Here is a 55,221-nt window from a genome sequence, read left to right as displayed (position 1 = left end):
CCTCGCAGAGCATCCTGCCCGGGCTCGTCGACCGGGACGACCTGGTGCGGGCGAACTCGGTGCTCATGACCGGCGCCACCGCGGCCCAGGTGGCGGGCCCTGGAGTCGGCGGGCTCCTCCTGCGCGTCGTGTCGGCCCCCGTGGCGCTGCTCGCCGACGTGGCGAGCTTCCTGCTGTCGGCGCTGCTCCTGCTGCGGGTGCCGGCCCCGCCGCGCCCGGTCCCGTCCCGACGGCGGGCGCTCCTCGCCGAGATCGCGGAGGGGCTGCGGTACGTCGTCGGGCACCCGGTGATCCGCCGGATCACGGTGTGCACCGCCGGCATCAACCTCGCCTCCGGGCTGCGGGACGCGGTCGTCGTGCTGTTCGCCCTGCGCACCCTGGGGCTGTCACCGTCGACGCTCGGCCTCACCCTGTCCGTCGGTGCGGTCGGCGGCGTGCTCGGGGCGGTGTCGGCCGGCCGGCTCGCGGATCTCGTCGGGCAGGGCCGCGTCGTGCCCCTCATGGCGTTGGTCGAGGTCCCCTTCGCCGCGCTCACGCCGCTCGCGGACGGGGCGGTGCTGCTCGCGGTGTCCTCGGCCGGCGTGGCGTTCGTCGCGGTGGCCTACAACGTCGCGCAGGTCAGCATGCGGCAGCGCACCTGCCCGCCCGCACTGCTCGGGCGGATGAACGCCTCCATCCGCACCGTGGTGTGGGGGACGCCGCCGGTCGGGGCCCTGATCGGCGGCGGGCTGGCCGGCGCGCTGGGCCTCGCCACCGTGCTGTGGATCGCCGCGGGCGTGACGCTCCTCGCGGCGGCACCGGTCGTGTTCTCCCCGCTCCTGCGGAACGAGCTCCCGCTGAAGTGAGGCACGATGATCGGTGTGGACCCGATCGAGGAGTGGAGCAAGGCCCAGGAGCGCGTGATCGCGCTGCTGGAGGGCGCGTCCGAGGAGCAGGTGGAGCGTCGCGTGCCCTCCTGCCCGGACTGGACGGTGCGCGACCTGTTCAGCCACATGGTCGGGCTCGGCACCGACGTCGTCGCGGGTGACGAGCCCGACGACCACAACGAGACGTGGACCGCCAAGCAGGTCGAGGCGCGCCGCGACCACTCGGTCGCGCAGCTGATCGAGGAGTGGCGGCGGACGGCCGAGCCGCTGCGCGCGTGGATGCGCGAGAACGGCCCGCGCCCCCTCGGCGACGTGATCATCCACGAGCAGGACCTCCGCGGCGCCCTCGGCGTGCCCGGCGGCAAGGACTCGGGCGGGGTGGCCCTCATCCGCGACCGCTTCGCCCCGCGCGTGGGCGGCCGGCTGCCCGAGGGCACGACCCTGGGCCTCGTCGGGCGGAACTGGTCCTGGGCGTCGGACGACGGCGACCCCGAGCAGGCCGACGTCGTGCTCCACGCCGACGAGTTCGAGCTGCACCGCGCCTCGCTCGCCCGCCGGTCGGCGGACCAGCTGCGGTCGTGGACCACGAAGGGCGACGTGGAGCCGATCCTCGACGCCTTCGCCACGCTCGGGGACCTCCCGGAGGAGGACCGGACCGAGTGAGCCGCATGGTGCTCGTCCACGCCCACCCCGACGACGAGACGATCACGTCCGGCGGCCTCATGGCCCGCGCGGTCGACGCCGGGTGGGACGTCACGCTCGTGACCTGCACCCTCGGCGAGCTCGGCGAGGTCATCCCGCCGGAGCTGAGGTACCTGGAAGGTTCGGCCGACCTCGCGCCCTACCGGGCCAAGGAGCTCGCGGCCGCGTGCGCCGCCCTCGGCGTCACCGACCACCGCCTGCTCGGCGAGGAGGGCCGCTGGCACGACTCCGGCATGGTCTCCACCGGCGAGGGCATCCGCGCGGCGGCGCCCGCCCACCTGTCGGCGGGCGCGTTCGCCGCGCGCCCGGACGTCGACCTCCAGGTCCACCAGCTCGTGGCGATCCTCGCCGAGACCACGCCCGACGTCGTGATCAGCTACGACGCCTCGGGCGGCTACGGCCACCCCGACCACGTCCGCGCCCACGAGATCACCGGCGGCGCGGTGGAGCGGATCGACCCGCTCGCCGAGCGCGTCGCGCTGTACGCGGCCGTCGCCCCGCACGACGAGGTGGCGCGCGGCCTGGCGGCGCTGCGCCGCCGTCCGTGGCTGGGGCTGCCGGTGCCGGACGTCAGCGGGCTGCCGACGGTCCCCGACGACGACATCACGGTGCGGATCGAGCTCGGCCGCGCCCGCGTGCGCAAGCTCGCCGCGCTGCGGGCGCACGCCACGCAGATCACCGTGCACGACGACGGGTCCGAGCCGCCGGCCTTCGCCCTCTCCAACGAGCTGGCGCAGCCGGTGATCGGCAGCGAGGGCTTCATCCTCCTGCGGGGTCCCGACGGCGGGTTGGCGGCGCTCTCGGCGTGAGGGTGGCCGTCCTGGCGGTGGTGCTGCTCGACGTCGCGCTGCTCGCGTTCGCCGAGGTCGCGTGGCTGACCCTGGCCGTCGGGTCGGTCCCGCTGCCGGTGTCGATCCTCGTGGCGGCGCTGACGACCCCGCTCGCGGTGCGCGTGGTCGACCGGTGCTTCCCCGGGTCGCGGGCGGTGTTCGCGCCGCTGGTGACGTGGTTCCTCGTCGTGGTCGTCTTCGGCTTCTGGGGTCCGGCCGGCAGCGGCACGTTCCCCGCGGACTGGCGCCCGCTCGTGCTCATCGCGGCCGGCCTGTTCCCGGGCGTGTGGGTGGCGAGCCGTCCGGTGCGGCCCGTCGAGGCGGACGCCGCGGCCTGATCCCCCAAGGCGTCGCGCGGCATGCTCGACGGCGCGACCTCCGGGAGACCGTCCTCACCCGCCGACGCGCCCGGGCGGGTGTGCCCCCGTGCCCTGCACGGGAACGCACGCGCATGCCGAACGAACACCTCCGCGTCCTGCTTACCGGCGGCACCAGCGGGCTCGGGCTCGCCATGGCCCGCGCGCTGGTCGACGACGGGCACCACGTCGTGCTCACCGGACGGGACACCGACCGGGCGGCCGCCGTCTCCGCCCGGCTCGACGGCCCGGGGACCGCGCACGGCCTCGGCGTCGACGTGCGGGACGCCGACGCGGTCGCCGCGGGAACCGGGCGCGCGGTGGCGCTGCTGGGCGGCCTCGACGTCGTCGTGCTCAACGCGGGCATCGGCATGCGCACCGTCAACCCGGACTTCCTCACCGACCCCCAGCCGTTCTGGGAGGTCGACCCGGACGCGTTCCGGGCGGTCGTCGACACCAACCTGACCGGCTACTTCCTCACCGCCCGCGCGGCGCTGCCCGCCCTGCGCGACGGCGGCGGGCGCCTCGTCGTGGTCTCGATGAACCACTCGACGATGGTGCGGCGCGGCTTCGTCCCCTACGGCCCGTCGCGCGCCGGCGCCGAGGCGCTGGCCCGCATCATGGCCGCCGACCTCGAGGGCGGTCCGGTGACGGTCAACATCCTGTTGCCCGGTGGCGCGACGCGCACGGGCATGGTGCCCGACGAGGCGCGTATCGAGGGCCTGCTCGATCCCGAGGTCATGGTGCGGCCGCTGCGCTGGCTGTGCTCCGAGGCGGCAGCGGGCGTCCACGACGAGCGCCTGGTGGCCACCGAGTTCGACGCCTGGCTCGCAGCACACGGGTTTCGGGATCGGTGACCGTGCGCCGGGGAGGAGCCGGCGGCAGCGGCCCGGGATCAGCGCCGCCGATGCTCCGCCCCGGACAGCCCGATGAGGGTCCACACCGCCGAGACGCCGAGCAGCGGGACGGCGAAGGCCGCGATGTTCGGCGCCAGGTCGATGTCGATCCGGCACGCCGCGAGCAGGGCGACCGCGACGAGCATCCCCAGCATCCCGTCGGCGACCCGCACCGTCCGCGGCGGGGGAGGCGGGCGGTGCGCGGCCGCGGCGGCGGCGGCCGCGCGGGGTCCGGGAGCCGGACCGTCCGCGACGACCGGCCCCGACCCGGCGTCGGGAAGGAGGCGTCCGCGGCGGCGGGGGAGCCCACGGCCGACGAGCTCGTCGACCGCGGCGGTCAGGTCGGCGCGGGGGACGCGCACCGTGCGGGTCCCGTGGGAGAGCACGCGACGGCCGTCGGCGGAGTGCTCCGCGTACTCGACCTCCCACTCGTCGAGGCCGCGGACGGGCCGGAAGAGCAGGCGTCGCTCGCGGCGGCCCGACGGCGGGAACCACCACGAGACCGCGCCCGCGCGGCAGGCTCCGGGGTGGGCGCCGAGCGCGGTCAGGTGCGCGCCGACCTCGGCGCGCACCGCGTTGCCCCGGACGTCCACCCGCCTACTGTGACCCACGCCATGCGGTGTGGCCACCCCCCGGATCGGGCATGAGGCGGACATGGCCGCCGTGTCCGACGAGTACATCATCAGCGTGCTGCGACCCTTCGTCGCGGCGACCGGGCCGGTGCTGTCCGGGCTGCGCGACGCCGACCCGTTCCGGCTGGGCAGGCTCGCCCAGCGGCGGTCGCTGGAGCTGGAGGGCCCGACCACCGAGGAGCCGCCCGCGCGGAGCCGGCGGCAGAAGATCGGGCGGACGGTGCGGCGGCTGCGGGGCCGTGTCCTGGACCGCCTCGCCACCTCGCGCCTGCCCGGCACCCCGCGCTGGGCCGTGATGTCGCCCGAGGAGCGGGACCAGTGGTGGGTCGGGCGGGTCGGCCGCTTCACCTCGGCGATCGCGGCGTTCCCCGGGATCGGTGGGGCGCTGGCCCGCCGTCTGCCCGTGTCGGACATCCTCGGGCTCTCCGCGCAGGGTCTGGTGATCTGCGCGATCGCGGGCGAGCACGGGCTGACCGGCCGCGACGAGCAGGTCCGGCTCCTCGCGTCCGTGCTGTTCGAGCGCGATCTCGACCCCGCCGGCGACGCCCACGGCGAGCAGATCGAGCGCGACGCCGCCGACCTCACCGGGGACCTGCACCGCGACCACTCCGGCGACAGCCGGCTGCGATCGCTCGCGCGGGCGGTGTGGCGGATGGGACGGTCGCTCTTCGCGCTGCACGACGAGCTGGGACGCCGACCCCAGGGCCGACGGTTCTGGCGGGCGCTCGCGAACCTGCCTGTCGTGGGCGCGTTCGGGGCCTACAAGGCCGAGCGTTCGGGCCTCAAGCGGGCCGCCAAGCGGGCCGCCGCATGGGTGGCCCGGGAGCACGGGTAGCCGTCGGGGTCCCCCGTGACGGGTGTGGCGCCCGACACGTCGTGGGACGGGCGACCCGCCCGGGCACGACGCGCCGCCGGACGGAATACTGCGGGGGCGTTTCATCACCCGTGCGGGCCGACCACCACCGGCCCGGTGGTGAGGACACCTCGAGTTGAGTAGGGAGCAGGAGCCGACGTGACGTACGTGATCGCCGAACCGTGTGTGGACGTGCTCGACAAGGCGTGCATCGAGGAGTGCCCGGTCGACTGCATCTACGAGGGCGGCCGGATGATGTACATCCACCCCGACGAGTGCGTCGACTGCGGTGCCTGCGAGCCGGTGTGCCCGGTCGAGGCCATCTATTACGAGGACGACGTGCCGGACCAGTGGTCCGTCTACACCCAGGCCAACGTCGACTTCTTCGACGAGCTGGGGTCGCCGGGCGGCGCCTCCAAGGTCGGCAAGGTCGACAAGGACGCGGGCCCCGTGCCGAGCCTGCCCCCGCAGGGCGAGTGACACCGGGGCCGGATCGGGCGAGCGGAGCGACGGGAGGTCTCCCGGTCCTCCCGGACTTCCCCTGGGACAGTCTCGCCGCGGAGACGGCGACGGCGCGGTCGCATCCCGACGGCGTCGTCGACCTCTCCGTGGGCACCCCGGTCGACCCGGTGCCCGCCGTCGTCGCGACCGCCCTGCAGGAGGCCTGGAACTCGCCGGGCTACCCGCAGACCCACGGCACGCCGGCGCTGCGGCACGCCGTCGTCGAGGCGCTCTCGCGGCGTTTCGGCGTCGCCGGGCTGGAGCCCGACGCGGTGCTGCCCACGATCGGCTCCAAGGAGCTGGTCGCGTGGCTGCCCACGCTGCTGGGACTGCGCGGTGCGACCGTCGCCATCCCGTCGCTGGCGTACCCGACCTACGAGGTCGGCGCGCTGCTGGCGGGCGCCGAGGCGGTCCGCGTTCCCGACGACGGGCCGCTGCCGCGCGACGCGCGGCTGGTCTGGCTGAACTCGCCGTCCAACCCGACCGGTCGGGTGCTGTCGGCCGAGGCGTTGGCCGCACGGGTCGCCGAGGCGCGGGAGATCGGCGCGGTCGTGGCCTCCGACGAGTGCTACCTGGGCCTGCCCGGACCCGGGTCCGACCCGGTGTCGGTGCTGGACCCGAGGGTCCACGGCGGGTCGCTCGAGGGCCTGCTGGCGGTCCACTCGCTGTCCAAGACCTCGCAGCTCGCGGGGTACCGGGCGGCGTTCGTCGCGGGTGACCCGGCGCTGGTGGCCTCGCTGCTCGCCGTCCGGAAGCACGCCGGGATGATCGTGCCGCGCCCGGTGCAGGAGGCGATGACGGCGGCGCTGTCGGACGACTTCCACGTGGCCGTGACCCGCCAGCGCTACGACGCCCGCCGTGACGTGCTGCGTCCGGCGCTGGAGAAGGCCGGGTTCACGATCGACCACTCCGAGGCCGGGCTCTACCTGTGGGCGACCCGCGGGGAACCGTGCCGGACGACCGTCGGGTGGTTCGCCGAACGCGGCGTCCTCGTCGCGCCCGGGGAGTTCTACGGGCCCGACGGCGGCGAGCACGTGCGGATCGCGCTCACGGCGTCGGACGAGCGGATCGAGCGGGGCGCCTCGCGCCTCTGAGTGCCGGTGAGCGCCACGCCCGTGAGCGCCCTGAGGCCCCGTGGTCCCGCGGCGCTCACGAGCGCGGCGCGCACCGGCGGTAGAGCCCCGGCGCCGCGCCCTGCACCACGGACGCGGCGCGGAGCCAGCGCGGGACGAACACCTCCGCCCGACGCCGGGCCACCCCGCGTAGCAGGGCGTCGGCCACGGCGTCCGCCGACACCGGCCGGGGGACGCGGCGGTCGTAGCCGCGCCGGGCCAGGAACGGGGTGTCGACCGCCCCGGGCAGCACGGTGGTCACGCCGACGTCGCGGGACTCCAGGCGCAGCGCGTCCGCGAACGTCCGCAGCCCCGCCTTCGCCGCCGAGTACGTCGTCTCGCCCGCGACCCCGAGCGCCGCGATCGACGCCACGAACACCACGTGCCCCCGGGCGGCGACCAGTCCCGGCCACAGCGCGCGCGTCAGCTCGATCGGCGCCTCCAGGTCGGCGGCGAGCAGGGGTCCGGCAGGACCCGTCGTCGGGAAGGGGCCGTGGGCGCCGATCCCGGCGGCGTGCACCGCGAGCTCGACGGGGCCGGCGCAGGCGGCGGAGACGGCGGCGCGGCCCGAAGCGTTCGTGAGGTCGGCGCGGACCGGGGTGCCGCCGGTCGCGGTCGCCGTGGCGTCCAGGCGGGCGGCGTCGCGGCCGACGAGTACCAGCGGTCGGCCCGCGAGCCGACGGGCGACGGCCGCGCCGATGCCCGACGAGGCGCCGGTCACGAGGATCGTCACGGGTCGCGGGCCTCCCAGGCGGCGGCGTCCTCGGGGGCGGTGCCGCGTCGGAGCAGGATCGTGCTGCGCAGGGTCACCGACGCGATCCCGGCCAGCACGACCACGCCGGACACGATCTGGCCGACGAGCAGCGGCCAGGACGTGTCGATCGACTCGCCGAGCCACGCGATGCCGGCGAAGACCGCGACGATCGGGTCGGCGGTGGTGATCACCGCGACCGACGGCGACACCAGCCGGCCCTGCTGGAAGGTGTTCTGGCTGAGCAGGAAGCCCATGGGTCCGATCACACAGGCGGCGTAGAGCGCGGGCGTGGTGAACAGCTCCCCGGCGCCGCCGCGCACGGCTGTGGTCACCGCCTTCATGAGTGCGGCGGTGACGCCGAAGAGGATCCCGGTGCCGAGGGCGAGGGCGAGGACACGGCTCGGATGGGTCGAGACCCCCGCCCACACCAGGCACCCGGCGAGCACCACGACCAGCGTGACGAGGAAGGTCGGGTTGTCGGTGACGTCGAGGTGCTCGGCGTTCGGGCCGGCCGCGACCGGCCGGGCCAGCAGGAGGAAACCGGCGAGGCCCGCGGCGGTGAGCAGGCCGCCGCCGACCACCCACCGGTCGGGGGCGCGGTGGTGCAGCAGCGCGGCGAAGACGCCCGCGAACACGCAGCCGGTGACGAGCAGCGGCTGCACGATCGTCAGCGGGCCGAACGCCAACGCCACGAGCTGCATGGCCAGCGCGAGCACCGTCGTGCCGAGTCCGAGCAGCCACCACGGGTGCCGGGCCAGCTCGACGAGCAGGCGGGGCGACAGGGTCGGTGCGACCGGCACCTCGTGGGTGGCGCGCTGCTGGGCGGCGCTGGACATCCCGAATCCGGCCGCCCCGAGGATCGCCGCGGGGACGGCCACGAGCAGGGACACCGTGTCGGTCATCGCGCGCTCCTTCCCGTCGGCGCGAGCCCACGATCCTCCGTCCCGCGCCGGGCCGCCGGGCCGCAGAGGCGTGCCAGCGCCGCGCCCACCCGGGCGGGGACGTCGAGGGCCGGGTCGACCACGGCGTCGTCGAGGGTGATGCCCACCCCGAGCGTGTCGGCCCACGCGATCGCCCCGAACGCCAGCCCCACCCCCGGGGCGAGCGGCAGGATCGGCACCACCTGCCGGATCCGGCCGCCCGCGACGTGCAGCGGGCGCCGGACGCCCGGCATCACCGACGTCAGCAGGTGGAAGAACGCCGACCGGTAGGTCAGGCGGGCGAAGGCGTGCTGCACGCCGGCCGGCAGGCGGCCGAGCACGGCCAGCACCGCGACCGCCCCGTCGGCCTGGCCGGAGCGCCGGGCGGCCTCGAGCGTCGACGCGACCCGGGCGAGGCGGTCTGCGGGGGACAAGGGTGCGGTCGGCAGGTCGATCGCGACGGCGGCCGTCCGGTTACCCGCGGCGGCGGACCACGCGGCGCCCCGGAGCCGGGTCGTCAGCGGCACCATCGCCCGGATCGTCGGGGCCCCGGTGCCGGACAACGCCTCCGCGAGGACCGTCAGGACGACCACGGTCGTCGACGTCCCGTGCGCCCGGGCGGTCCGCCGGATCGTCGCGGCGTCCCACACCCGGCCGACGTGGTGCACGCCCCGGGCGTTCCCCGCGGGGAACGGGCGGCTCCCGGCGAACCCCCGCGACGCCAGCGCGACGACGCCCCGGAGGCTCCCGACGGCGGGTGGGTGCGGGTCACCGGCGCCGGTCCGGGCGCTGGTGGGGAGGGCTGCCGACTCGTCGGTGAGCAGCCGGACGAGCGCGTCGGTGACGGCCAGACCGTCGCCGAGCGCGTGGTGCACGGCGGCGACGATCGTGGTCTCCCCGCCGGTGGTCGCCGCGGCGAGCCGCCAGCCGACACCGCGCGGGTCGACCGGGGCGGTGAGCACCTCGGTGGCGAGGTCGTCGGGATCGGTCGCCCGGGTCGGCACGACGTGGTCGGCCGGGTCCGGCACGACCGGCACCCACGTCCGGCCGACGAGGCGCCGGGCCAGCAGGTCCAGGCCGGCGGCCCGGTCCCGCACCCGGCCGGCGAGCAGCGCGGGCCAGTCCACCTCGGGGCCCGCCGCCACCACGATCCGCGCCCCGAGCACCTGGGGCACCGTCCCGGTCGCGGCGTCGAGGAACAGGGCGTCCTCCGCCCGCAGCGGCGCCCGGGCGGTCCCGACGACGGGGGCGATCGCCGCCGCGAGGTCGGGCGCCGTCCCGACGTGGGCGGCGGGGAGATCCCCGCGCAGCGCCGTGGTGAGCTCGGCGGTGGTCCGGCAGTACCGGGCCAGGCCGGCCCGGGCGAGGACGAGGGCGTTGGCGCGGCCGTGCCCGGGGACCGGGTCGACCACGAGCAGCGGGACGCCCGCGGCCAGCGCCTCGAAGCAGCTCGCGCCGCCGCCGGTGGTGACGACGGCGTCCACGGCCCCGAGGACGGCCGCGGGGTCGTCGATCCAGGCGTGGACCTCGACGCCCGGCCCGGCGAGGCGGCCACGGACGGTCGGGTCGGCGTGGGCGGTGACGACCTCGGCGCCGGCCGCCCGCACCGCCGCGACGATCGCCGGCAGGTCGCCGAAGCCGAGCGAGCCCGTCGTCACGAACACCCGTCGTCCCGCGTGTCCGCCGACGGCGGGGACGCCCCGCCGGGCCGCGGCGACCGGGACCTCCGCGAGCCCGACCCGCGCCCCCGGGGCGTGCCGCGCGACGCGGCGGGCGGCCTCCGGGGTCGTCACCAGGTGCAGGTCCAGGTCGGCGTCGCACCACAGCGGGTGCGGGGCGGGGTCGGCGAGGACCACGACGACGGGGGCGGCCACCCGCCCGCGTCGTCGCAGGTGGGCCAGGGCCTGGACGCCCTCGGGAACGGTCGTGACGACGAGGTCGGGGGCGTGGTCGCGGAGCGCGGCGGCGACGGCCCGGGCGTGCAGCCGACCCAGCACGGCCCGGGTGCCGGCGCGGAACACCGGGACGTGCCCCAGCAGCCAGTGGTGCAGCGCGTACAGCCACGGCAGGGTGCGGACGCACGCCGCGTAGATGCGTTCCGACGTGGCGGAGCCGCCGAGCACGTCCACCACGGGCGCGGACGCGTCCGGCCACCGTGCGGCGACCCGCTCCGCGACGGCCGCGGCCGCCGCGTCGTGGCCCGCGCCGACCGACCCGGTGAGGACCAGGACGCGCGTCGGGTCGTTAGCGTGCGGTCGTGCGGTCACCACGGCGGGTCCTGGTGCTGTCGGCGCCGGTCGGCGAGGGTCACGTCGCGGCCGCCCGGGCGCTCGCGACGCGGATGCGGGCGCTGTGGCCGGCCGCCGTCGTCACCGAGGTGGAGACGGTCGCGGGCGGCCCGCGCCGCACGGCGCTGCTGACGGCGGCCTACCGCGTGGTGATGCGGTCGGCGCCCGGGCTGTACGGCCTCGCCTACGACGTGCTCGGCCGGCTGCCCCCCGTCGCCGCGTTCTTCCAGCGGCTCGGGGCCCCGGCGACCGCGCGAGCCCTCCGCCCGGTGCTGCGCGCCCACGACCCGGACCTCGTCGTGTGCACCTACCCCGTCACCACCGGCGGGCTCGCGCTGCTGCGCCGCCGCGGCGAGCTGGCCGCCCGCACCGTCGCCGTCGTCACCGACCCCGCCGTGCACCCCTTCTGGATCTGGCCCGACGTCGACGAGACCTGGACGATGCTCGACGCCGCCGCGGCCGACGCCCGTCGGCTCGGGGCCCGGGAGGTCCGGGTCGTCCCGCCGGCGGTCGATCCGCGGTTCACGCCGTCGCTTCGTGACAGCGGAGTGTCGTTGCTGCCACCGGGTGACAGCAACGACGCTTTGCTGCCACGAGGGGGGATCACGGTCCTCGTCACCGGCGGATCGCTGGGCTTCGGGTCGCTCGAGGCGGTCACCGACGCGGTCCTGACGGCGGGTGCGCACGCCGTCGTGCTCGCCGGGCGCAACGACGCGCTCCGCCGCCGGCTCGACGCCCGGGGCGACCCCCGGCTCCGGGTCCTCGGCTGGACGGACACAGTGCCCGTCGAGATGGCCGCGGCCGACGTCGTGCTGACCACCGGCGGCGGGATGATCGCGAGCGAGGCACTGGCGGTCGGTCGGCCGGTCCTGTTCGCCACACCGGTGCCCGGGCACGGGCGGGCGGCCGCCCGCGCGCTGGCCGACGCCGGGCTCGCCGTCGCCTGCCCGACCGTCGCGGACGTGGCCCGTGAGGTCGCGGCCCTGGCCGCCGACCCCCGTCGTCGGGACGAGCTCTTCCGGGCGGCGCGGACGTTCTCCGCTCGTGACCTCGACGCCGAGCTGACCGCCCTGGCCGCGCGCGGCTAGGCGGCGGCGGGGCCCAGCCGCAGGCGCACGCCTTCGCCCGCGAGGGAGGACCGGAACCACCACAGCGAGATCGCGATCCCGGCCGCGACCACCGACCAGGACCCCGCCGTGGACACCACGAGGTACTCCTCGACGGTGGACAGCGCGAGCGTGGTCACCGTGGTGATGCCGTTGATGACGAACACCGCCGCCCACAGCAGCGACACCCGGCGGAAGAACTGCTGGACCTTCGGGCGCGACGTCAGCGCCTCCGGGAACGCGACGAAGTCCTCCGCGAGCCGCGCCAGCAACGGGCGTCCGCCGCCGACCAGCGTCACCAGCAGCGCGGCCGCGAACAGGAAGTTCTGCGCCGAGGGCTGCAGGAAGTAGAGCAGGGCACTGCCCGTCCAGAGACCCACGACGGTGCGCACGACCAGGATCGCGGTGGACAGCAGCAGGATGGCGGGCAGCGCACGACGGCGGACGAGCCGCGCCGTGATCGCGAGGCCCGACCAGGAGAGCGCCGCCCACAGGCCGGCGTCGAACCCCGCGGTGCGCAGCAGCACCGCGAAGAGCAGCAGCGGGATCACCGTCGATTCCAGCAGCGGGACGAGCGCGTGCCGGGCCATCTCCCGCCAGTGCGGCAGGTGGATCGTCACGTGGGGGTGCGCCATGGGGGTGCACGACCTCTCGACCGGGGACCGGACCCGCCTCACGGTAGACGGCGCGATGACGCCCCGTGAGGGGACCCACCCGTTTCACCCGGGCCTCACGGGAGATCAACTACCCACCGTGTCCATCGCGGCGCGGATCGACTCCCGCAGCGAACCCATCGTGGCGAACACCGCGGAGGGTTCGTACCCGCAATGGGCCATGCAGTTCTCACATTTCTCGTTGCGCCCGCGCCCGTAGGCCGACCAGTCGGTCTCCTCGACCAGCTCCCGGTAGGTCGCCACGTACCCGTCGTCGAGCAGGTAGCAGGGCTTCTGCCACCCGAGCAGGGAGTACGACGGGATGGCCCACGCCGTGCAGGCGAAGTCCGTGCGCCCCTCGAGGAAGTCGAGGAACAGCGGCGAGTGGTTGAGGCGCCACTTCTTCCGGCGGCCGTCGGCGAAGGCCTTGCGGAACAGCTCGCGGGTCTGGTCGACGCCGAGCCAGTGCTCCTGGTCGGGGGCCCGCTCGTAGGCGTACGCGGGGGAGATCTGCATGTTGTCGACGCCGAGGTCGTCGTTGAGGTAGTCGAGGACGTCGATGACGTCCTGCGGGGTGTCGGTGTCGAAGAACGTCGTGTTCGTGTAGACCTTGAAGCCCGCCGCCTGGGCCTGCCGGATCGCGTCGACCGCCGCGTCGAAGCCACCCGCCTTGCGCACGGACGCGTCGTGGCGCTCGCGCAGCCCGTCGATGTGGACCATCCACGCGAAGTCGCGGTGCGGTGTGAAGCGGTGCAGGTGCTTCGGCAGCAGCAGCGCGTTGGTGCACAGGAAGACGATCTTCTTCCGATCGAGCAGCTGCGTCACGATCTCGTCGATCTGCGGGTGCATCAGCGGCTCGCCGCCCGCGATCGAGACCATCGGCGCGCCGGCCTCGACGATCGCGCCGACGGCCTGCTCGACCGGCATCCGCTGCTTGAGCAGGGAGGCCGGCTGGGCGATCTTCCCGCAGCCCGCGCACTTGAGGTTGCAGGCGAACAGCGGCTCGAGCTCGACGAGGATCGGGAACTTCTCGCGGCGGCGCAGCTTCTGCGCCGTGAGGTATGTGCCGAGCCGGAGGCTCTGCCGGAGGGGGAATCCCACGGTCAGCTCACTTCCTGGGGGAGGGTGAAGCGGACGTCCTCGGTCGTGGTCGACCGGGGGGTGACGGTGACGGGGCCGAGCCCGCCCAGGACGGCGACGACGTCGTCGACCAGGTGCTCCGGGGCGGAGGCCCCGGCGGTGACGGCGACGCGGCGGGCGCCGGCGAGCCAGGAGAGGTCCAGCTCCGCGGCGTGGTCGATGCGGACGGCGGGGACGCCGGCGCGGGCGCCGACCTCGGCCAGCCGCACCGAGTTCGACGAGTGGGGCGAGCCCACGACGACGAGCCGGTCCGCCTCGGCGGCCACCGCCCGCACCGCGTCCTGGCGGTTCGTCGTCGCGTAGCAGATGTCGGCGGTGCGGGGCTCGGCGAGCGCGGGGAAGCGGCGGCGCAGCACGGCGGTGATCGCCTCGGCCTCGTCGACGGCGAGCGTGGTCTGCACCGCGGTCGCGACCGCGGCCGGGTCACGGACCGCCACGGTCTCGGCCTCGGCGACGCTGCCGACCACGACGACGTCGTCGGGGGCCTCGCCGACGGTGCCCTCCACCTCCTCGTGTCCGGCGTGGCCGATGAGCAGGACGGTGGCGCCCCGGTGGGCGTGGCGGCGGACCCCGGCGTGGACCTTCGTGACGAGCGGGCAGGTCGCGTCCACCACCCGCAGCCGACGCTCGGCCGCGGTGTGCCGCACCGCCGGCGCGACCCCGTGCGCGGCGAGCACCAGCACCGCGCCCGTCGGGACCTCGTCGGCCTCCCGGACGAACACGGCCCCCCGGCGCTCGAGCTCGGCGACGACGTGGTCGTTGTGGACGATCTGGCGCCGCACGTAGACCGGGGCGCCGTGGCGGTCGAGCGCCCGCTCGACGGTGGCGATCGCCCGGTCCACGCCGGCGCAGAACGACCGCGGCGCGGCGAGCAGCACCTCCCGCTCGCCCGTGGCGTCGCACCAGGCGCGCAGCACCGGCGCGGCCCGGCGCAGGGACCGCAGCGCCGTGAGACCCCGCCGCACCGTCCCCGGACGCAGCAGCGGGTGGTCGGGTGTGTCGACGATCGCGCGCACCACCGCGGACGGCGCGGTGCCTGACACCAGCCACGACGACTCGGTGTCGACGGCGACGGCGGGGGCGCCGGTCAGCGGTGGCCCACCGCTGACGACGGGTGGCAGCCGTGTGCCACCGCTGACGTCCGGTGCCGACCCGGACGACAGGCGCGCGCGCTCCGCCCCGGTCACGACGTGGTCGGCCGACACGACCGGCCCCACGTGCACGGTCAACCCCGTCGCCCGCAGCGCCGCCGCGAGCACCGGCGCCGTCGGGAGTGCCACCGACGCGCCGTCGGGACCCCGGACCTCGGAGGCCACGACGAGGTCGCCCGGCGCGATCCCGCCGACGAGCGCGCCGCCGGCGCCGGCGACCAGTCGCGGTCGGTCGCCCACCGCCGCGGCCGTGCGGGCGGCACGCCGCGGCCCGGCGCCGGAGCGGCGCGCACCCGGGACGGCCCAACGCTCGACGGTCAGCGGTGTCATGATCATCCCTGCTCCCCGCCGGGTCGAGCTCCGCTCCGCTGCGTCTCCCACCGACCCAGCGCCGCCACCGGGAACACGACCCGGTAGAGGTGGTAGGCGATGTAGAAGTCGCCGGGGAACCCGGTGCCGGTGAACCGGTCCTCGTCCCACCCGCCGTCGGGCCGCTGGTGCGTGACGAGCCACGCGACGCCCCGCTCGGCGACCGGTCCGCGCTCGCCCGCCGCGAGGAGCGCCAGCAGCGCCCACGCCGTCTGCGACGGGGTCGACGTCCCCCGGCCGATCCAGGCCGGGTCCCGGTAGGAGCGCAGGTCCTCGCCCCAGCCGCCGTCGTCGTTCTGGTGCTCGGCCAGCCAGCGCACGGCGCGGCGGACCGGTCCCGACGACGGGTCGACCCCGGCGGCGACGAGCGCGGGCACCACCCCGCCCGTGCCGTAGAGGTGGTTCGCCCCCCACCGCCCGAACCAGGACCCGTCGGCCTCCTGGTGCTCGAGCAGCCACCGGACCCCGGCCGTGGCGTCGCGGCCCTCGGCGGCGAGCGCCTCGACGACGTGCGCGGTGACGTCCGCCGACGGCGGGTCGATCACCTCGCCGAAGTCGCAGAACGGCAGCTTCGTCACGAGGGTCCCGACGTTGTCGGCGTCGAACGCGGCCCACCCGCCGTCGGCGCTCGCCATCCCGACGAGCCAGTCGAGACCCCGGTCGACCGCGGCGCGCAGCCGGGCGGGGTCGGGGTGCGCGGTCCGGCGCAGCGCCAGGATCACCTCGGCGGTGTCGTCGGTGTCGGGGTAGACGTCGTTGGCGAACTCGAAGGCCCAGCCGCCGGACGGCAGCGTCGGCCGGCGGACCTGCCAGTCGCCGTCGGCGGTGACCTGCTCGTCGAGCAGCCACGTGCTCCCCGCGACGACGGCGGGATCGTCCGGCGCCACCCCGGCGTCGAGCAGGGCGTTCACCGCGAGGCAGGTGTCCCACACCGGCGACTGGCAGGCCTCCAGCCGGATCACGGGCCCCTCGTCGGAGTCGGTGACCAGCGTGAAGCCGTCGAGGCCCCGGATCGCCGCGGCGACGGCGGGGTGGTCGTGCGGGTAGCCGAGCAGCACCAGCGCCATCACCGAGTACACCCACGGCGGCTGGATGCCGCCCCACCCGCCGTCGGCCTCCTGGCGGGCGAGGATCCACTCGGCGGCACGCCGCATCGCCCCGCGCCGGACGACGGCGAGCGGTCCGCGCCGGGCGGCGCGGCCGTAGGCGTGCAGCACCCCGTCGAGCCGGGCGAAGACGCCCGACCACGACAGCAGCGGCACGCGGCGCGGAGCCGGCTGCGGCACCCGCAGCGCCTCGACGTCGAACGCGACCGGCGTCGACGGCCGCAGCGTCGCGACGACCGTCAGCGGCACCACCGTCTGCCGGGCCCAGCAGGCCCAGTCCGCGACGTTGAGGGGGAACCACCGCGGCAGGTGGATCAGCTCGGGCGGCATCGAGGGCAGGTCGTCCCAGCTCCAGAGCCCGACCAGCGCGAGCCAGATGCGGGTGAACACCCGGGTCCGCTCCACCCCGCCCTCCGCGCGGACGAAGGCGGCGGCGCGGCGCATCGCCGGGGTGTCGGGCGGGTCGCCGGCCAGGCGCAGCGCGACCCAGGCCTCGACGGTGGTGGACAGGTCGCCGGGGCCGCCGGGGAAGGTCGCCCAGGTCCCGTCGGACCGTTGCTGCGAGCGGATCCAGCGCGCCGCGCCCGCGGTGCGTTCCGGGTCCGCCAGCCCGAGCACGTGGCGCAGCAGGAGGTCCTCGGCGTCCATCGTGACGTTGGTGTCGAGGTCGCCCTTCCACCAGCCGGCGGCGTCCTGGCGCGCCCGCAGGTGCGCCACGCCGGCGACGAGCGCGTCGGCGGCGGTCCGGGTCCCGACGGCGGGTGCGGTGACGGCGGTCATCAGGCCTCCCGGTGCGCGAGGTGGCGGCCGAGGGCGACGAGCTCCGCCCGGGCCGTGGTGTCGGGCAGCTCCGCGAGGGCGGCCTCCGCGGCGAGGAGCCGCCGCCCGGCCTCGGCCTCCGCCCAGGCGCGACCGCCGCCCGCCTCGACGAGCGCGGCGGCGCGGCGCAGGCCGGGTTCGTCGCCGTCGCCGTCGCGGTCGCGGTCGCCGTCGTCGGGCGTCCCGAGCCAGGCCGCGAGTTCCCGCCCGGCCCGGCCGCCGTGGGTCAGGGCCCAGGTCACGGGCAGCGACTTCTTGCGTTCCCGCAGGTCGGAGAGCACGGGCTTCCCGGTGACCGCCGGGTCGCCCCAGATGCCGAGCAGGTCGTCGACGAGCTGGAACGCGAGGCCGAGCTCGGACCCGAAGACGTGCAGCGCCGCGCGGGACGCGGCCGGGGCGCCGGCGAGGACGGCCCCGATCTCGGCCGCGGCGGCGAGGAGCGTGCCGGTCTTGCCGTGCGCCATGGCGAGGCACTCGGCGACCCCGACGTCGTCGCGCCCGACGAAGGCGACGTCGGCGACCTGGCCACCGACGAGCTCGCGGACGGTCCGGGCGAGGAGCAGGGCCGCCGTGGCGCCGTCGGCCTCGAGCAGCACCTCGGTGGCGAGCGCCAGCAGCGCGTCCCCTGTGAGGACCGCGGCGGCGGCTCCCCAGAGCGCCCACACGGTGGGCCGGTGCCGGCGCTCGGTGTCGCCGTCGATGAGGTCGTCGTGCACCAGGGAGAAGTCGTGCACCAGCTCCACCGCGACCGCCCCGGGCACCGCGTCGGCCGGCGCGGCCCCGCAGGCCTGCGCGGCGAGCAGCGTGACCGCGGGCCGCAGCGCCTTCCCGGCGCCGCGCCCGGGGCGGCCGTCGGCGTCGGTGAACCCCAGGTGGTAGCCGCTGCGGGCGGCGCTCGTCGGGTCGAGCCGGGCGATCGCGGCCCGCAGCCCCGGGTCGACCTGCTCCCGGCACCGCGCGAGGACCGCGGGGACGTCGATCGCGGTCCCGACCGCCGGCGCGGCCGTCACGCGGCCACCCGGTCCGCCGCCCGGGGTGCCGCCACCAGTGCGGCCGCCGTCGAACCACTGCGCACGGCACCCTCCATCGTCGCGGGCCATCCGGTGTCGGTCCACGCCCCGGCCAGCGCGAGGCCGGGCAGGGGTGTGGCCGCGGCCGGTCGGTGGGCGGCGGTGCCCGGGACCGGCCGGAACGTCGCCCGCGGGGCGCGGGTGACGAAGGCGTCGAGCACGCGCGCGGCGCGGGCCCGGGGGAGCAGGGACGCGAGCGCGGCGGTGAAGGTCGCGACGAGGTCGCGGCTCGGCCGGGCCAGGTACGCGTTGGCCGCGGACAGCGACACCACGAGGTACTGGCCGGTGTCGCCCTCGCGCGTGCGGTCGAAGACCCACTGCACCGGCGTGTCCAGGCCCGCGGCGAACGGCACGTCGAGGACCGTGCGGTCGTAGCGCAGGTGGACGTCGACGATCGGGCTCGTCCCGAGGGCGGCGGCGTCGACGGCGAGCCGGGTCGCGAGCGGCGCGGGCAGCACGGCGGCCGCGATCTCCGGGGGCAGGGCGCACACCACGGCGTCGGCGGCGAGGGTGTCGCGTCGGCCGTCGCGCCCCGTCGTCGTGACCCGGAGGTCACGGTGGACCGCGACCACCCGCGTGCCCGTCGCCACCGTCACCCCGGCCCCCGTGAGCGCCCGGCGGGCGGCGACGTCGTGGAGCTCGCCGAGGGGGACCCGCGCCCAGCCGAGGTCCGCGGCGTCGGCCGCGCCGAGCAGGCCGACGCGGAAGACGACCGCGGCGAGGGCCAGCGACGCCTCGTCGGCCGGGAGGTTCAGCGTCGGGAGCCCGATCAGGTCCCACACCCCGCGCACCGCGACGGCACCCTGCCCGTGACGGCGCAGCCAGGCGCCGAAGGTCTCGCGGTCGGCCGCCGGGTCGGCGGGGTCGACCGCGCGCAGGGCGAGGGCGGCCCGGCCGAGGGCGACCCGCGCGCGTCGCGGCACGGGGTCGTAGCGCAGCAGGCTCGCCGCGAGGTGGAGCGGCGCGGGGGCGCCGGTGCGGCGCAGCCGGGCGGGGGCGCGGCCGGGGCGCAGTACGGTGACGTCGAGGCGGTCCTGCAGCACGGTGGCGTCGGTGACGGCAAGCCGGTCGAGCAGCGCGCGGTAGGCGGTGCAGCAGCGCAGGAACACGTGCTGGCCGGTGTCGACGCCCCGGCCCGCCCGCTCGAAGGAGCCCGCCAGGCCGCCCAGACGGGGGGCGCGTTCGAGGAGTGTCACCGCGTGGCCGGCGTCGGCGGCGTCGAGCGCGGCGCGGATCCCGGCGAGGCCGCCGCCGAGCACCGCGACCCGGCTCACCGGGCGGCGCCCGCGAGCGACCGGACCGCGACCAGGGCCTTGTGTCGGCCCGAGAGCGAGAGCCGCCGGTCGTAGGTCCTGCGCGGGTCGTCGGCGATCTCGTCGAGCAGCCGCCGGTAGATCCCCGACATCGCGGTGGTGCAGGCGGCGGAGCGGCGGTCGAGCATCGGCACCAGCCGCAGGCCCTCGGCGTAGAAGCCCCGGGCCCGGACGGCGGCGTCGCGCAGGAGGTCGGCGAGGGCGCCGTCCGGGTCGTCGAGGACACCGTCGGGCCGCAGGGCGAGCGTGACGCCGGCCCGGTCGAGCTCCTCGGCGGGCAGGTAGATCCGTCCGTTGCCGAGGTCCTCCCGGACGTCGCGCAGGATGTTCGTCTGCTGCAGGGCGAGGCCGAGGGTGTCGGCCAGGGGTGCGGCGTCCTGCACGGGCACCCCGGCGCGGGTGCCGAACACCCCGAGGCAGAGCCGCCCGACCGAGCCGGCCACGCAGCGGCAGTAGCCGAGCAGGTCGTCGAAGGTCCGGTACGGCCGCGCGGGGACACCCGTCGTCGTGACGGCGTCGTCGGCGGCGACGTCGGCCGCCACGCCGTCTACGAGCTCGTCGAACGCGTCGAGGGGGATGGGGAAGCGCCGCACGGCGTGGGCGACGGCGACGAGCACGGGGTCGTCGCCCGCCTCGTCGGGCAGGCGCCGGATCCGCAGGCGGAGGTCCTCGAGGGCGGCCTGCTTCGGCGCGGCGGCGCCCGGTCCGTCGCCGATGTCGTCGATGCGGCGGGCCAGCGCGTAGACGGCCGACAGCGCCGCGCGGCGCGGCGGTGGGAGCAGCCGGATGCCGTAGTGGAAGTTGCGGGCCTCGGTGCGGGTGATCCGCTCGCACGCCGCGTACGCGTCGGCGGGAGTCGTGGTCGGGACGCTCATCGGGGCTCCTCGGCCTGGGCGGGACGGGTGGCCCGTGCACGGGTGACGAGCAGGCGCAGCAGGTGACGGGCGACGTCCCGACGACGGGTCCGGGCGGTCCGGCCCAGGACGTCGCCGCCGGTGCGGCGCAGGGCGTCGGCCGCGGCGTGCCCGCCCGCGGCGTAGCCCGCGACGGCGAGCCGGGCGGGTCCGTGCAGGTGGGCGACGAGCGGGTCGCCCGCCGTCAGGAGCTCCTGCGCCTCCGCCGTCCGGGCGAGGACGAGGCGGCGCAGCGGGTCCGCGGCGACGGGGGCGTCGAGGTCGGCGGGGGTGACGCCGGCGGCCGTCATCGCGTCGGCGGGCAGGTAGATCCGGCCGCGGCGCCGGTCCTCGCCCACGTCGGCGAGGTGTTCGAGGAGCTGCAACGCGGTGCAGACGGCGTCGGAGGCCCGCAGCACGGACGGCGTCGTCGGGACCGCGAAGACGGCGAGGACGAGCCGGCCGATCGGCACCGCGGAGAGCCGGCAGGAGGCGAGGAGCTCGTCGTGGGTGGCGTACGCGGTGACGTGCTGGTCCTGCCGGTTCGCGGCCACCAGGTCGTGGAAGGGCGCCTCGGGCAGGCGGGCGACGTGCGGGGCGAGGGCGGCGACCACCGGGTGGTGGGCCGGTTCCCCGGCGAAGACCCGGCGCACGTCCGCGTCGAGCGCGTCGAGGGCGGCCAGCCGGTCGGCCGGGGCGGCGTCGCCCTCGTCGCCGACGTCGTCGACGGTGCGCACCACGGCGTAGACCGCACGCAGCTCGGCGCGGCGTGCGGCGGGGAGCACCCGCAGGGCCACCGGGAAGTTCTCGGCGCCCTCGGCCTGCGCGAGCCGGGTGGCCGGACCGGTGGGGGCCGAGGGGCCTGCGGGCATGGGTCCGATGGTGCTTGTGGCGGACACGACAAGTCTTGACCCTCCCGATCAAGTCGAACAAGGCTTTTTGTCGGTGCGGCACAACTCGACGCGGACTACCGTCGGATTCGGTTCGACTCCCGGGGCCCAGCTTGTTCCACGTGGGGGGTGTGGGTCGTGTCGGTCATCTCCGCCGAGTCACGGGACGTCCTCGGCGACGCGGTCGCGCGCCGTGTCCCGACGCTCGTCGCCGAGGTCCGCGACGCCCTGGCCGGGCGGGTGCCGGACTACGCGCGCTTCCTCGACGAGCACCTCGAGGAGGTCGTGTCCTCGACCGCCGCCGTCGTCGGCCGCATCGTGTCCCTCGCGTGCGATCCGACCCTCGAGCGCGACGGGGAGACGGGTTTCTTCGAGTCCATCGGCCGTGGGCAGTGGCGGGAGGGCCGGGAGCTCCCGGACCTGCTGGCCGCCTACCAGGTGGGCGGCCGGGTGTTCTGGCGGCACGTCTCGGCCGCCGCCCTGGAGGTCGGCCTGCCGCCCGCGGACCTCGCCGGGCTGGCCGAGGCGGTGTTCGCGTACGTCGACGAGCTCTCCTCGGCCTCCGCGCACGGGTACGTGCTCGAGCAGGAGGAGTCCGGGGCACTGCGCGAACGCCACCGCGACGAGCTCGCCGACCTGCTGCTGCGTGGCCCGGCCGAGGCGGGGGCGGTGCGGGCGGCCGCGCGGCGCGCGGAGTGGCCGGTGCCCGAGAAGGTGTCGGTGGTGCTGGTCGATCCGGACGACGTGCGGGTGCTCTCCCGCCTCGACGGGCAGGCGCTGCCGGTGCGGCGTCCCGGGGTGGTCGGGGCGATCGTCCCGCACCGGACGGTTCGCGGCGGTGAGCGCGCCGCCCTCCGGACGCTGCTGCGGGGCGCGCACGCCACGGTGGGCGCCCCGGTGCCGCTGGAGCTGGTGCCCCGCTCGCTCGCCCTCGCCGAGATCGCCGCACGCCTCGGCCGGGAGCACCTGCTCGACGACGACCCGCTCTTCGTCGCCGACCACCTCGACGCGATCATCGTGCACCGCGACCAGCCGCTGCTCGACGCCCTCGGCGACCAGGTGCTCGCCCCGCTGGAGGCGTGTCCGCCGTCCTCGCGCGACCGGCTCCGCGAGACCCTGCGGTCCTGGCTGCGTCACATGGGCGACCGGCGGGCGATGGCCGAGGAGCTCCATGTGCACCCGCAGACCGTGCGGTACCGGATGAACCGGTTGCACGAGATCTTCGGGGACGCGCTCGACGCCCCCGACGTCCGGGCGCGGATGCAGCTCGCGCTCGGCTGGTAGGCCGCCGGCCTAGTTCTGGTGCAACGCCTCGTTCAGCTCCACCTTCGCGCCCTCGGTGCGCGGCAGCGCCTCGACGGCGCCGGAGGTGGAGTTGCGGCGCAGCAGCAGCCCGGAGCGGCCGGAGAGCTCGGCCGCCTTCACGACGGCTCCGTCGTCCAGCGTGACCCGCGTGCCGGCGGTGACGTAGAGGCCGGCCTCGACCACGCAGTCGTCGCCGAGGGAGATCCCGATGCCGGCGTTCGCGCCGAGCAGGCAGCGCTCGCCGATCGAGATGACCTCCTTGCCGCCGCCGGAGAGCGTCCCCATGATCGAGGCGCCGCCGCCGACGTCGGAACCGTCGCCCACCACGACGCCGCCGGAGATGCGCCCCTCGACCATCGAGGCGCCCAGCGTGCCGGCGTTGAAGTTGACGAAGCCCTCGTGCATGACGGTGGTGCCCTCGGCGAGGTGCGCGCCGAGCCGGACGCGGTCGGCGTCGCCGATGCGCACGCCCGTCGGCACCACGTAGTCGACCATCCGCGGGAACTTGTCGACCGCGTACACCGTCACCGGACCGCGGCCGCGCAGCCGCGCACGGACCCGCTCGAACTCCGGCACCGGGCAGGGCCCGTGGTTGGTCCAGACGACGTTCGCGAGCAGCCCGAACAGGCCGGTGAGGTCGACGCCGTGCGGCGGGACCAGGCGGTGGGAGATCAGGTGCAGCCGCAGGTAGACGTCGTAGGCCGACGTGGGCGGGCCGGTCAGGTCGGCGACGGTGCGGATCGCCACGACCTCGACGCCGCGGACCTCGTCGGTGCCCAGCGCGTCGACCAGCGACGGCTCGAGCTCGCCCGCGGGGACGACGACGGTGCCGGGCTCGGTGGCCATGTCGTCGGCGTCGGAGGACAGCTCCGGCAGCGGGTACCAGGTGTCGAGGACGGTGCCGTCGAGGGCGACGGTCGCGAGGCCGAGTCCGACGGCCCTTCCCGGGGTGGCGCTAGCGGTGCTCATCGCCCGCCAGCCTATCGGTGTCCGACTACCCTGGACGGCCGTGCGCATCGATCTGTCCGCCGACCCCGTCGACCTCACCGCGGCGCTCGTGGACGTCCCCTCGGTGTCGGGGGAGGAGAAGGTGCTGGCCGACGCCGTGGAGATCGCGCTGCGCGAGCACGACCACCTCGAGGTGGTCCGCTCCGGCGAGGCCGTGCTGGCCCGCACGCTGCTCGGACGCGACCGCCGCGTGCTGCTCGCCGGGCACCTCGACACCGTGCCGATCGCCGACAACGTGCCCTCCCGGCGCGAGGGCGACCTGCTCTACGGCTGCGGGACCTCCGACATGAAGGCCGGGGTGGCGGTTATGGCGCACCTCACGGCCACGCTCGCCGCGCCCGCCCACGACATCACGCTCGTGCTCTACGACTGCGAGGAGATCGAGGCGACGCGCAATGGGCTGGGCCGCATCGAGCGCACGCTGCCGGACTGGCTCGACGCCGACCTCGCGATCCTCGGCGAGCCCACGTCGGGCTTCGTCGAGGGCGGCTGCCAGGGCACGATGCGCGCGGTCCTGACGCTGTCGGGCCGCCGGGCGCACAGCGCGCGGTCCTGGTTGGGGGAGAACGCGATCCACGCCGCGGCGCCCGTGCTCGACCGGCTGTCGGCGTACGAGCCGCGCACCGTCGACATCGACGGCTGCGTCTACCGCGAGGGCCTGCAGGCCGTGCGCATCGCCGGCGGCGTCGCGGGCAACGTCGTGCCGGATACCTGCCAGGTGACGGTCAACTTCCGGTTCGCGCCGGACCGCTCCGTCGAGCAGGCCGAGCAGCACGTCCGCGAGGTGTTCGACGGCGTGCCGCTCGAGATCACCGACCGCTCCCCGGGCGCGCTCCCGGGGCTGTCAGCCCCCGCGGCGGCCGAGTTCGTCGCGGCCTCGGGCGAGACTCCGGTGGCGAAGTACGGGTGGACCGACGTCTCCCGCTTCTCCGCCCTCGGTATCCCGGCGGTCAACTTCGGCCCGGGCGACCCGAACCTCGCGCACACCCGGGACGAGCACGTCGACGTCCGCCGCATCACGGCCGGGACGGAGACGCTGCGGAGGTACCTGTGTGCCTGACGGCCTGTGAGCACAAAGTGGGGCTATAGCCCCACTTTGTGCTCACCTGCGAAGCACCTCAGCTGGCCGCGAGCGCCGCGTCGCGGCCCGCGGTCAGCTGCGCGGCGATCCCCGCGACCCGCTCGCCGGCGAACTGCGCGGCCTGCCGGGTCTCGTCGGAGATCGGGATCGAGCCCTGCCCGTCGACGTGCGAGACGCCGTAGGGGTTGCCGGTCGCGAACATGATCGCGTTGGTGTAGCCGGGCGACACGATGATCCCGCCGAAGTGGTGGATCGTGTTGTACAGCGCGAGGAGCGTGGACTCCTGGCCGCCGTGCTGCGTCGAGCTCGAGGTGAAGCCCGAGTAGACCTTGTCGGCCAGCAGGCCCTGCGCCCACTGCGGGCCGAGGGTGTCGATGAACTGCTTGAGCTGCGCGGAGACGTTCCCGTACCGGGTCGGCGTGCCGAAGATGACGGCGTCGGCCCAGAGGACGTCGTCGGCGGTGGCCTCGGGGGTGTCCGCGGTCTCCTCGCGGTGGGCCTTCCACTTCTCGTTCGAGTCGATGGCGGCCTGCGGCGCGAGCTCGTGCACGGTGCGCAGTCGGACCTCGGCGCCGGCCTTCTCGGCACCCGCGGCGTACTCCTGCGCCAGCTGGTGGATCGTGCCGGTCTGGCTGTAGTAGATGACGGCGACCTTGGTGGCCATGGGTTCCTTCCCGACGTCGGATGTGGTTGCTTCTTCAACCGCATACCCGGCGGGCGGGGGCGCACACGCTGAATTCCGGGTGACCGCCTCGCGTCCGCCGCGAACCGTCCGATCCGGCGTCCCTACGCTGGCGGTGTGACGGAAGCCCGATTCGACGACCTGACGACGCCGCGGCCGACGACCATCGACAAGCGGCGTCCCGAACACAAGGACCCGGCGCGGCTGTCCTCCACCACCGACCAGCGGCTGCTCGACTCGCGCGGCCCGGGCGACTGGGTGCACTCCGACGCCTGGCGGGTGCAGCGCATCCAGGCCGAGTTCGTCGAGGGCTTCTCGGTGCTCGCCGAGATCCCGCGTGCCGTCACCGTGTTCGGCTCCGCCCGTACCCAGCCCGATCACCCCGACTACGCCACTGGCATGGCCCTCGGCGCCGCCCTCGCGCACGCCGGCTACGCCGTGATCACCGGCGGCGGGCCCGGGATCATGGAGGCCGCGAACCGCGGCGCCTCCGAGGCGGGCGGGCTGTCGGTGGGGCTGGGGATCGAGCTGCCGTTCGAGCAGGGGCTCAACCCGTGGGTCGACCTCGGCGTCGGCTTCCGCTACTTCTTCGCCCGCAAGACGATGTTCGTGAAGTACGCCCAGGCCTTCGTCTGCCTGCCGGGCGGCTTCGGCACGCTCGACGAGCTGTTCGAGGCGCTCGTGCTGGTGCAGACCGGGAAGGTGACCCGCTTCCCCGTCGTGCTGCTCGGGTCGGCGTACTGGGGCGGGCTCGTCGACTGGGTGCGCACCACCGCGCTCGAGCACGGCGTGATCAGCCCCAAGGACGTCGACCTCATCCACGTGGTGGACGAGGTCGAGGAGGTCGTGGCCATCGTGGAGCAGCGCTTCCACGAGCTGGTCGAGAAGTGAGCTCGACGAAGGCGGTCTGCGTCTTCTGTGCCTCCGGGCCGGTCGGCGAGGAGTACCTGGCCCTGGCCCGCGACGTCGGGACCGGCATCGCCGAGCGCGGCTGGACGCTGGTCTCCGGCGGCGGCCGCGTCGGAATGATGGGCGAGGTCACCCGCGCCGCGCGGGCGGCGGGCGGGCACACCGTCGGCGTCATCCCGGAGGGCCTCGTACACCGCGAGGTGGCCGACGAGGAGTCGACCGAGCTCGTCGTCGTGCCGGGCATGCGGGAACGCAAGGCCGAGATGGACGCCCGCTCCGACGCGTGGATCGCGCTGCCGGGCGGGCTCGGCACCCTGGAGGAGCTCTTCGAGGCCTGGACCTCGCGCTACCTGCAGATGCACGACAAGCCGGTCGTGGTCTGCGACCCGCACGGCTTCTTCGACGGGCTGTTCGCCTGGCTCGACGGCCTGGTCGGCACCGGGTTCGTCGGGAACCTCTCGCTCGAGGCCCTGGTCCGCACGACGACGGTGGACGCGGCCCTGGACGCCTGTGGCTGAGTGGTTCGAGCGCCGCACGTGGGCGGAGCCCTCGTGGACGGTGGCCGGGCTCGTGGCGGCCAAGGCGGGCCGGACGGTGTCGGTGGTGCTGCCGGCGCTCGACGAGGAGGCGACGGTCGGGGGCGTCGTGGCCGCGGTGCACCCGATGCTCGGCTCGCTGGTCGACGAGCTCGTCGTCGTGGACTCCGGCTCGACCGACGCGACCGCGGCCGTGGCGCGGGCGGCGGGCGCGCGGGTGGTCACCCGTGAGGAGGCGCTGCCGGGGGTCGCGGTGCGCCCGGGCAAGGGCGAGGTGCTGTGGCGGGCGCTCGCCGCCACGACCGGGGACCTCGTGGTGTACCTCGACGCCGACCTCGTCGACCTCGACCCCGGCTTCGTCCCGTCGCTGCTCGGGCCGTTGCTGACCGCCCCGGGCGTCGAGCTGGTCAAGGGCTTCTACCACCGGCCGCTGCGTCTCGGGGACCACGACGCGGTCCGCGACGGTGGCGGACGGGTGACCGAACTGGTGGCACGCCCCGCGCTGGCGGCCCTGCGCCCGGAGCTCGCCGGCATCGTCCAGCCGCTCGGCGGGGAGTACGCCGCGACGCGGGACCTGCTGGAGTCGCTGCCGTTCGCCGGCGGCTACGGCGTGGAGATCGGCCTGCTGCTCGACACCCACGAGCGCCGCGGCCTCGACGCCATCGGTCAGGTCGACCTCGGGGTGCGCAAGCACCGGCACCGCTCGCTGCGCGAGCTGGGGGTCACCTCCGCGGAGGTGCTCTCCGCGGTGCTCCGCCGGTGCGGCCTTCCCGACAATGCAGCTGAGCACGCCGACAGGGGGGCGGGGCGGCTCACGCAGTTCGTCCCGGTCGGGGGGCACTGGCTGCCCGAGGACCACGCCGTGGCGGTGCACGACCGGCCGCCGATCCGGCAGTACTCGGCCCGCCGCTGACGCGGGTTGTCGGACCCCTCTGCCACCATCGGTCCCATGGGCAGTGCTCTGGTGTACGTCCTCGTCGTCGGGGCCGTCGCGGCGGTGATCTACCTCGCGACGTCGCTGCTGGCCGGGCGGGGGGAGGAGATGGCCCCCATGCCCCCGGGCGCCACGCCCACGCGGCTGCCGGCGCGGGACCTCCTCGGGTCCGACGTGCGGGGCCTGCGGTTCCAACAGGCGTTCCGCGGATACCGGATGAGCGAGGTGGACTGGGCGCTCGACCGACTGGCCGCCGAGGTCGACACGCTGCGTTCCCGCTTGGCGGTCCACGAGGGGCCCCCTCGCGCCGACGACGGGGACGCGGACGCGCCGACCGCGGTGCCCGGCACGGAGGCCGGGCGGAGCGGAGCCCGACCTGACGTCGGGGACCCCACGCCCACCGACCCCACCGACGTGAGCGGAGCGACGGGCATGACCACTTCAGCCGGAGCCACCGGAGGAGCCGCACATGGCCACCCGTGACATCACGGTCGGCGTCGACATCGACGCCCCGGCCGACGTCGTCTGGAAGGCCGTCACCGACTGGGAGGGCCAGGGCGACTGGATGCTCGGCACCGGGGTCCGGGTGACGAAGGGCGACGGGGTCGGCGTCGGGTCCGAGCTGGCGGCCACCACCGGCGTCGGGCCGCTCGGGGTCACCGACACGATGCGGATCGTCGGCTGGGACCCCCCGCACCGGGCCACCGTGGTGCACACGGGTTCCGTGGTGCGCGGGTCGGGCACGTTCACCGTCATCGAGCTGGGGCCGGGCCGGTCGCGGTTCGAGTGGGGGGAGCGCCTCGACCTGCCGCTCGGGGCGCTCGGCGCCCTCGGGTGGCCCCTCGTGTCGCCGGCGTTCGCCCTCGGGCTGAAGTACTCGCTGCGCAAGCTCGCGGCGCGCTGCGAGGCCGAGCGGTGAGCACGCCGCTCGACGAGGAGCGGGCGAGCGCAGCGACGGGGGACGACGAGCGGGCGAGCGCAGCGACGGGGGACGACGCGGTCGTCGGGGAGGACGGCGTCGCCCGCTGCCCGTGGGGCGCGCAGGACCCGCTCCTGCGCGAGTACCACGACACGGAGTGGGGGCACGTCCTGCACGGCCGGGACGCGTTGTACGAGCGGCTGTGCCTGGAGGCGTTCCAGTCGGGGCTGTCCTGGCTGGTGATCCTGCGCAAGCGCCCGGCGTTCCGGGCGGCGTTCGCGCGCTTCGACGTGGACGCAGTGGCGGACTTCGACGAGGGCGACGTGGAGCGTCTCCTCGGCGACGCGGGCATCGTCCGGAACCGGCAGAAGATCGAGGCGGCGATCTCCAACGCGGCGGCCGTGCTGCGGGTCGAGGCGGACGGGCCGGGCCTCGACGCCCTGTTGTGGTCCTTTGCGCCCGACCCGCCGCCGGCGCCGCCGCGCACCCTCGGCGAGGTCGCGGCGACGACGCCGGCGTCCACGGCGATGGCGCGGGAACTGCGCCGGCGGGGCTTCCGGTTCGTCGGTCCGACCACCGCGCACGCGTTGATGCAGGCCACCGGCATGGTCGACGAACACCTGGCCGGGTGCTTCCGCGCGACGCGCTGAGCGACACACCGGGGCCGATGATCGCTCCGGTGTCGTGGTCGGCGACGGAATGGGGAAGAATCGTCGCGCGGTGTGCAGCGTTCCCGCACTGGGTTCACTGCCACGACGACCATGTGGAGGGAGCACGACTATGGCGGCCATGAAGCCCCGGACCGGTGACGGTCCCCTCGAGGTCACCAAGGAGGGGCGCGGCATCGTGATGCGCGTGCCGCTCGAGGGTGGGGGCCGGCTCGTCGTCGAGATGACCGCCGACGAGGCGGGCGATCTGCGGGAGGCCCTCTCCTCGATCTCGTCGTAGCGGTGACCGCCCTGAGGCTTCCGGCCACGCCCTTCGCCGCGCCGACGCTGCCGACCCCGCTCGCGGAGATCCGTCTCGTCGACCCCGGGGTGGGCGCGTCCGGCGCGGCGCTCGTCCGCCTGTGCCGGACCGGCGACGATGCCGGGGCACCGGCCGACGCGCCGAGCGGCTGGGTGCCGTCCGCGGGTGCCGTCGCCGCGCTCGCTCCGGAGGACGGGGCGGGCCGATGGCTGGTGGGCGCCGGGTCCGCGGGCGCCACGGAGTGGCGTGGTGCGGGCGCGGCCGCCGTCCGCGTCGCGAGCGGCCGGTCCGACCCGGGCGCGCTGTTCGGAGCTTCGGCCGACGGCGGCCCGGCGCGCCTGCACGTCGTCCCCGAGGACGGCGTGACCCCGGACTGGGCGGCGCTGGCCACCGGGCTGCTCCTGGGCTCGCACCGTTTCTCGGTGCGCTCGTCGGCGCCCGCCGACCCGCCGCACGTGACGGTCGAGGTCCCGGCCGCCGAGCGACCCGTCGTCGAGCGCGCGCTCGTGCTCGCCGGCGCGACGGCGATCGCCCGCGACCTCGCGGACAGCCCGTCGGGTGCGAAGTCGCCCGAGTGGTTCGCCGAGCAGGCGCTGGCTGCCCTCGCCGCGGCCGACGGTGTCGACGCCGTGGTGCGCGACGAGCGGTGGCTCGCCGAGCACGGCTTCGGCGGCGTGCTCGCCGTCGGGGGCGGCTCGTCCCGTCCGCCGCGGTTCCTCGAGCTCACGTGGGCGCCGGCCGGCGCGGGGACGCACGTCGTGCTCGTCGGCAAGGGCATCACCTTCGACACCGGCGGCATCTCCATCAAGCCGAACGCCGGCATGGCCGACATGCGCACCGACTGCTCGGGCGGGGCCGCCGTGGTCGGCGCGCTCGCCGCTGTCGCCGCGCTCGACCTGCCGGTGCGGGTCACCGGGCTGGTGCCGCTCGCGGAGAACCACGTCTCCGGGTCGGCCTACCGGCCCGGCGACGTGGTCCGCCACTACGACGGCCGCACCACCGAGGTCACCAACACCGACGCCGAGGGCCGCATGGTCCTCGCCGACGCGCTCGGGTACGCGGTCGCGACGCTCGCCCCGGACGTGGTCGTGGACGTCGCGACGCTGACGGGGGCGATGAAGGTCGCCCTCGGCGTACGCACCGGTGGCCTGTTCGCGACGACGGACGACCTCGCGTCGGCGATCACGGCCGCGGGGGAGTCGAGCGGCGAGGCGTGGTGGCGCGTGCCGCTCGCCGCCGGGCACGACGGTGACGTCGACTCGCAGCTCGCCGACGTCCGCCAGGCCCCGCCCGGCCCGGGCGGCATCGTGGCGGCGCTGTTCCTCCGCCGGTTCGTCGGTGACGTGCCGTGGGCGCACCTCGACATCGCCGGCCCCGCCCGGTGCGACAGCCCGCACGAGGAGGTCGCCAAGGGTGCGACCGGCTTCTCCGCGCGCACCCTCGTGGAGTTCTGCGCCGCCCACGTCTGAGCCGCCCGTCCGAGCGAACGGCACCCTCGCAGCATCGCCGTGCTCGAGAGGGTCGTTCGTCCGGCCGGCGGTGCGGTTCCGGGCGGGGCGGTGCCGTCGCTCAGCCCAGCAGTGAGGCGCAGAGCAGCCCGTCGGACAGCGGCAGGAGCAGCGGGGCGAGCCGCTCGTCGGTGCGCACCATCCGCACCGTCTCGCGCAGGGCCGCGGAGATCGCGTCGCGGCGGGCGGGGTCGGTGACGCGCCCGGTCCAGCAGACGTTGTCGAGCACGACCACGCCGCCCGGGCGCAGCAGCCGGATCGCCTCGGTGAGGTAGAGCGGGTACTCGACGGTGGCGGCGTCGACCAGCACGAGGTCGTAGGCGGAGTCGGAGAGCCGCGGCAGCACCTCGAGGGCCCGTCCTGTGATCATCCGGACCCGACCGGACCCGAAGCCCGCCTCGGCGCAGGAGACACGGGTCAGGCGCTGGTGCGACACCTCGGTGTCGATGCTCGTCAGCAGGCCCTCGCGGGGCATCCCGCGCAGCAGGCTGATGGTGCCGACCCCGGCGCCGGTGCCGATCTCCACGACGGCACGGGCGCGACCGGCGGCGGCGAGGAAGGTCAGGGCCGCGGCGGCGCCGACCCCGACCGGGACGATGCCGTGTTCCGCGGCCCGCTCGCGTGCGGCGGCGAGGACCTCGTCCTCCGGACTGAAGTGCTCGGCGCGCGCCCGCAGCCGCTCGCGCTCCCCGGCGTCCTGGTCGCGGTCGTCGCGCACGTCGCCGTCCCCGGGACCCGGGGGAACCGGCTCGACCGGCACCGACCCGGCGTCAGGAGGGAGAGCGGGATCGGCGGACACGAGCCGCGGCAGCGTGTGCGGGGTGGTGGTCGCCTCCGCGGCGCCGGGGTCCTCGGGCACGCGCGGGCGGCCGGCGAAGGACGTGCTCGGCAACCGCAGCGGGCCGGTCGGCACGCGCGGGTAGACGGGGATGCGCGCGGTGCTGCGCCCCGGTCGGTGGGTGCTGCGGCGGCTGGCGTCATCGGTGCCCCGCACGGGTGTCCTCCCGGGGGGCGGGCCGGCCGCCGGCGGGGCGGGAGGGGGCGACGTGGGATCGGGACCGACGACTCGCAGTGTGCGCACGCGTCGCGTCCCCTCGAGTCCCCCGTCCTCGCTCACGCGGCCCAGGCTAGATCGACCGCGCCGGTCGATCACCGCGCCGCGCCGCGCGCGTCCGGATGGTGGCGCCCACGGGAGTGATGGCGGTCGCGTCGGCCGGGGGTGTTCCTCAGCCCCCTCTCAGACGAACCTCACCCGCATGTCATGACCGACGGAGAGAGTGTTGCCATGACCGAGACGCTCGCCGCGCGCCCCGACCACCGTGAGGGGCACGTCCCGGGCTTCACCGAGGACGCGGCGTCGACCCCGCCGTCCTGGGACGACGTCGTGCGCGAGCACGCGGACCGCGTGTACCGCCTCGCCTACCGGCTGACCGGCGACGCGCACGACGCCGAGGACCTCACCCAGGAGACCTTCATCCGGGTCTTCCGCTCGCTCGCCGCGTACAAGCCGGGCACCTTCGAGGGCTGGCTGCACCGGATCACGACGAACCTGTTCCTCGACATGGTGCGTCGCCGCGGCCGGCTCCGGATGGAGGGCCTGCCCGAGGACACCGACCGGCTCCCCGGCGGCGGCCCGGACCCCGAGCAGGTCTTCTCCGAGGCCCACCTCGACCCCGATCTGCAGGGCGCCCTCGACGAGCTCGCGCCGGAGTTCCGCGCGGCCGTGGTGCTCTGTGACGTGGAAGGGCTCTCGTACGAGGAGATCGCGGCCACCCTGGATGTCAAACTGGGGACCGTGCGCAGTCGAATCCACCGGGGCCGGCAGGCCCTGCGCAGTGCGCTGGAGCGTCGTCGCGGCGACGCGGAGCGGGCGGGGGAGCTGACGTGATCGGGCGCGCCCCGGGCGCGCCCTGGTCGCGCTGGTCCGACTCCGGCCACCTGACGCTCGACGCGGTCGTCGCCTTCGTCGACGGCGAGCTCGGCGAGGCCGCTGCCGGGCGGGCCGCCGCCCACGTCGACCACTGCCCGAGCTGTGCCGCGGAGGTCGCCGCGCAGCGGCAGGCCCGCCGTCGGCTTCGCGCCGCCGACTGCCCCGGCGTCCCGTCCTCGCTGCTGGCGTCGCTGCGCAACATCCCCGACGACGCCGAGCTGCCCGAGGCCCCCGCGGGGCTCGGGATCGACGCGCAGGGCCGCTTCGTCGTGCCCGCCGAGGCGCCGCCCGCCCGGCACGGCCGGCGGGGTGGTCGCGGTCCCCGTTCCCGACGACGGGTCCTCCCGGCCGTCGTGGCCTCCGGCCTCGTGGCCGGGGCGGCGGCGGTCGCGGGCCCGGTGCTCGCCGCGGGCGCGGTGTCCCCCGCACCCACCCCCGGGCGTGCCCCCGAGGTCGGTGCCTCGCTCACGGCTGCGGCGCCCGCGGTCGGCGACCGCGGCAACGTCGTGGTCGGCGCGGTGGTGCAGGACGCGGCGGCGCGCGCCGCCACGACGACGCCCACCACGCCGCCGATGGCACCGCCGGACGCCACCCGGGCGCGCCCGTCGTCCTGACCGCTCCTTCACGGACCGACCCGGACGATCGGGTGGTGTCGCCCCGGGAGTCGTCCGCGCTCTACCGTGGCAGGACGATGACCACCCACCGCGCGCGCCCGAACACTCCCGGCCCCCGGCCGGCGACGGCGGCGTCGTTGACGAGAGCGCAGCCATGAGCAGCCCCTGGTCGCGGAACGCGACGACGGAACGCCCCGAGGCGCCCCCGGAACCGGACACGGAGGCCGCCGCCGACGGCCACCGCAACGGACACGCACACCGCGTGAACGGCCGGACCAACGGCCACGCCGAGCCCAACGGCGACGCCGAGCCCAACGGCGACGCCGAGCCCAACGGCCATGCCGAGCGCAACGGTCATGCCGAGCGCAACGGCCACGCCGAGCCCGCCTCGGCCGACCTCGCGACCGAGTTCGGCCGGCCCGCCGGGTCCGCGGGCTCCTTCGCCGACCGCCCGACCACGGACGGGGCCACGGCACCGTCGGGGTCGCGGGAGCCGTCGGTCGCGCTGGCCGGCGCCTTCGGGCGGCCCGCCGACGCCGCGGAGCCGCTGCAGCGCCCGCGGGACGGCGCGCGGACCCCGACGGACGTCCCCGACGACTTCTGGGCCGGGGAGACCGCCGAGCGCGACCCGTGGCGCGACCCCGCGGCCGCCGTCGAACTGGGTGGGCCGGCCGTGCGGGAGAGCGCCCCCGCGCCCGACCGCCGCGCCACCGGGCCCCGCCTGTCGGCCCGCGAGCTGCTCTTCGGCCGCCGGGTCGCGCCGAGCGCCATCGCGATGCTGGCCGTGCTGGCCCTGCTCGTCGGGGCCGTCGGCGGCGTCGTCGGGCACCTCACCGCCGAAGGTGCGGCCACCGTCGTCGACCCGGGGGCCACCCTCGCGCAGGTCGACGCCGGCAAGGAACGGCCCGCGGGATCGGTCGCGGACGTGGCCGGGCGGGTCGTCCCCGCCGTGGTCTCCATCGAGGTGCGCTCCGGCACCACCGGCGGCACCGGGTCCGGCGTCGTGGTCGACCCGCGCGGCGACATCGTCACCAACAACCACGTCGTCTCCCTCGCGGCCACCGACCCGCGCGCGACGCTCGAGGCGGTGTTCGCCTCCGGCGTCCGCGCGCCGGCGCAGATCGTCGGGCGCGATCCGCAGACCGACATCGCGGTGATCAAGGTGAACGTCGCCGACCCGGTCGTCGCCCAGCTCGGGCGGTCGTCGGACCTGCGGGTGGGCGACGGCGTCATCGCGATCGGCTCGCCGCTCGGTCTCGCCGGCACGGTGACCACCGGCATCGTGAGCTCGCTGCGCCGGCCCGTGCGGCTCGACGCCGAGACCGCGAACGTGAACCCGGTGATCGACGCGATCCAGACCGACGCCGCGATCAACCCCGGCAACTCCGGCGGGGCGCTCGTGGACTCCACCGGAGCCGTCGTCGGGATCAACACCGCCATCCGCACGCTCGGGGGCTCGGACTCCTCGGGTCAGGGCGGGTCGATCGGCCTCGGGTTCGCGATCCCGATCGACGACGTGCGGGTGATCGCCGAGTCGCTCATCCGCACCGGCTCCTTCGCGCACACCGACCTCGGGGTGAACGCCAAGTCGGTCACCGACGGCACCTCCGACGGCGCGCAGGTGCTGAACGTCGTCCAGGGCGGCCCGGCCTCCCGCGCCGGGGTGCTGGAGGGCGACGTCGTCACTCGCGTGGACCAGCGCCCGATAGCCTCGGCGGACGAGCTGGTCGTCGCGATCCGGGAGCACCGTCCCGGGGACGCGGTGACGCTCGGGGTCGTCCGCGGTGGCCGGCCCCTGTCGCTGCAGGCGCAGCTGTAGGCCAGGAGGACCTCCGGTGTTCGAGAGCGTCGGGTGGGGCGAGATCCTCGTCCTCGCGCTGATCGGGCTGTTCGTGCTGGGCCCGGAACGGCTGCCCGGCGCCATCCGCTGGGTGGCCGACACCATGCGCACGGTCCGCGAGTACGCCGCGGGCGCCCGCGACCAGCTGCGCGACGAGATCGGGCCCGAGTTCGACGAGTTCCGCAAGCCGCTCGAGGACCTGCGCCAGATCCGCAACATGGACCCCCGGGCGGCCGTGCGGCGCTCGCTGTTCGACCCGGTCCAGGACGGCACCTGGACCGGCGCCGCCACGCCGGCCGACACGGCGCCCCCGCCCGTGAACGGCTCGTACGGCACGAACGGCTCGAACGGCATGGCCCACGGGCTCCCGGCGGCCGGGGCGGGCGGCACGATCAAGGGGCAGTCCGACCGGGCGACCCCGCTCCAGCCGGGCGAGGCGGCCCCGTTCGACCCCGACGCGACCTGAGCCCTCAGCAGCCCTGGCTCAGCGGGTTGGCGCGCATCTTCCCGCCGGGGTCGAGGCGGCGGAGGATGGCGCCCGTGATGGCGTCCAGGTCGGCGATGCGGTCGGGGCCCACGGCGTCGATCACGAGCCGCCGCACCTCGGCGGCGTGCCCGGGTGCGGCCGCGACCACCTTGTCCCACCCGGCGTCGGTGAGCCGGGCCATCGTCACGCGGCCGTTGTCCTGGCACGGCTCGCGGGTGACCCAGCCCTGCTTCTCGAGCCGCGAGACCACGTGGGAGAGACGGGACAGCGACGAGCTGACCATGGACGCCAGCTCGCTCATCGGCATGGTGCGCCCCGGCTCCTCGGAGAGCATGGCGAGGACCAGGTACGAGAACTGGGTGAGGCCGGCGTCGCGCTGCATCGCCGCGTCGAGCGCGGCGGGCAGCAGGGTGAACATGGCGGCGGTGCGTCGCCACGCCCGCTGTTCCTCTGCGGTCAACCAGTCGGCCATGTCCACCACTTTACACTTGATGCTTCAACTGTGCACGGGTAACGTCCGTGGCCGAACCATCACGTAGCAGGAGTGTCCGCCATGAGTTCCCCGTTCGACACGGCCGTCCCCGGCGCCGCCTTCGACGCCTTCATCGGCCCGGCCCGGGACACCGCGTCGGGTCGGCGTCCGTGGAGCCCGACCGACGGTCCCATGCCGGCGATCTACCTCTCGCACGGCGCGCCGCCGCTCTACGACGACGGCGGGTGGATGCGCGACCTCTTCGGCTGGGCGCACCGCATGCCGCAGCCGCGCGCGATCGTCATCGTCTCCGCGCACTGGGAGTCCGCCCCGCTGACCCTCTCCGCCCCGGAGGAGGGCACGCCGCTGGTCTACGACTTCGGCGGCTTCGCCCCGCGCTACTACACGATGACCTACGCGACGCCCGACGCGACGACGCTCGCCGACCGCGTCGCCGGCCTGCTGGGCGACGGCACCGAGCAGGTCCACCGGTCCGCCCGCGGGCTCGACCACGGCGCCTGGGTGCCGCTCTCGGTGATGTACCCGAACGCCGACGTCCCGGTGCTGCAGGTCTCCATGCCCGACGAGGACCCCGAGCGGCTCATGCGGATCGGCGCCCGGCTGCGCGAGCTGCGCCACGAGGGCGTGCTCGTCGTCGGGTCCGGCTTCATGACCCACGGTCTGCCCTTCCTCACCCGCGACATGCTGCGCGGCGACGCCGTGCCCGGCTGGACCGACGACTTCGACGCCTGGGTCGCCGACGCCCTCGCCCACGGCGACGTCGAGGAGCTCCGCCGCTTCCGCGACGCGCCGGGCATGCCCTACGCCCACCCCACCGCCGAGCACTACGTGCCGCTCTTCGTCGCCCTCGGCGCGGCCACCGATCCCGAGGCGCCCGTGCGCACGGAGATCGACGGGATGATGTGGGGCCTCTCCCGGCGCTCCTTCTCCCTCGCCTGACCCCGTCCCGACGACGGGTCGGGTCAGGTCGTCAGCGCCGGGTCACCGCCACCAGGTAGCGCACCGGCTCGTCGGTGGCGTTGCGGTAGACGCAGTCGACCGGCGGTCCGAGTTCGAGGCAGTCGCCCGTGTGCAGGCGGTGCACGGTGGTCCCCTCGACGAACTCCAGGACCCCCTCGAGCACCCAGATCCGGTGGCGCAGGAACGCGTGGGTGTCCGCGGCGAACCCGGCCTGCGCGTGCGGCGGCATCGTGACCTCGACGAGCTCGAGGTCACCCCCGGCCCGCGGGGAGACCGCCCGGCGGACGTAGCCCGACGTCGGGTCGGTCCAGGTCGGCTGGTCGGCGCGGCGGGCGAGGCGGTCGCCGCCCTCGGCGCGGGCGACGAGCTCCGACAGGCTCAGTCCGAGCGCCCCGGACAGTCGGCCGAGCAGCGCGGCCGTGGGCTGGGCCTCGCCCGCCTCGACCTTGGCGATCATCGCCCGGGACACCCCGGCGCGGTCGGCGAGCGCGCGGACGGTGAGGTCACGCTCCAGTCGCCGCTCGCGCACGACCGTGGCGAGCGAGGTCGTCAGGTCCACGGAGGTCACTATAGTGGCCGTTCATGCTGACCATCCGAGACGCAGGAGTGGACGACGCCGCGGCGTGTGCGGCGATCTACGCGCCCTACGTCCGGGACACCGTCATCAGCTTCGAGGAGCACCCGCCGTCGGCCGCGGAGATGGCGGACCGGATGGCGGCCGCGCACGCGTGGCTCGTGGGCGAGGACGGCGGCCGGATCGTCGGGTACGCCTACGCAGGCCGGTTCAACGACCGGCACGCCTACCGGTACGCGTGCACAGTCAGCGTCTACCTGGAGACCGGGCGCCGTCGGACCGGGGCCGGCCGCGCGCTCTACGAGGCGTTGTTCCCGCGACTGCGCGCCCGTGGCTTCCTCCGCGCGGCCGCCGGCATCACCCTGCCCAACGCGGCCAGCGTCGGCCTCCACGCCACGCTCGGGTTCGCGCCGATCGGCACGTTCCCACGCGTGGGGTGGAAGTTCGACGACTGGCACGACGTCGCGTGGATGCAGCGCGACCTGTGAGCCCGTGGCGCGCTGCTGCCACGGGACGTCAGCCGTGTGCCACCGCTGACGTCCGGCGGCGGGTCAGCGCCCGGCCGGCGAGATGTTCAGCGACATCCCGGCGAGCCCGCGGGCCCGGACGGTGAGGCGGTCGGCGACCTTGCGCAGCGCCTCGCCCGCCGCCGACTGCGGCGCCGAGAGCACCAGCGGCACGCCGGCGTCGCCGCCCTCGCGCAGGCGGGTGTCGATCGGGATCTGGCCGAGCAGCGGGACCTCGGAGCCGATCGACTTCGTCAGCGAGTCGGCCACGGTCTGCCCGCCGCCGGAGCCGAACAGGTCCATGCGCGACCCGTCGGGCATGTCCATCCAGCTCATGTTCTCCACGACGCCGACGAGGCGCTGGCGGGTCTGCAGCGAGATCGCGCCCGCGCGCTCGGCCACCTCCGCGGCGGCCTGCTGCGGTGTGGTGACGACGAGCAGCTCGGCGTTCGGGATGAGCTGCGCGACCGAGATCGCGATGTCGCCGGTGCCGGGCGGGAGGTCGAGCAGCAGGACGTCGAGGTCGCCCCAGAAGACGTCGGCGAGGAACTGCTGCAGCGCGCGGTGCAGCATCGGGCCGCGCCAGACCACCGGGGTGTTGCCCGGGGTGAACATGCCGATGGAGATGACCTTCACGCCGTGGGCCTGCGGCGGCAGGATCATCTCGTCGACCTTGGTGGGCAGGTCGGTGGTCCCGAGCATGCGCGGCACCGAGTGGCCGTAGATGTCGGCGTCGACGACCCCGACCTTCAGCCCCCGGTCGGCCATGGCCGCGGCGAGGTTCACCGTCACCGAGGACTTGCCGACGCCGCCCTTGCCGGAGGCGACCGCGTAGACGCGGGTCATCGAGCCGGGCTGGGCGAACGGGATGACGGGTTCGTCGGCGTCGCCCTTGACCGTCTTGCGCAGCTCGCGCCGCTGCTCGTCGTTCATGACGTCGAGCTCGACGGCGACGGCACTGACGCCGGACACCCCGGAGACCGCGGTGGTGACGCGGCTGGTGATGGTGTCCTTCATCGGGCAGCCGGCGACCGTCAGGTAGACCGCGACCTCGACCTTGCCGTGGTCGAGGACACGGATGTCCTTGACCATGCCCAGTTCGGTGATCGGACGGTGGATCTCGGGGTCCTCGACACCGCCCAGTGCGGTGCGGATCGCCTCGACGGACGGTGCAGCCATACCCCGATGCTACGTGTCGGTACCGACGGCCCCGTTCGACGGACCCGTGTGCTCCAGCACCCTCCCCAGCGCGCGCTCGACGGCCTTGTCCACCGCGCGTTCGAGGGCCCGCTCCAGCGTCTTGTCGAGGGACTTGTCGACCGCGCGGGTGAGGGCCTTCTGGGACTCGCGGTCCACCCCGGAGCGTTCCGCGCCCCGCTCGGCGAGCTCACTGCGCAGGAAGTCGCGGGTCACGGTCTCACCGACCGCGATCCGCACCGCGGCGAGCTCCCGCGAGAGGTACTCGGTGTCGGCGATGGTCCGCTGCGCCCGGGCGCGGTCCTCCTCCAGCGACACCCGGTCCCGGTCGTCCTGCCGGTTCTGCGCCAGCAGGATGAGGGGCGCCGCGTACGCGGCCTGGGTGGAGAACGCCAGGTTGAGCAGGATGAACGGGTAGGGGTCCCACTCGCCGATGATGCCGATCAGGTTCAGCGCGATCCAGATGATCACGAAGACCGTCTGCCACAGCAGGTAGGTCCCGGTCCCGAGGAAGCGGGCGAGGCGCTCGGCCATGCGCCCGAAGGCCTCGGTGTCGACGTCGACGCGGAGCCGGCGCTGGGGCCCGGCGGGCTGGTCCAGCCGCCGGCGGACGGAACGCTCAGGCACGGGGGGCTCCCTTGGCGGCGCCGGGGTTCGGGAGGGCGGACTCCGGGATGCGGATGCCGCCCGTCGTCGTGGGATCGGGGTCCTGGGACCGCCAGTCCTCGGGCAGCAGGTGGTCGAGGACGTCGTCGACGGTGACGGCGCCGAGCAGGTGGTCGTTCTCGTCGATCACCGGCCCGCACACCAGGTTGTACGTCGCGAAGTAGCGGGTCACCTCGGTGAGCGAGGCGTCCGGGTGCAGCCGGGTCAGCTCGGCGTCGAGCACCCCGGCCACCAGCTCGAACGGCGCCTCCCGCAGCAGGCGCTGGGCGTGCACGCAGCCCAGGTAGCGCCCCGTCGGCGTGGCCGAGGGCGGGCGGCAGACGAAGACCATCGAGGCCAGCGCCGGCGTGATGTCGGGGTTGCGGACCCGCGCCAGCGCCTCGGCGACCGTCGCGTCCGGGGCCAGCACGATCGGCTCCGGCGTCATCATCCCGCCCGCCGTGTCGGCGGAGTAGGTCAGCAGCCGGCGCACCGACTGCGAGTCCTCGGGCTCCATGAGGCCCAGCAGCTGCTCGGACTCCGGGTCGGGGAGGTCGGCGAGCAGGTCCGCGGCGTCGTCGGGGTCCATCGCCTCGAGCACGTCGGCGGCGCGCTCGGAGGCGAGGTGGCGCAGCAGGTCGCGCTGCTCGTCGTTCGGGAGCTCCTCGATGACGTCGGCGAGGCGCTCGTCGTCGAGACCGTCGGCCACGTCGAACCGACGGCGGGTCGGGAGGTCCAGCAGGGCCCGCGCCACGTCGGCGGGGCGCATGTCCTCGAACGTCGCGAGCAGCTGCTCGGTGCCCTGGCCCTCCTCGGCGAGCGAGAGCCCGCTGATCGCGGCCCAGGGCAGCACCTGCACCGGGCCCCGTCGGCCGAGAACCCCCACCCGTTCGGTGACAGCGAGCCGCGTGATCAGCCAGTCGCGGCTGCGGGTGTGCTCCATCAGCACGTCGACCACGGTGGCGTCGGTCTGCCGGTCGACGATCCGCACGCCGGCGTCGAGCATCTCGCCGACGACGAGGACCTCGTTCGGGCGCTGCGCGAACGGCCGCAGGTTGACCTGACCGGTCGTCAGGGTCACCGCCCCGGCGTCGATGGCGGTGATGCGCAGCATCGGCACGAAGATCCGTCGTCGCGACCCCACCCCGACGACGAGACCGAGCACCCGGGGCGGTCGCGGACCGACCGAGACGGCCGACACCGCGTCGCGCACGCGACCGATGTGTTCGCCGTCGGGGCCGAGAACGGGCAGACCGACCATCCGGGCGACGAACACCCTGGTCATCGCGGTGGTGGCGGGACGTGTCACGCGCTGAGGTTAGCGGCGTTGCCATCGCGGCTCGCGGCGGAGAGGGTGCTCACCTGAATCGGGACAGCGGTGTCGCCGCGTGTCAACATCCCGGTCAACCGTGCGCCTCCGCGACGACAGGCGGAGGCCTTCGAGGAGGTCAGTGCGAGTGAGTGTCGAGAACCGCCCGCGTCGGTCGTGTCTCGCGGTCCCGGGGTCGAGCCAGAAGTTCATCGACAAGGCGAGGACCCTGCCGGCGGACCAGATCTTCCTCGACCTGGAGGACGCCTGCGCGCCGCTGGCGAAGCCGGGCGCGCGCAAGACGATCGTCTCGGCCCTGAACGAGGGTGGCTGGGAGGGCAAGACCCGCGTCGTCCGCGTGAACGACTGGACCACCGAGTGGACCTACCGCGACGTGACAGAGGTCGTCGAGGGCGCCGGGGCCAACCTGGACGCGATCATGCTGCCGAAGGTGCAGACCGCGGCGCAGGTGCACGCCCTGGACTTCCTGCTCACGCAGATCGAGAAGTCGATGGGCTACGAGGTCGGCCGCATCGGCATCGAGGCGCAGATCGAGAACGCCCTGGGCCTGACCAACGTCAACGAGATCGCGGCCGCGTCCCCGCGCATGGAGACCATCGTCTTCGGCCCGGCCGACTTCATGGCCTCGATCAACATGAAGTCCCTCGTGGTCGGCGAGCAGCCCCCCGGCTACACCGAGGGCGACGCCTACCACTACATCTACATGCAGATCCTCATGGCGGCCCGCGCCTACGACCTGCAGGCCATCGACGGCCCCTACCTGCAGATCCGCGACGTCGACGCGTTCCGCCGCGTCGCGCAGCGCTCCGCGGCGCTCGGCTACGACGGCAAGTGGGTGCTGCACCCCGGCCAGATCGACGCGGCCAACGAGGTCTTCTCGCCCAACCAGGACGACTACGACCACGCCGAGAACATTCTCGACGCCTACGAGTACTTCACCTCCGAGGCCGGGGGCAAGAAGGGCTCGGCGATGATCGGCGACGAGATGATCGACGAGGCCTCGCGCAAGATGGCCCTGGTCATCGCGGGCAAGGGTCGCGCCGCCGGCATGACGCGTGGGGAGCGCTGGACCCCGCCGGAGAGCTGAGCGCATACTCGCCGGTAACAAACCTTCGTCAGGAGCTCATCGTCATGGCACGTCTCGCCCAGACCGCCGGCCTCACCGAGGTCCAGGAGGAGATCCTCTCCACCGTCCGCGACTACGTGGACAAGGAGATCATCCCGAAGGCCCAGGAACTCGAGCACGCCGACGAGTACCCGCAGGAGATCGTCGACGGGATGAAGGAGATGGGCCTGTTCGGGCTCATGATCCCGGAGGAGTACGGCGGCCTGGGCGAGTCGCTGGCCACCTACGCGCTGACGGTCGAGCAGATCGCCCGCGGGTGGATGAGCGTGTCGGGCGTCATCAACACCCACTTCATCGTCGCCTACATGCTCATCCACCACGGCACGGAGGAGCAGAAGCAGCGCTACCTCCCGAAGATGGCGACCGGCGAGATCACCGGCTCGTTCTCGATGTCGGAGCCGGAGCTCGGCTCGGACGTCGCCGCCATCAAGACCCGCGCGACCCGCGACGGCGACGACTACATCGTCAACGGCGCCAAGATGTGGCTGACCAACGGCGGCTCGTCGAACCTCACCGCGGTGCTCGTCAAGACCGACGAGGGCGCGGAGAAGCCGTACCAGAACCTGACGACGCTGCTGGTGGAGAAGCCGCGCGGCTTCGGCAAGGTCGCCGAGGGGCTCTCGGTCCCCGGCAAGATCGACAAGATGGGCTACAAGGGCGTCGACACCACCGAGATGGTGTTCGACGGCTTTCGCATCCCGCAGACCCAGGTCCTCGGCGAGCTGCCGGGCAAGGGCTTCGCGCAGATGATGGACGGCGTCGAGGTCGGCCGCGTCAACGTCGCCGCCCGCGCGTGCGGCATCGCGATCCGCGCCTTCGAGCTCGGCATCGAGTACGCCCAGCAGCGCTCCACCTTCGGCAAGCCGATCGCGCAGCACCAGGCGATCGCGTTCAAGCTCGCCGAGATGGCCACCAAGGTCGAGGCCGCCCACCTCATGATGGTCAACGCCGCCCGCCTGAAGGACCGCGGCGAGCGCAACGACGTCGAGGCCGGCATGGCCAAGATGATCGCCTCGGAGTACTGCAAGGAGGTCACCGAGGAGTCGTTCCGCATCCACGGCGGCTACGGCTACTCCAAGGAGTACGAGATCGAGCGGCTCATGCGTGAGGCGCCGTTCCTGCTCATCGGCGAGGGCACCTCGGAGATCCAGAAGACGATCATCAGCCGGGGTCTGCTCAAGGACTACAAGCTGCGCTGATCCGGCTCCTCCCCGGTGGCAGCGAAGCGTCGTTGCTGTCATCCAGTGGCAGGGAGACCACATCGTCACGAGGGAGATGCTCCTGGGGAGCATCTCCCTCGTGGCGTCTCCGATTCGCTCGGTTGGTAGGCGCTGCGCCGTTCGGCCGCGCTCGTCGGCGGGCACACACACTCCGTAGGGCACTTTCCCCCGGTTCCGTCCGTTGGAAGGATGCGCGGACCGGAGAGCACCGGGCCGAACTGCCAAGCGGAGGTAAGTCGTGAGCGCGCCGTTCCTCGGCAACCGTCCCGGGGCAGCCCCCGGGCTGCCGAACCTGCCGGAGCCGCCGTCGGGCTGGCCGATCGGGTCGTACGCCAAGTACGAGGAGGCGCAGCGGGCCGTCGACCACCTCGCCGACAACGACTTCCCGGTCGCCGACGTCACCATCGTCGGGGTCGACCTGATGCTCGTCGAGCGGGTCATCGGCCGGCTGACCTGGGGTCGTGTCCTCGCCACCGGTGCGGCGTCGGGCGCCTGGCTCGGCCTGTTCGTCGGCGTGATCCTGTCGCTGTTCAGCGCCAACGGGTCGTTCGGCGCGATCCTGCTCGGACTCGGGATGGGCATCGTGTTCGGCGTCGTCTCCGGGGCGATCACCTACGGCGCCTCGCGCGGTCGGCGGGACTTCACCTCGGCGAGCCAGCTCGTCGCCGGCCGCTACGACGTCCTGTGCCAGCCACGCAACGCCGAGAAGGCCCGCGACATGCTCGCCAAGCTCGCGATCGGCTCCGAGCAGACCTAACCCGTTCCCGACGGCGGGTCCCGCTCGCCGGGCGCGCGCCGGGCAGCTCTGCCCGTGGCGTCACCCTCGCCGCGGTGGATCAGGCCGCCGTCGCCCGGGCCGTCCACGACTCGAAGCGCCGCCAGAACAGCCGCTGCGAGAAGGCCCAGAGCCGCAGCAGCCGCGGGTGGACGTGCGCGTCGATGCGGAGCTCCACGGCCGTGCCGCCGGGGGCGTCCGCGACCCCGATCCACAGCCGCGTCGGGCGCAGCAGCCGGAACGAGATCGCGTAGGCGCCGTAGAGGTACTGCAGGTCGCGCGACTCGCCCTCGCGGATCTCGCCCAGCACCCCCGGCAGGTGCAGGCCCGGACCGTGGTGGGTCGTCACGACCCCCTCGGCGAACCCACCGCCCAGGAACTCCACGCGCCACGGCGGGATCTGGGTGTCGGTGAAGGTGGCCGGGTCGTTCAGCCACGCCCAGACCCGGTCACGCGGGGCCGGGGTGACGAACCGCTGCACGTGCTGGTGCGACCGCCACCCGGGCGGTGCCGGCTGGTCGGGCCCGGAGAGGCTGCTCACGGCAGATGATGCTGCCGGGAGACCGACGGATCGGCAGCGCCGACGGGGAGCGGACGCCTGCGGTGGTCGGGGAGGCGCGCCGACCACCGCAGGCGCTCGCCGATCACGAACTCGCCGCGCCCGTCGCCCGCACCACCGACAGCGGCTGGGCGATGTCCTCCAGCGACTGTCCCTCCGCCTTCACGCCGAGCGCGATCGTCACGAGCCCACCGACGATCATGATCGCCGCGCCGACGATGTAGCCGATGAACAGCTTCGAGGGGTCGGGGGCGTTCTTGTCGATCAGCGAGCCGTAGAACAGCGGCGCGATGGACCCGAAGCCCTGGGCGATCGCGAAGAACACGGCGATCGCCTTCGCGCGGACCTCCATCGGGAAGACCTCGCTGACCGTCAGGTACGCGGCCGACGCGCCCGCCGAGGCGAAGAAGAAGATCACGCACCAGGCGATCGTCTGGGTGGTGGCCGTCAGCGCCCCGGCCCGGAACAGGAACGCCGAGATCACCAGCAGCCCGCCGGACAGGATGTAGGTGCCGGAGATCATCGGCTTGCGGCCGATCGAGTCGAACAAGGGCCCGAGCAGCAGCGGACCGAGGAAGTTCCCGACCGCGAACGGGATGTAGTACAGCGCCGTGTCCTGCACGCCGAAGAACGTGCCGAGCACCGTCGCGTAGGTGAAGAAGATCGCGTTGTAGAGGAACGACTGCGTGATCATCAGCGTCGCGCCGAGCGTGGAGCGGCCGGGATAGGTCCGGAAGAGCACCCGGAGCAGGGCGAGGTAGCCGGTCTGGTCGGTCGGCGTGATCTCGATGGCCCGACGCTCGTCGACCGGCGGCAGCTCCTTGCCGGTCGACGAGACCTCCTCCTCGATGTAGGAGATCGACCGCTCGGCCTCCTCGCCACGGCCGTGCATGATCTGCCAGCGCGGGCTCTCGGGCAGGTTGCGGCGCAGGAACAGGATCGCGATGCCGAGGACCGGGCCGAGCAGGAACGCGATGCGCCAGTCGATGGCGGGGGAGAGCGCCCCGGAGAGCAGCGGGACCTGGACGACGGCGGCGATCGCGGCGCCCGCCCAGTACGTGCCGTTGACCGCGATGTCGACGCGTCCCCGGTAGGTCGCCGGGATGAGTTCGTCGATCGCCGAGTTGATCGCCGCGTACTCCCCGCCGATGCCGGCCCCCGCAATGAAGCGGGTCAGGTAGATGAATGCGATCGCCCCGGCCCCGGAGCCGACGGTGAACGCGGTCAGTGCGGACCCTCCGAAGTAGATCGCCAGCGTGATCATGAACAGCCGACGGCGGCCGAGCCGGTCGGAGATGTGCCCGAAGACCAGGGCGCCGACCACCTGGCCGATGAGGTACGCCGTCGCGAGCCCGCCGACCGCCGTCGCGGAGAGCCCGAGCCGCGAGGAGTCGGTCAGCTTGTCGCCGACGTTGCTCGCGATGGTGATCTCGAGGCCGTCGAGGATCCACGCCGTCCCGAGCGCGACCACCATGCGCGTGTGGAACGGCGACCACGGCAACCGGTCGATCCGCGCGGGGATGAGCGAGCGGACGCTCTGCGGTTGATCGGTCGCCGTCACGAGAACCCCCCGGTGTCACGGCCGGGCCGTTGGTGAGCCCAGCTACACGAGGGCCCGTGTGCCCGCCATCCGTCGCCTCCAATCGGGTTTCCGACGGCGGGTGAGCCGGGTTGCGCCACCCGGCTCAACCCGTCGTCCGGAATGACCGGAAGGTCGGAAGAACCCCTCAGAGCCAGTGGTTGCGGCGGAACGTGCGGAAGAGCCAACCGCAGATCGCGAGGATCACGACGATCACCAGCGGATAGCCGAAGGTCCAGTGCAGCTCGGGCATGTAGTCGAAGTTCATGCCGTAGATGCCGGCGAACATCGTCGGGACCGCGAGCAGGGCGGCGTAGGCGGTGATCTTGCGCATGTCGTTGTTCTGGCGCAGCGTGATCTTGGCGAGCACCGCGTCCACGAGGGTGGTCAGCAGCTCGTCGAACTGCGCCACGCGCTCCGCGACGGTGGCGAGGTGGTCGTCGACGTCGCGGAAGTAGCTGCGCACCTCGGTCGGCACCAGCGGCGAGTAGCCCTCGGTGAGCCGGCGCAGCGGGTTGACCAGCGGCGCCACGGCCCGCCGCAGCTCGAGCACCTCGCGCTTCATCAGGTAGATCTGGTCGGCCGAGAAGTCGGAGTAGGGCGCGAAGACCTCGGCCTCGATGGTGTCGATGTCGCCCTCCACGGCGGCGGACACGTCGAGGTAGGCGTCCACGATGTGGTCGGCCACGGCGTGCAGCACGACGGCGGGACCGAGGGCGAGGTGCTCCGGGTCCGCCTCGAGCGTCCGGCGGACCCGCCGCAGCCCCGAGTGCTGTCCGTGGCGCACCGTCACCACGAAGTCGCGCCCCACGAAGCACATCAGCTCGCCGGACTCGACGATCTCGTTCGCCGTGGTGGGGGAGGCGTGCGCGACGTAGCGCATCGTCTTGAACACCGAGAACAGCATGTCGTCGTAGCGCTCGATCTTCGGGCGCTGGTGGGCGTGCACCGCGTCCTCCACCGCGAGCGGGTGCAGCCCGAAGACCTCGGCGATGTCCTCGATCTGCTCGGCGTCGGGCTCGTGCAGGCCGATCCAGACGAAGCCCTCGCCGCGGCTGCGGACCTCGGCGATCGCGTCCCGCGGGTTCCAGCGCCCCTCGACCCGCGCACCGCCGACGTAGATCGCGCAGTCGACGACGAAGGCCGACATGGGGACGTGCGGGACGCCGACGCCCTGGTCGAGCGCGCGGGGGCGGCGGACACGGGCGGCGGTGCGCAGCGAGGGGAGGGCGGGCATGGCGGGGCCTCGGTTCTCGGGTCGGAGCGGCGGGCGGCTCTCCGCGTCGCCCCGCGCCGGCACGCCCGCGTCAGCGGCGCGGCGTCGGACGCGAGGGGACGCGGCCGGTACTTCCGCCGGGGGTGTCGGCTGCCTGCTCGGGCTGGTCCACGTCCACCTCCCTCGTCGCGGCGCGCACGCTGTCTCGATCCATGAGGCACGGCTCACGCGTTCGTGCTGGTCCGCGCCGTGCACCGATGGTCCATCCTACGACTCGTCCCGGGGCCACCGCCGTGGGAGTGACATGCGACGTCGCTGTCGTCGAGTGAATTCAGGGAGTGGACACGTGCAGTTCGGTCGGTACTTCGAGGAGTTCGAGGTCGGGGCGACGTACAAGCACTGGCCCGGCAAGACGGTCACCGAGTACGACGACCACCTCTTCTGCCTCATCACCATGAACCACCACCCCCTGCACCTGGACAACCACTACGCGTCCGGGACGCAGCAGGGCCGCAACGTCGTCGTCGGCAACTACGTCTACTCGCTGCTGCTCGGCATGTCGGTGGCCGACGTGTCCGGCAAGGCGATCGCGAACCTCGAGGTCGAGTCGCTGCGCCACGTGAAGCCGGTCTTCCACGGCGACACGATCTACGGCGAGTCGACGGTGCTGGACAAGAAGGAGTCGTCGTCGAAGAACGACCGCGGCGTCGTCCAGGTCGAGACCATCGGCTACAACCAGGACGGCGTCGTCGTCTGCATCTACCGGCGCAAGGTGATGGTGCCGAAGCGGCCGGTGGCCGACACCCCGGAGCAGCAGTTCGCGCTGGAGCAGCCGGGTCGACCGGTCCCGCAGGACCGCTGACCGCGCGTCACGCGGAGGTGGTCCTCCCCGTGCGTCCGGCGGGTTAGGCTCCTGCCGGGCGCGGGAGCCGCGGCGCGGCGGAGCTCGACCATCGCTGAACGGGGGAGGGCCACCGTGCTGGCACCGCGGGACATCGACGAGTACGTCCTGCCGACCGAGCGGCGCGTGATCCGCTTCCGGCGGCACTGGTTCGTCATCGTCAACGAGGTCGTGCAGGCGGCCGTGCTGGTGATCGTCCTGATGATCGCGGCGGCGGTGCTGCCCGAGGGCCCGGTCATCTCGAACATGCTCTGGTACGGCGCGCTGCTCGTGCTGATCAAGGCGTCCTACAAGATCAGCGAGTGGTGGGTCGAGAAGGTCGTCATGACCGACAAGCGCGTGATGCTCGCCGAGGGTGTCTTCACGCAGCGGATCGGCATGATGCCGCTCGGGAAGGTCACCGACCTCACCTTCGAGCGCACCTTCATGGGCCGCATCCTCGGCTACGGCACCCTGGTCATCGAGTCGGCCGGTCAGATCCAGGCCCTCAACCGCATCAGCTACATGCCGGACCCCGACGAGTTCTACGAGGCGATCTCCGAGCTGGTGTTCGGGGAGAAGCGCCAGACCCCGTCGCGCCCCTGACCCGGTGATCGACCTCCACCTGCACTCGAACGCCTCCGACGGGTCCGACGACCCGGCCGACGTCGTCCGGCTCGCGGCCGCGGCGGGTGTCACCACGCTCGCGCTCACCGACCACGACACGACGGCGGGCTGGGAGGCGGCCGCGGCCGCCGTCCCGTCCGGGGTGCGGCTGGTGCGGGGCGCGGAGTTCTCCACCGAGGCTCCCGACGGCCGGGGTGGCCGGGTCCCGGCCCACCTGCTCGGCTACCTGTTCGACCCGGCCCATCCCGCCGTCCTCGCCGACCAGGAACGGCTGCGGGGTGAGCGGCTGCGCCGGATCCGCGTGATGGCCGACCGGCTGCGCGCCGACGGGTACGACGTCGACCCGGAGGGCATCGCGGCGCGCACGGGTGCGCCCGTCGGTCGCCCCCACGTCGGGCAGGCGCTGCTCGACCTCGGGGTGGTCGACTCGGTCGGCGAGGCGTTCCGCACCTTCCTGGGCAAGGACGGGCCGTACTACGAGCCGAAGGTCGACACCCCGGTCGACGAGGCCGTCGCGACGATCCTCGCCGCCGGTGGCGTCCCGGTGTGGGCGCACCCGTGGGCGCGGACCCGGGGCGAGGTGATCGAGGAGTCGGTCATCGTCGAGCTGGCCGGCCGGGGCCTGGCCGGGATCGAGGTCGACCACCCCGACCACACCCCCGCGGACCGGGACCGCCTCCGCGGGCTGGCGCGTGAGCTCGGGCTCGTCGTCACCGGCTCGAGCGACTACCACGGCACCCGCAAGGAGATCCCGATCGCGGCGGAGACCACCGCGCCCGACGAGCTCGACGCCCTGCTCCACGGGGCCACCGGCGCGGAGGTGATCACCGGCGGCGCCTAGGATGGACCCGATGAGCGGGCAGCTGAGTCTGGCGGACATGCCCCTCCCGCTGGTCAGGGTCACCCCGGCGCGGCTCGCCACCTGGGACGACTGCCGGCGCCGGTACCGCATGACCTACCTGGACCGGCCGACCCCGCCCCGGGGCGGCGCCTGGGCGCACGCGACGCTCGGCGCCGTGGTGCACAACGTGTTCCGCGCGGTCTACGACACCCCGCCGGCCCGCCGTTCCCCGGTGGCCGCCGCCCGCCTCGTCGGCACCCTCTGGTCCTCCGAGGGGTTCCGCGACGACGCCCAGGCCGACGAGTACCGCGGCCGGGCCCGGGAGTGGGTCGCGCGGTACGTGGCCGAGACCGAGGTCGGCGAACCGCTCGGCGTCGAGCGGTGGGTGGCCGCCCCCGTCGGCGGGATCGTGGCCGAGGGCCGGGTCGACCGCATCGACGCCGGTCCGGGCGGCGAGGCCGTGATCGTCGACTACAAGACCGGCCGCCACGTGCCCACGGCCGCGGACGCCCACGGCTCGCGGGCGCTCGCGCTGTACGCCCTGGCGGCGGCGCGGACCCTCCGGCGGGCCTGCCGACGGGTGGAACTGCACCACCCGCCGTCGGGAACGGTCGCGGTGGCCGAGCACGACGAGACGTCCCTGGCGCGGCACCGGCGCGCGGCCGAGACGACCGCCCGGACCATGGCCGACGCCACCGAGGCCCTCGCCGCGGGCGGCGACCCGGAGGCGCTGTTCCCGCCCGCGCCCGGCCCCGGCTGCTCGCGCTGCGACTTCCGGCGCAGCTGCCCCGCGGGGCGCGCCGCCTCGGCGTCGCTGCCCGCCTGGTCGTTCCTGGCCCCGTGAGAGCCCCGTGACCGCCCCGTGACCGCCGTCTGGGAAGGACCCCGATGACCGTCCGGCAACCGGACGACCCGACGCCCCCCGAGGGCTGGGCGGCGATGGACCGCGCGTTCACCCCGGCCCCGGGGACGCCGATCGAGCGGCCGGCCGTGCCGTTCGACGGGCCGACGCTGCCGCACCCGGCGACGCCCCGGCACCTGCAGGCCCTGCCCTCGCCGCTGCCGTCGTCCGCGCCGCGCACCGGCGCGTTCGGGCGTCCGATCGGGCGGCACCGGCCGACCGCGCTCATGCGCCTCGTCGAGGTCGCGCGGGTGCTCACGGGCGGCCTCATGGTCCTGGCGCTCGTGGTGGTCGTCGCGCCGCTCGCGCTCCGCGCGGTCGGACCGGGGACGGGCGTGGTCGTGGGGCACGTGGCGGGCGCCGTGGTGGCGCTCGCCGCGACCGGGATCGCGGCCTGGCGCCGCACCCCGGTGTGGCCGGCGACCGTCGCGGCGCTGGCCGTGCCGGTGACCGTGCTGGTCGTGCTCTACCTCAACTGGTGGGCGTGACCGCGACCAGTTCGGCGAGCACCCCGAGACCGGCCGCGACCTCCGCGAACGACGTCGACAGCGGGGCGAGCCCGACGCGGATGCCGTCGGGGGCCCGGTAGTCGGGGATGACGCCGCGCTCCCACAGCACGGCGACCAGGGCCCGGGCGTCCGGGTGCCGGAGCGTGAGGTGCCCGCCGCGCCGGTCCGGGTCGCGGGGGGAGGCGAGCTCGAGGCCGACCGTGTCCGCGTACTCGACCGCGAACGCCGTCAGTGCCACCGACTTGGCGCGGACCGCGTCGATCCCGGCCTCCGCGTACAGCTCGAGCCCGATCTGCAGCGGCACGGTGGCGAGCACCGGCGGGGTCCCGGAGAGGAACTGGCGGATGCCGGACGCGGGCTCGTAGCCGGCGGCCATCGCGAACGGGTCCCGCCGGCCGAACCAGCCCTGGATCGGCTGACGCAGCACCCCGTGGTGGCGGGCCGCGACGTAGGCGAAGGCGGGCGCCCCGGGCCCGCCGCCGAGGTACTTGTAGGTGCACCCCACGGCGAGGTCCGCGCCCCAGCCGTCCAGGTCGATCGGGACGGAGCCGACCGAGTGACAGAGGTCCCAGAGGACCGGTGCGCCGGCGTCGTGGGCCACCGCGGTGATCGCCGCCGCGTCCGCCAGGTACCCGGAGCGGTACGTGACGTGGGACAGCACGACGAGGGCCGTGCGCGCACCGATCGCCGCCGCGGCCTGCTCGACCGACACCCCGCCGGCGCGGTCGGTCGAGATCCAGCGCAGCGTGCGGCCGGTCTCCGCGGCGATGCCCTCGAGCAGGTAGCGGTCGGTGGGGAAGTCGTCGTCGGAGAGCACGATCTCGTCGCGCTCCGGCGGGGCCGCGTCCACCGCCGCGCGGGCGAGCTTGTAGAGCAGCACGCTCGTCGAGTCGCCGACGATCGTCTGCCCCGGTGCGGCGCCGAGCAGGAGCGACCCGAGCCGGTCCCCGAGCTCCGTCGGGAGCTCCACCCAGCCACTCCCGGTCGCTCCGCCCTGCTCGCCCCAGCCCCGGATCAGCCGCCCGCCCCAGTCCTCGCGGGTGAAGCGGGCGAGGGCGTCGGCGGTCACCGCGAGCGGGCGCCCGAGCGAGTTGCCGTCGAGGTAGGCGGTCTCCGGGCCGAGCACGAAGCGGTCGCGGCAGGCCGCGAGCGGGTCGGCGGCGTCGAGCTCCGCGGCGCGGTCGGCCAGGTCGGTCACGCCGCGGTCCCCAGCAGGGCCTTCTCCTTCGCCAGGGCCTCGCGGGCCACGGGGCCGCGCAGCCAGGTCTCGGGGAGGGCGAGCACCGTCGTGCGCAGCGCGCGGATCGCGAGCCCGGCCGCGAGGTCCGTCGTCGGGAGCCCGGGGAGGCCGTGCATGCGGCGGGCCCAGCGGGGCTGCAGGGCGAAGCCGAGGGTGGCGAGAGCGGTCCAGGCGGGGCGGGCCGGCGTGGCCAGCGCGACCTTCGTCGGCATCGGCGGGGCGAGCAGGCGCAGGGCGCCGCTGCGGCTGGTGGCCGAGGCCCGCAGCTCGGGGCGGACCGCCTCGAAGTAGGCCGCGACCTCGGCGCGGGAGGCGGGCACGTCGGTCGCGCCGAGCAGCTCCGCGGCCCGGACCTGCTCGGCGAGGAAGCGGTCGGCCTCGTCGTCGGTGAGCCCGCCGCCGGCGCGCTGCACGGCGTCGAGGAAGCCGTGGACCTCGGTGACGTGGACCCAGCGCAGCAGGTCGGGCTCGGAGGCCGCGTAGGTCCGGCCGGTCACCGGGTCGACGCCGCGGACGTGCTCGTGGGCCGCGCGGACGTGCCCGGCGATCCGGTCCACCTCGTCGCGCGGCCCGTAGGTGACGGTCATGACGTACTCGGCGGTGCGCGCGAGGCGCGGCCAGAACTGCGTGCGGAAGTCGGAGTGCTGGTCGACGCCCGCGAGCGCGCGGGGGTGCAGGGCCTGCGTGAACAGCGCGGCGATCCCGCCCGGGCCGGCGGCGGGGTCGGCCATCACCTTCCAGGTGGCGCTCCCGGGCCCGAAGTAGCCGAGCGCGGGGTCGGCCGGCAGACGCAGCGCAGCGGAGCCCGACCCGGGAACCTGCGGGAGATCCGTCATGGTTCCAGGGTGTCCTCGCGCAGCCAGGTCCGCCACGTGGGGACCAGGACGTCGAGCAGGCCGGCGGGGTTCTCGACGTTCGGGGAGTGCGCCGCCCCCGGCACCGCCGCGAACTCCGCCTCCAGCCGGTCGGCCATGGTGCGCTGGGTGGTGACGGGCCAGGCGTCGTCGTGCATGCCGCAGACCACGAGCGTCGCGAGCCGGCGACCACGCAGCGCGGCCACCAGCTCCGGCACCCGGTCCGGCTCACTGCGCAGCGCGTCGCCCATCCCGAGCAGGGCGACCGGCGACGAGCGCTCCAGTCGCTGTCGGAGGAAGGTCGCGACGGCGGGGGTGGCCGCCTCCCAGTCGCCGGCCTCCTCGCGCAGCGCGACGACCGCGTCGAGGCCCCGGCGGCGCAGGACGGGTTCCAGGACGTCGAGGCGGGAGCGCCGCGGTCCCATCGGCAGCTCCCCGGGCCCGGAGTCCATGAGCGTCAGCCCACGGACGGGCGCCCCCGCGAGCACGGCCGCCCGCGCGACGAGCCCGCCGTAGGAGTGCCCCAGCAGCAGCACCGTGCGGCCCGCGTCCGCCTCGTCGCGCACGATCCGCGCGACCACCGCGCCGAGCGCGCTCGCCCGGTGCTCGATCTCGCCGTCGAACGGCGGCGACTCGTACTGTCCCGGCAGGTCCAGCGCGAGCACGTCGATGCCCGCGTCGGCGATCGGGTCGATCAGCGGGGCGAAGTCCTCCTTCGACCCCGAGTAGCCCGGCACGAGCACCGCGACCGCGTCCCACGGCTCGTCGGGCGTGCGCGGGCGGGCCGGAGCCCGGAGCGCGACGACCGGGCCGGGCAGCTCCACCCGTTTCCCCCGGTGCGGCGTGAGCTGTGCCGCCGCACGCGGCGCCTCCTCGACCCGTACGGGGAGGGGCTCGTGGCTCATCCTCCGGAGTGTGCCCCATGAGGGGGTGTGCCCGCGGTTCTCTCCGACGGGCGGGCTGCTGCGCGCCACGGCTGACACCGGGGCGGGCTCAGCGGGGCGGGCTCACCGGGGCGGACGCAGTCCCACGACCGTCCCGCCGCGCTGCTCGACGACGGTCGCCCCGACCACGTCGAGCCCGATCGGGCCGGGCGGGTCCGCGCGCCGATCGACCGGGAGGACGGGGCGCACCGCCCCGGTCGCGGCGTCGACGGGGGTGAGGCCCCCGGGCACGGGGACGAGCACGGTCGTCGGGGCACCGAGCACCCCGGTCGGGATCGAGGCGCCCGGGCCGAGGGTGCCGGG

The 55,221-nt window shown here is 75.0% G+C and carries 59 protein-coding genes and 1 pseudogene (2 of these 60 running past the window's edge); 33 read left to right on the top strand and 27 right to left on the bottom strand.

Annotation, left to right across the window (positions count from 1 at the left end):
• From A3CO_RS0126345 to A3CO_RS0126325, 5 genes are all read left to right on the top strand, one after another.
• Positions 1-845, top strand: the 3' portion of a protein-coding gene (locus A3CO_RS0126345; RefSeq protein WP_018335260.1) for an MFS transporter. The gene continues 361 nt to the left of window position 1, outside the view; the window shows 845 of its 1,206 coding nt (coding positions 362-1,206); its start codon lies off the left edge, out of view; its stop codon occupies positions 843-845.
• Between the two features lie 6 nt (positions 846-851).
• Positions 852-1,529: a maleylpyruvate isomerase family mycothiol-dependent enzyme gene (locus tag A3CO_RS0126340; protein WP_018335259.1), complete on the top strand. Its 678-nt coding sequence runs from the start codon at positions 852-854 to the stop codon at positions 1,527-1,529.
• Between the two features lie 5 nt (positions 1,530-1,534).
• Positions 1,535-2,377, top strand: coding sequence for an N-acetyl-1-D-myo-inositol-2-amino-2-deoxy-alpha-D-glucopyranoside deacetylase (gene mshB, locus A3CO_RS0126335; protein ID WP_018335258.1), 843 nt, complete (start codon positions 1,535-1,537; stop codon positions 2,375-2,377).
• Positions 2,374-2,736 carry a hypothetical protein gene (locus A3CO_RS34435; protein ID WP_084682208.1) on the top strand — a complete coding sequence of 121 codons (363 nt, stop codon included), beginning with the start codon at positions 2,374-2,376 and terminating at the stop codon, positions 2,734-2,736. Before mshB ends, A3CO_RS34435 begins: the two co-directional genes overlap by 4 nt.
• A gap of 113 nt (positions 2,737-2,849) precedes the next feature.
• A complete protein-coding gene (locus A3CO_RS0126325; protein ID WP_018335256.1) occupies positions 2,850-3,611 on the top strand; it encodes an SDR family NAD(P)-dependent oxidoreductase in 762 nt (253 codons plus the stop codon).
• A gap of 38 nt (positions 3,612-3,649) precedes the next feature.
• Here A3CO_RS0126325 and A3CO_RS0126320 read toward each other — a convergent pair whose 3' ends face one another.
• Complete coding sequence (locus A3CO_RS0126320; protein WP_018335255.1) at positions 3,650-4,243, bottom strand: hypothetical protein; 594 nt, start codon at positions 4,241-4,243, stop codon at positions 3,650-3,652.
• A 61-nt stretch (positions 4,244-4,304) separates the two neighbouring features.
• Here A3CO_RS0126320 and A3CO_RS0126315 point away from each other — a divergent pair, with 61 nt between their 5' ends.
• The 3 genes from A3CO_RS0126315 to dapC all read left to right on the top strand — a co-directional run bounded on the left by A3CO_RS0126315 (position 4,305) and on the right by dapC (position 6,730).
• Positions 4,305-5,117, top strand: coding sequence for a hypothetical protein (locus tag A3CO_RS0126315; protein WP_026205030.1), 813 nt, complete (start codon positions 4,305-4,307; stop codon positions 5,115-5,117).
• A gap of 177 nt (positions 5,118-5,294) precedes the next feature.
• A complete protein-coding gene (gene fdxA, locus A3CO_RS0126310; protein ID WP_018335253.1) occupies positions 5,295-5,615 on the top strand; it encodes a ferredoxin in 321 nt (106 codons plus the stop codon).
• The gene (dapC, locus tag A3CO_RS0126305) at positions 5,612-6,730 is read left to right on the top strand and encodes a succinyldiaminopimelate transaminase (protein WP_018335252.1); all 1,119 of its coding nucleotides are present in this window, start codon (positions 5,612-5,614) and stop codon (positions 6,728-6,730) included. Before fdxA ends, dapC begins: the two co-directional genes overlap by 4 nt.
• Positions 6,731-6,785: 55 nt before the next feature.
• On the opposite strand, the gene A3CO_RS0126300 is transcribed toward dapC, so the two are convergent.
• Genes A3CO_RS0126300 through A3CO_RS36345 form a run of 3 tightly spaced genes read right to left on the bottom strand, consistent with a single transcriptional unit; the run spans position 6,786 to position 10,689 of the window.
• The gene (locus tag A3CO_RS0126300; protein ID WP_018335251.1) at positions 6,786-7,481 is read right to left on the bottom strand and encodes an SDR family NAD(P)-dependent oxidoreductase; all 696 of its coding nucleotides are present in this window, start codon (positions 7,479-7,481) and stop codon (positions 6,786-6,788) included.
• Complete coding sequence (locus tag A3CO_RS0126295) at positions 7,478-8,404, bottom strand: DMT family transporter (protein ID WP_018335250.1); 927 nt, start codon at positions 8,402-8,404, stop codon at positions 7,478-7,480. The genes A3CO_RS0126300 and A3CO_RS0126295 overlap by 4 nt, the downstream gene beginning before the upstream one ends.
• Positions 8,401-10,689 carry a WS/DGAT domain-containing protein gene (locus A3CO_RS36345; RefSeq protein WP_018335249.1) on the bottom strand — a complete coding sequence of 763 codons (2,289 nt, stop codon included), beginning with the start codon at positions 10,687-10,689 and terminating at the stop codon, positions 8,401-8,403. The genes A3CO_RS0126295 and A3CO_RS36345 overlap by 4 nt, the downstream gene beginning before the upstream one ends.
• Between A3CO_RS36345 and A3CO_RS0126285 the strand changes: the two genes are divergently transcribed.
• Positions 10,680-11,798: an MGDG synthase family glycosyltransferase gene (locus A3CO_RS0126285; protein ID WP_018335248.1), complete on the top strand. Its 1,119-nt coding sequence runs from the start codon at positions 10,680-10,682 to the stop codon at positions 11,796-11,798. The two genes, A3CO_RS36345 and A3CO_RS0126285, sit on opposite strands and share 10 nt — an antisense overlap.
• On the opposite strand, the gene A3CO_RS0126280 is transcribed toward A3CO_RS0126285, so the two are convergent.
• The 8 genes from A3CO_RS0126280 to hpnC all read right to left on the bottom strand — a co-directional run bounded on the left by A3CO_RS0126280 (position 11,795) and on the right by hpnC (position 21,202).
• Complete coding sequence (locus A3CO_RS0126280; protein ID WP_018335247.1) at positions 11,795-12,451, bottom strand: VC0807 family protein; 657 nt, start codon at positions 12,449-12,451, stop codon at positions 11,795-11,797. The genes A3CO_RS0126285 and A3CO_RS0126280 overlap by 4 nt on opposite strands.
• Before the next feature lie 105 nt (positions 12,452-12,556).
• A complete protein-coding gene (hpnH, locus tag A3CO_RS0126275; protein ID WP_018335246.1) occupies positions 12,557-13,570 on the bottom strand; it encodes an adenosyl-hopene transferase HpnH in 1,014 nt (337 codons plus the stop codon).
• A 2-nt stretch (positions 13,571-13,572) separates the two neighbouring features.
• Entirely contained in the window at positions 13,573-15,096 is a 1,524-nt protein-coding gene (gene ispH, locus A3CO_RS0126270; protein WP_018335245.1) for a 4-hydroxy-3-methylbut-2-enyl diphosphate reductase, read from the bottom strand.
• Positions 15,093-17,015 (bottom strand): squalene--hopene cyclase, encoded by a 1,923-nt coding sequence (gene shc / locus A3CO_RS0126265; RefSeq protein WP_018335244.1) that lies wholly within the window; start codon positions 17,013-17,015, stop codon positions 15,093-15,095. Before shc ends, ispH begins: the two co-directional genes overlap by 4 nt.
• Positions 17,015-18,064 (bottom strand): polyprenyl synthetase family protein, encoded by a 1,050-nt coding sequence (locus A3CO_RS0126260; protein WP_245561603.1) that lies wholly within the window; start codon positions 18,062-18,064, stop codon positions 17,015-17,017. Before A3CO_RS0126260 ends, shc begins: the two co-directional genes overlap by 1 nt.
• Positions 18,061-19,398 (bottom strand): hydroxysqualene dehydroxylase HpnE, encoded by a 1,338-nt coding sequence (gene hpnE / locus A3CO_RS35085; protein WP_018335242.1) that lies wholly within the window; start codon positions 19,396-19,398, stop codon positions 18,061-18,063. Before hpnE ends, A3CO_RS0126260 begins: the two co-directional genes overlap by 4 nt.
• Entirely contained in the window at positions 19,395-20,312 is a 918-nt protein-coding gene (locus tag A3CO_RS0126250; protein WP_018335241.1) for a squalene/phytoene synthase family protein, read from the bottom strand. The genes hpnE and A3CO_RS0126250 overlap by 4 nt, the downstream gene beginning before the upstream one ends.
• Entirely contained in the window at positions 20,309-21,202 is an 894-nt protein-coding gene (gene hpnC / locus A3CO_RS34420) for a squalene synthase HpnC (RefSeq protein ID WP_018335240.1), read from the bottom strand. Before hpnC ends, A3CO_RS0126250 begins: the two co-directional genes overlap by 4 nt.
• A gap of 156 nt (positions 21,203-21,358) precedes the next feature.
• Between hpnC and A3CO_RS0126240 the strand changes: the two genes are divergently transcribed.
• The gene (locus A3CO_RS0126240) at positions 21,359-22,504 is read left to right on the top strand and encodes a PucR family transcriptional regulator (RefSeq protein ID WP_157647855.1); all 1,146 of its coding nucleotides are present in this window, start codon (positions 21,359-21,361) and stop codon (positions 22,502-22,504) included.
• Between the two features lie 9 nt (positions 22,505-22,513).
• Here the strand turns inward: A3CO_RS0126240 and dapD are convergent, their stop codons facing one another.
• Positions 22,514-23,494, bottom strand: a complete 981-nt coding sequence (gene dapD / locus A3CO_RS0126235; protein WP_018335238.1) for a 2,3,4,5-tetrahydropyridine-2,6-dicarboxylate N-succinyltransferase — start codon at positions 23,492-23,494, stop codon at positions 22,514-22,516.
• A 40-nt stretch (positions 23,495-23,534) separates the two neighbouring features.
• Between dapD and dapE the strand changes: the two genes are divergently transcribed.
• Positions 23,535-24,593, top strand: a complete 1,059-nt coding sequence (gene dapE, locus A3CO_RS0126230; protein ID WP_018335237.1) for a succinyl-diaminopimelate desuccinylase — start codon at positions 23,535-23,537, stop codon at positions 24,591-24,593.
• 58 nt (positions 24,594-24,651) lie between these two features.
• On the opposite strand, the gene wrbA is transcribed toward dapE, so the two are convergent.
• Positions 24,652-25,278, bottom strand: coding sequence for an NAD(P)H:quinone oxidoreductase (gene wrbA, locus A3CO_RS0126225; protein WP_018335236.1), 627 nt, complete (start codon positions 25,276-25,278; stop codon positions 24,652-24,654).
• 183 nt (positions 25,279-25,461) lie between these two features.
• Between wrbA and A3CO_RS0126220 the strand changes: the two genes are divergently transcribed.
• The 8 genes from A3CO_RS0126220 to A3CO_RS0126185 all read left to right on the top strand — a co-directional run bounded on the left by A3CO_RS0126220 (position 25,462) and on the right by A3CO_RS0126185 (position 31,032).
• Complete coding sequence (locus tag A3CO_RS0126220) at positions 25,462-26,187, top strand: LOG family protein (protein WP_051086107.1); 726 nt, start codon at positions 25,462-25,464, stop codon at positions 26,185-26,187.
• Positions 26,184-26,723 (top strand): LOG family protein, encoded by a 540-nt coding sequence (locus A3CO_RS0126215; protein WP_018335234.1) that lies wholly within the window; start codon positions 26,184-26,186, stop codon positions 26,721-26,723. The genes A3CO_RS0126220 and A3CO_RS0126215 overlap by 4 nt, the downstream gene beginning before the upstream one ends.
• Entirely contained in the window at positions 26,716-27,654 is a 939-nt protein-coding gene (locus A3CO_RS0126210) for a glucosyl-3-phosphoglycerate synthase (protein WP_018335233.1), read from the top strand. The genes A3CO_RS0126215 and A3CO_RS0126210 overlap by 8 nt, the downstream gene beginning before the upstream one ends.
• 36 nt (positions 27,655-27,690) lie before the next feature.
• Entirely contained in the window at positions 27,691-28,158 is a 468-nt protein-coding gene (locus A3CO_RS40270; protein ID WP_018335232.1) for a DivIVA domain-containing protein, read from the top strand.
• Entirely contained in the window at positions 28,145-28,594 is a 450-nt protein-coding gene (locus tag A3CO_RS0126200; RefSeq protein WP_018335231.1) for an SRPBCC family protein, read from the top strand. Before A3CO_RS40270 ends, A3CO_RS0126200 begins: the two co-directional genes overlap by 14 nt.
• Complete coding sequence (locus A3CO_RS0126195) at positions 28,591-29,244, top strand: DNA-3-methyladenine glycosylase I (RefSeq protein ID WP_018335230.1); 654 nt, start codon at positions 28,591-28,593, stop codon at positions 29,242-29,244. The genes A3CO_RS0126200 and A3CO_RS0126195 overlap by 4 nt, the downstream gene beginning before the upstream one ends.
• Positions 29,245-29,374: 130 nt before the next feature.
• The gene (locus A3CO_RS37315; protein WP_018335229.1) at positions 29,375-29,542 is read left to right on the top strand and encodes a DUF3117 domain-containing protein; all 168 of its coding nucleotides are present in this window, start codon (positions 29,375-29,377) and stop codon (positions 29,540-29,542) included.
• 2 nt (positions 29,543-29,544) lie between these two features.
• Positions 29,545-31,032 carry a leucyl aminopeptidase family protein gene (locus tag A3CO_RS0126185; protein WP_018335228.1) on the top strand — a complete coding sequence of 496 codons (1,488 nt, stop codon included), beginning with the start codon at positions 29,545-29,547 and terminating at the stop codon, positions 31,030-31,032.
• A 100-nt stretch (positions 31,033-31,132) separates the two neighbouring features.
• Here A3CO_RS0126185 and A3CO_RS0126180 read toward each other — a convergent pair whose 3' ends face one another.
• Positions 31,133-32,065: a class I SAM-dependent methyltransferase gene (locus A3CO_RS0126180; RefSeq protein WP_018335227.1), complete on the bottom strand. Its 933-nt coding sequence runs from the start codon at positions 32,063-32,065 to the stop codon at positions 31,133-31,135.
• A 291-nt stretch (positions 32,066-32,356) separates the two neighbouring features.
• Here A3CO_RS0126180 and sigE point away from each other — a divergent pair, with 291 nt between their 5' ends.
• From sigE to tatB, 4 genes are all read left to right on the top strand, one after another.
• Positions 32,357-32,959 (top strand): RNA polymerase sigma factor SigE, encoded by a 603-nt coding sequence (sigE, locus tag A3CO_RS0126175; protein WP_018335226.1) that lies wholly within the window; start codon positions 32,357-32,359, stop codon positions 32,957-32,959.
• Positions 32,956-33,615, top strand: coding sequence for a zf-HC2 domain-containing protein (locus A3CO_RS39210; protein ID WP_018335225.1), 660 nt, complete (start codon positions 32,956-32,958; stop codon positions 33,613-33,615). The genes sigE and A3CO_RS39210 overlap by 4 nt, the downstream gene beginning before the upstream one ends.
• Positions 33,616-33,769: 154 nt before the next feature.
• Complete coding sequence (locus tag A3CO_RS34410) at positions 33,770-35,434, top strand: trypsin-like peptidase domain-containing protein (RefSeq protein ID WP_018335224.1); 1,665 nt, start codon at positions 33,770-33,772, stop codon at positions 35,432-35,434.
• Positions 35,435-35,450: 16 nt separating this feature from the next.
• Complete coding sequence (gene tatB / locus A3CO_RS0126160) at positions 35,451-35,921, top strand: Sec-independent protein translocase protein TatB (RefSeq protein WP_018335223.1); 471 nt, start codon at positions 35,451-35,453, stop codon at positions 35,919-35,921.
• Positions 35,922-35,925: 4 nt separating this feature from the next.
• Here the strand turns inward: tatB and A3CO_RS0126155 are convergent, their stop codons facing one another.
• On the bottom strand, positions 35,926-36,414 hold the full coding sequence (locus tag A3CO_RS0126155; protein WP_033415056.1) for a MarR family winged helix-turn-helix transcriptional regulator: 489 nt from the start codon (positions 36,412-36,414) through the stop codon (positions 35,926-35,928).
• 72 nt (positions 36,415-36,486) lie between these two features.
• On the opposite strand from A3CO_RS0126155, the gene A3CO_RS0126150 reads away from it, so the two are divergent.
• Positions 36,487-37,374, top strand: coding sequence for a dioxygenase family protein (locus tag A3CO_RS0126150; RefSeq protein WP_018335221.1), 888 nt, complete (start codon positions 36,487-36,489; stop codon positions 37,372-37,374).
• Positions 37,375-37,405: 31 nt separating this feature from the next.
• Here the strand turns inward: A3CO_RS0126150 and A3CO_RS0126145 are convergent, their stop codons facing one another.
• On the bottom strand, positions 37,406-37,963 hold the full coding sequence (locus A3CO_RS0126145) for a helix-turn-helix domain-containing protein (protein ID WP_018335220.1): 558 nt from the start codon (positions 37,961-37,963) through the stop codon (positions 37,406-37,408).
• A gap of 14 nt (positions 37,964-37,977) precedes the next feature.
• On the opposite strand from A3CO_RS0126145, the gene A3CO_RS0126140 reads away from it, so the two are divergent.
• The gene (locus A3CO_RS0126140; RefSeq protein WP_026205026.1) at positions 37,978-38,457 is read left to right on the top strand and encodes a GNAT family N-acetyltransferase; all 480 of its coding nucleotides are present in this window, start codon (positions 37,978-37,980) and stop codon (positions 38,455-38,457) included.
• A 63-nt stretch (positions 38,458-38,520) separates the two neighbouring features.
• Here A3CO_RS0126140 and A3CO_RS0126135 read toward each other — a convergent pair whose 3' ends face one another.
• From A3CO_RS0126135 to A3CO_RS34400, 3 genes and pseudogenes are all read right to left on the bottom strand, one after another.
• The gene (locus A3CO_RS0126135; RefSeq protein WP_018335218.1) at positions 38,521-39,654 is read right to left on the bottom strand and encodes an Mrp/NBP35 family ATP-binding protein; all 1,134 of its coding nucleotides are present in this window, start codon (positions 39,652-39,654) and stop codon (positions 38,521-38,523) included.
• A gap of 159 nt (positions 39,655-39,813) precedes the next feature.
• Positions 39,814-40,299 (bottom strand): annotated as a pseudogene (locus A3CO_RS34405) (DUF1003 domain-containing protein); the annotation flags it as partial.
• Positions 40,292-41,602 carry a magnesium transporter MgtE N-terminal domain-containing protein gene (locus A3CO_RS34400; protein WP_018335216.1) on the bottom strand — a complete coding sequence of 437 codons (1,311 nt, stop codon included), beginning with the start codon at positions 41,600-41,602 and terminating at the stop codon, positions 40,292-40,294. The gene A3CO_RS34400 and the pseudogene A3CO_RS34405, both read right to left, overlap by 8 nt.
• 172 nt (positions 41,603-41,774) lie before the next feature.
• Here A3CO_RS34400 and A3CO_RS0126120 point away from each other — a divergent pair, with 172 nt between their 5' ends.
• The 3 genes from A3CO_RS0126120 to A3CO_RS0126110 all read left to right on the top strand — a co-directional run bounded on the left by A3CO_RS0126120 (position 41,775) and on the right by A3CO_RS0126110 (position 44,750).
• Positions 41,775-42,734, top strand: coding sequence for an HpcH/HpaI aldolase/citrate lyase family protein (locus tag A3CO_RS0126120; protein WP_018335215.1), 960 nt, complete (start codon positions 41,775-41,777; stop codon positions 42,732-42,734).
• A 44-nt stretch (positions 42,735-42,778) separates the two neighbouring features.
• On the top strand, positions 42,779-43,972 hold the full coding sequence (locus A3CO_RS0126115) for an acyl-CoA dehydrogenase family protein (RefSeq protein ID WP_018335214.1): 1,194 nt from the start codon (positions 42,779-42,781) through the stop codon (positions 43,970-43,972).
• A gap of 259 nt (positions 43,973-44,231) precedes the next feature.
• On the top strand, positions 44,232-44,750 hold the full coding sequence (locus A3CO_RS0126110; protein WP_018335213.1) for a YflT domain-containing protein: 519 nt from the start codon (positions 44,232-44,234) through the stop codon (positions 44,748-44,750).
• Positions 44,751-44,829: 79 nt separating this feature from the next.
• Here the strand turns inward: A3CO_RS0126110 and A3CO_RS0126105 are convergent, their stop codons facing one another.
• The 3 genes from A3CO_RS0126105 to A3CO_RS0126095 all read right to left on the bottom strand — a co-directional run bounded on the left by A3CO_RS0126105 (position 44,830) and on the right by A3CO_RS0126095 (position 48,143).
• Positions 44,830-45,309 (bottom strand): hypothetical protein, encoded by a 480-nt coding sequence (locus A3CO_RS0126105; protein WP_018335212.1) that lies wholly within the window; start codon positions 45,307-45,309, stop codon positions 44,830-44,832.
• A gap of 103 nt (positions 45,310-45,412) precedes the next feature.
• Entirely contained in the window at positions 45,413-46,888 is a 1,476-nt protein-coding gene (locus tag A3CO_RS0126100) for an MFS transporter (RefSeq protein ID WP_018335211.1), read from the bottom strand.
• A 166-nt stretch (positions 46,889-47,054) separates the two neighbouring features.
• The gene (locus tag A3CO_RS0126095; protein ID WP_018335210.1) at positions 47,055-48,143 is read right to left on the bottom strand and encodes a magnesium and cobalt transport protein CorA; all 1,089 of its coding nucleotides are present in this window, start codon (positions 48,141-48,143) and stop codon (positions 47,055-47,057) included.
• A gap of 325 nt (positions 48,144-48,468) precedes the next feature.
• Between A3CO_RS0126095 and A3CO_RS0126090 the strand changes: the two genes are divergently transcribed.
• The 5 genes from A3CO_RS0126090 to A3CO_RS0126070 all read left to right on the top strand — a co-directional run bounded on the left by A3CO_RS0126090 (position 48,469) and on the right by A3CO_RS0126070 (position 51,859).
• Positions 48,469-48,984 carry a MaoC family dehydratase gene (locus tag A3CO_RS0126090; protein WP_018335209.1) on the top strand — a complete coding sequence of 172 codons (516 nt, stop codon included), beginning with the start codon at positions 48,469-48,471 and terminating at the stop codon, positions 48,982-48,984.
• Between the two features lie 114 nt (positions 48,985-49,098).
• Positions 49,099-49,608, top strand: a complete 510-nt coding sequence (locus A3CO_RS0126085) for a PH domain-containing protein (protein WP_018335208.1) — start codon at positions 49,099-49,101, stop codon at positions 49,606-49,608.
• A gap of 4 nt (positions 49,609-49,612) precedes the next feature.
• Entirely contained in the window at positions 49,613-50,470 is an 858-nt protein-coding gene (locus A3CO_RS0126080) for a PHP domain-containing protein (RefSeq protein ID WP_018335207.1), read from the top strand.
• Between the two features lies 1 nt (position 50,471).
• The gene (locus A3CO_RS0126075; protein ID WP_018335206.1) at positions 50,472-51,314 is read left to right on the top strand and encodes a RecB family exonuclease; all 843 of its coding nucleotides are present in this window, start codon (positions 50,472-50,474) and stop codon (positions 51,312-51,314) included.
• Positions 51,315-51,358: 44 nt separating this feature from the next.
• Positions 51,359-51,859, top strand: a complete 501-nt coding sequence (locus tag A3CO_RS0126070) for a hypothetical protein (protein ID WP_018335205.1) — start codon at positions 51,359-51,361, stop codon at positions 51,857-51,859.
• Here A3CO_RS0126070 and A3CO_RS0126065 read toward each other — a convergent pair.
• The 4 genes from A3CO_RS0126065 to A3CO_RS0126050 all read right to left on the bottom strand — a co-directional run.
• On the bottom strand, positions 51,843-53,078 hold the full coding sequence (locus A3CO_RS0126065) for a kynureninase (RefSeq protein WP_018335204.1): 1,236 nt from the start codon (positions 53,076-53,078) through the stop codon (positions 51,843-51,845). The two genes, A3CO_RS0126070 and A3CO_RS0126065, sit on opposite strands and share 17 nt — an antisense overlap.
• The gene (locus A3CO_RS0126060) at positions 53,075-53,956 is read right to left on the bottom strand and encodes an oxygenase MpaB family protein (protein WP_018335203.1); all 882 of its coding nucleotides are present in this window, start codon (positions 53,954-53,956) and stop codon (positions 53,075-53,077) included. Before A3CO_RS0126060 ends, A3CO_RS0126065 begins: the two co-directional genes overlap by 4 nt.
• Entirely contained in the window at positions 53,953-54,879 is a 927-nt protein-coding gene (locus tag A3CO_RS34395) for an alpha/beta fold hydrolase (RefSeq protein WP_051086096.1), read from the bottom strand. The genes A3CO_RS0126060 and A3CO_RS34395 overlap by 4 nt, the downstream gene beginning before the upstream one ends.
• Before the next feature lie 102 nt (positions 54,880-54,981).
• Positions 54,982-55,221, bottom strand: partial view of an Rv3212 family protein gene (locus tag A3CO_RS0126050; RefSeq protein ID WP_018335201.1) — the end only. 1,155 nt of this gene lie beyond the right edge of the window; 240 of the gene's 1,395 nt are visible here — the last part of the coding sequence; its start codon lies off the right edge, out of view; the stop codon is at positions 54,982-54,984.

The organism is Actinomycetospora chiangmaiensis DSM 45062 (assembly GCF_000379625.1).
Classification (GTDB): Bacteria; Actinomycetota; Actinomycetes; order Mycobacteriales; family Pseudonocardiaceae; genus Actinomycetospora; species Actinomycetospora chiangmaiensis.
Note: the sequence above shows the minus strand (reverse complement) of the source record. Positions and strands in the feature narration are given on the sequence as shown.

Coding starts and splice junctions, on each gene's coding strand:
- A3CO_RS0126140 (WP_026205026.1), top strand. CDS start 37,978: ATGCTGACCATCCGAGACGCAGGAGTGGACGACGCCGCGGCGTGTGCG.
- dapD (WP_018335238.1), bottom strand. CDS start 23,494: ATGAGCACCGCTAGCGCCACCCCGGGAAGGGCCGTCGGACTCGGCCTC.
- ispH (WP_018335245.1), bottom strand. CDS start 15,096: ATGATCATGACACCGCTGACCGTCGAGCGTTGGGCCGTCCCGGGTGCG.
- hpnC (WP_018335240.1), bottom strand. CDS start 21,202: ATGCCCGCAGGCCCCTCGGCCCCCACCGGTCCGGCCACCCGGCTCGCG.
- A3CO_RS0126075 (WP_018335206.1), top strand. CDS start 50,472: ATGGACCCGATGAGCGGGCAGCTGAGTCTGGCGGACATGCCCCTCCCG.
- A3CO_RS0126200 (WP_018335231.1), top strand. CDS start 28,145: ATGGCCACCCGTGACATCACGGTCGGCGTCGACATCGACGCCCCGGCC.
- A3CO_RS0126280 (WP_018335247.1), bottom strand. CDS start 12,451: ATGGCGCACCCCCACGTGACGATCCACCTGCCGCACTGGCGGGAGATG.
- shc (WP_018335244.1), bottom strand. CDS start 17,015: ATGACCGCCGTCACCGCACCCGCCGTCGGGACCCGGACCGCCGCCGAC.
- mshB (WP_018335258.1), top strand. CDS start 1,535: ATGGTGCTCGTCCACGCCCACCCCGACGACGAGACGATCACGTCCGGC.
- A3CO_RS0126155 (WP_033415056.1), bottom strand. CDS start 36,414: ATGGCCGACTGGTTGACCGCAGAGGAACAGCGGGCGTGGCGACGCACC.
- A3CO_RS34410 (WP_018335224.1), top strand. CDS start 33,770: ATGAGCAGCCCCTGGTCGCGGAACGCGACGACGGAACGCCCCGAGGCG.
- A3CO_RS34395 (WP_051086096.1), bottom strand. CDS start 54,879: ATGAGCCACGAGCCCCTCCCCGTACGGGTCGAGGAGGCGCCGCGTGCG.
- A3CO_RS0126095 (WP_018335210.1), bottom strand. CDS start 48,143: ATGCCCGCCCTCCCCTCGCTGCGCACCGCCGCCCGTGTCCGCCGCCCC.
- A3CO_RS0126295 (WP_018335250.1), bottom strand. CDS start 8,404: ATGACCGACACGGTGTCCCTGCTCGTGGCCGTCCCCGCGGCGATCCTC.
- sigE (WP_018335226.1), top strand. CDS start 32,357: ATGACCGAGACGCTCGCCGCGCGCCCCGACCACCGTGAGGGGCACGTC.
- wrbA (WP_018335236.1), bottom strand. CDS start 25,278: ATGGCCACCAAGGTCGCCGTCATCTACTACAGCCAGACCGGCACGATC.
- A3CO_RS37315 (WP_018335229.1), top strand. CDS start 29,375: ATGGCGGCCATGAAGCCCCGGACCGGTGACGGTCCCCTCGAGGTCACC.
- A3CO_RS40270 (WP_018335232.1), top strand. CDS start 27,691: ATGGGCAGTGCTCTGGTGTACGTCCTCGTCGTCGGGGCCGTCGCGGCG.
- A3CO_RS0126070 (WP_018335205.1), top strand. CDS start 51,359: ATGACCGTCCGGCAACCGGACGACCCGACGCCCCCCGAGGGCTGGGCG.
- A3CO_RS0126115 (WP_018335214.1), top strand. CDS start 42,779: ATGGCACGTCTCGCCCAGACCGCCGGCCTCACCGAGGTCCAGGAGGAG.
- A3CO_RS0126060 (WP_018335203.1), bottom strand. CDS start 53,956: ATGACGGATCTCCCGCAGGTTCCCGGGTCGGGCTCCGCTGCGCTGCGT.
- A3CO_RS0126340 (WP_018335259.1), top strand. CDS start 852: ATGATCGGTGTGGACCCGATCGAGGAGTGGAGCAAGGCCCAGGAGCGC.
- A3CO_RS0126325 (WP_018335256.1), top strand. CDS start 2,850: ATGCCGAACGAACACCTCCGCGTCCTGCTTACCGGCGGCACCAGCGGG.
- A3CO_RS0126135 (WP_018335218.1), bottom strand. CDS start 39,654: ATGGCTGCACCGTCCGTCGAGGCGATCCGCACCGCACTGGGCGGTGTC.
- A3CO_RS34400 (WP_018335216.1), bottom strand. CDS start 41,602: ATGACCAGGGTGTTCGTCGCCCGGATGGTCGGTCTGCCCGTTCTCGGC.
- A3CO_RS0126315 (WP_026205030.1), top strand. CDS start 4,305: ATGGCCGCCGTGTCCGACGAGTACATCATCAGCGTGCTGCGACCCTTC.
- A3CO_RS0126250 (WP_018335241.1), bottom strand. CDS start 20,312: ATGAGCGTCCCGACCACGACTCCCGCCGACGCGTACGCGGCGTGCGAG.